Origin of the sequence: Aquimarina sp. EL_43 (assembly GCF_943422735.1) — a bacterium.
GTDB classification, from domain to species: Bacteria; Bacteroidota; Bacteroidia; order Flavobacteriales; family Flavobacteriaceae; genus Aquimarina; species Aquimarina megaterium.
On the sequence record NZ_CALSBR010000001.1, the window covers coordinates 1,672,472 to 1,730,142 of the forward strand.

The 57,671-nt window shown below is 34.4% G+C and carries 33 protein-coding genes (2 of these 33 running past the window's edge); 29 read left to right on the top strand and 4 right to left on the bottom strand.

Going from position 1 to position 57,671, the window contains the following annotated elements; all coding sequences use genetic code 11:
* From mnmG to NNL09_RS07685, 10 genes are all read left to right on the top strand, one after another.
* Positions 1-1,633: the 3' portion of a tRNA uridine-5-carboxymethylaminomethyl(34) synthesis enzyme MnmG gene (gene mnmG, locus NNL09_RS07640; RefSeq protein WP_196911614.1), read on the top strand. Its footprint begins 239 nt before the window's first position; 1,633 of the gene's 1,872 nt are visible here — the last part of the coding sequence; its start codon lies off the left edge, out of view; it ends in the stop codon at positions 1,631-1,633.
* A complete protein-coding gene (locus NNL09_RS07645; RefSeq protein ID WP_025666121.1) occupies positions 1,633-2,112 on the top strand; it encodes a hypothetical protein in 480 nt (159 codons plus the stop codon). Before mnmG ends, NNL09_RS07645 begins: the two co-directional genes overlap by 1 nt.
* Before the next feature lie 72 nt (positions 2,113-2,184).
* Complete coding sequence (locus NNL09_RS07650) at positions 2,185-2,670, top strand: hypothetical protein (protein ID WP_196911613.1); 486 nt, start codon at positions 2,185-2,187, stop codon at positions 2,668-2,670.
* An 18-nt stretch (positions 2,671-2,688) separates the two neighbouring features.
* Positions 2,689-3,540: a bifunctional 2-polyprenyl-6-hydroxyphenol methylase/3-demethylubiquinol 3-O-methyltransferase UbiG gene (locus tag NNL09_RS07655; RefSeq protein WP_196911612.1), complete on the top strand. Its 852-nt coding sequence runs from the start codon at positions 2,689-2,691 to the stop codon at positions 3,538-3,540.
* Between the two features lie 229 nt (positions 3,541-3,769).
* Positions 3,770-4,303 carry an OmpH family outer membrane protein gene (locus tag NNL09_RS07660; RefSeq protein ID WP_025666118.1) on the top strand — a complete coding sequence of 178 codons (534 nt, stop codon included), beginning with the start codon at positions 3,770-3,772 and terminating at the stop codon, positions 4,301-4,303.
* Positions 4,304-4,815: 512 nt separating this feature from the next.
* Positions 4,816-6,894, top strand: coding sequence for a gliding motility-associated C-terminal domain-containing protein (locus tag NNL09_RS07665; RefSeq protein WP_254514219.1), 2,079 nt, complete (start codon positions 4,816-4,818; stop codon positions 6,892-6,894).
* A gap of 527 nt (positions 6,895-7,421) precedes the next feature.
* Complete coding sequence (locus NNL09_RS07670; protein WP_254514221.1) at positions 7,422-9,470, top strand: gliding motility-associated C-terminal domain-containing protein; 2,049 nt, start codon at positions 7,422-7,424, stop codon at positions 9,468-9,470.
* A gap of 4 nt (positions 9,471-9,474) precedes the next feature.
* Positions 9,475-12,729 carry a PorP/SprF family type IX secretion system membrane protein gene (locus tag NNL09_RS07675; RefSeq protein ID WP_196911054.1) on the top strand — a complete coding sequence of 1,085 codons (3,255 nt, stop codon included), beginning with the start codon at positions 9,475-9,477 and terminating at the stop codon, positions 12,727-12,729.
* A 48-nt stretch (positions 12,730-12,777) separates the two neighbouring features.
* On the top strand, positions 12,778-27,528 hold the full coding sequence (locus tag NNL09_RS07680; protein ID WP_196911053.1) for a T9SS type B sorting domain-containing protein: 14,751 nt from the start codon (positions 12,778-12,780) through the stop codon (positions 27,526-27,528).
* Positions 27,529-27,621: 93 nt separating this feature from the next.
* The gene (locus NNL09_RS07685; protein ID WP_025665478.1) at positions 27,622-28,578 is read left to right on the top strand and encodes a type IX secretion system membrane protein PorP/SprF; all 957 of its coding nucleotides are present in this window, start codon (positions 27,622-27,624) and stop codon (positions 28,576-28,578) included.
* Between the two features lie 139 nt (positions 28,579-28,717).
* Here the strand turns inward: NNL09_RS07685 and NNL09_RS07690 are convergent, their stop codons facing one another.
* From NNL09_RS07690 to NNL09_RS07700, 3 genes are all read right to left on the bottom strand, one after another.
* A complete protein-coding gene (locus NNL09_RS07690) occupies positions 28,718-29,116 on the bottom strand; it encodes a hypothetical protein (protein ID WP_025665477.1) in 399 nt (132 codons plus the stop codon).
* 103 nt (positions 29,117-29,219) lie between these two features.
* Entirely contained in the window at positions 29,220-30,374 is a 1,155-nt protein-coding gene (locus NNL09_RS07695) for a DNA polymerase III subunit (protein ID WP_074405907.1), read from the bottom strand.
* Between the two features lie 238 nt (positions 30,375-30,612).
* Positions 30,613-30,789: a hypothetical protein gene (locus NNL09_RS07700; protein WP_159099250.1), complete on the bottom strand. Its 177-nt coding sequence runs from the start codon at positions 30,787-30,789 to the stop codon at positions 30,613-30,615.
* A gap of 373 nt (positions 30,790-31,162) precedes the next feature.
* On the opposite strand from NNL09_RS07700, the gene pgk reads away from it, so the two are divergent.
* The 6 genes from pgk to NNL09_RS07730 all read left to right on the top strand — a co-directional run bounded on the left by pgk (position 31,163) and on the right by NNL09_RS07730 (position 42,918).
* A complete protein-coding gene (pgk, locus tag NNL09_RS07705; RefSeq protein WP_196911052.1) occupies positions 31,163-32,353 on the top strand; it encodes a phosphoglycerate kinase in 1,191 nt (396 codons plus the stop codon).
* A 208-nt stretch (positions 32,354-32,561) separates the two neighbouring features.
* Positions 32,562-34,190, top strand: a complete 1,629-nt coding sequence (locus NNL09_RS07710; RefSeq protein WP_231389210.1) for a LysM peptidoglycan-binding domain-containing protein — start codon at positions 32,562-32,564, stop codon at positions 34,188-34,190.
* A gap of 21 nt (positions 34,191-34,211) precedes the next feature.
* Positions 34,212-35,207, top strand: coding sequence for a DUF4837 family protein (locus NNL09_RS07715; RefSeq protein WP_196911051.1), 996 nt, complete (start codon positions 34,212-34,214; stop codon positions 35,205-35,207).
* 264 nt (positions 35,208-35,471) lie between these two features.
* Positions 35,472-37,877, top strand: a complete 2,406-nt coding sequence (locus NNL09_RS07720) for a hypothetical protein (protein WP_196911050.1) — start codon at positions 35,472-35,474, stop codon at positions 37,875-37,877.
* A 125-nt stretch (positions 37,878-38,002) separates the two neighbouring features.
* Positions 38,003-40,129, top strand: coding sequence for a Tex family protein (locus NNL09_RS07725; RefSeq protein ID WP_196911049.1), 2,127 nt, complete (start codon positions 38,003-38,005; stop codon positions 40,127-40,129).
* Positions 40,130-40,464: 335 nt separating this feature from the next.
* Positions 40,465-42,918, top strand: coding sequence for a glycoside hydrolase family 9 protein (locus NNL09_RS07730; protein ID WP_196911048.1), 2,454 nt, complete (start codon positions 40,465-40,467; stop codon positions 42,916-42,918).
* Positions 42,919-43,016: 98 nt separating this feature from the next.
* Here the strand turns inward: NNL09_RS07730 and NNL09_RS07735 are convergent, their stop codons facing one another.
* Positions 43,017-43,205 carry a twin-arginine translocase TatA/TatE family subunit gene (locus NNL09_RS07735; protein WP_025665469.1) on the bottom strand — a complete coding sequence of 63 codons (189 nt, stop codon included), beginning with the start codon at positions 43,203-43,205 and terminating at the stop codon, positions 43,017-43,019.
* 343 nt (positions 43,206-43,548) lie between these two features.
* Between NNL09_RS07735 and NNL09_RS07740 the strand changes: the two genes are divergently transcribed.
* The 13 genes from NNL09_RS07740 to NNL09_RS07800 form a co-directional block, all read left to right on the top strand.
* Entirely contained in the window at positions 43,549-44,421 is an 873-nt protein-coding gene (locus NNL09_RS07740; protein WP_025665468.1) for a M23 family metallopeptidase, read from the top strand.
* Between the two features lie 6 nt (positions 44,422-44,427).
* Complete coding sequence (locus NNL09_RS07745; RefSeq protein WP_025665467.1) at positions 44,428-45,927, top strand: GH3 auxin-responsive promoter family protein; 1,500 nt, start codon at positions 44,428-44,430, stop codon at positions 45,925-45,927.
* A 55-nt stretch (positions 45,928-45,982) separates the two neighbouring features.
* A complete protein-coding gene (locus NNL09_RS07750) occupies positions 45,983-47,677 on the top strand; it encodes a hypothetical protein (protein ID WP_196911047.1) in 1,695 nt (564 codons plus the stop codon).
* A gap of 5 nt (positions 47,678-47,682) precedes the next feature.
* Positions 47,683-48,675 carry a hypothetical protein gene (locus tag NNL09_RS07755; RefSeq protein WP_196911046.1) on the top strand — a complete coding sequence of 331 codons (993 nt, stop codon included), beginning with the start codon at positions 47,683-47,685 and terminating at the stop codon, positions 48,673-48,675.
* 91 nt (positions 48,676-48,766) lie between these two features.
* Positions 48,767-49,738 carry a type I phosphomannose isomerase catalytic subunit gene (locus NNL09_RS07760; RefSeq protein WP_196911045.1) on the top strand — a complete coding sequence of 324 codons (972 nt, stop codon included), beginning with the start codon at positions 48,767-48,769 and terminating at the stop codon, positions 49,736-49,738.
* A 6-nt stretch (positions 49,739-49,744) separates the two neighbouring features.
* Entirely contained in the window at positions 49,745-50,761 is a 1,017-nt protein-coding gene (gene rfbB / locus NNL09_RS07765; protein WP_196911044.1) for a dTDP-glucose 4,6-dehydratase, read from the top strand.
* A 47-nt stretch (positions 50,762-50,808) separates the two neighbouring features.
* Positions 50,809-51,666, top strand: coding sequence for a glucose-1-phosphate thymidylyltransferase RfbA (gene rfbA, locus NNL09_RS07770; RefSeq protein WP_025665462.1), 858 nt, complete (start codon positions 50,809-50,811; stop codon positions 51,664-51,666).
* A gap of 1 nt (position 51,667) precedes the next feature.
* Entirely contained in the window at positions 51,668-52,213 is a 546-nt protein-coding gene (rfbC, locus tag NNL09_RS07775) for a dTDP-4-dehydrorhamnose 3,5-epimerase (protein WP_196911043.1), read from the top strand.
* 346 nt (positions 52,214-52,559) lie between these two features.
* Positions 52,560-53,606, top strand: a complete 1,047-nt coding sequence (locus NNL09_RS07780; RefSeq protein ID WP_196911042.1) for a hypothetical protein — start codon at positions 52,560-52,562, stop codon at positions 53,604-53,606.
* Positions 53,607-53,623: 17 nt separating this feature from the next.
* Positions 53,624-54,496 (top strand): dTDP-4-dehydrorhamnose reductase, encoded by an 873-nt coding sequence (gene rfbD / locus NNL09_RS07785; protein ID WP_196911041.1) that lies wholly within the window; start codon positions 53,624-53,626, stop codon positions 54,494-54,496.
* Complete coding sequence (gene wecB / locus NNL09_RS07790; protein ID WP_196911040.1) at positions 54,493-55,617, top strand: non-hydrolyzing UDP-N-acetylglucosamine 2-epimerase; 1,125 nt, start codon at positions 54,493-54,495, stop codon at positions 55,615-55,617. The genes rfbD and wecB overlap by 4 nt, the downstream gene beginning before the upstream one ends.
* A gap of 2 nt (positions 55,618-55,619) precedes the next feature.
* Positions 55,620-56,840: a UDP-N-acetyl-D-mannosamine dehydrogenase gene (gene wecC, locus NNL09_RS07795; RefSeq protein WP_196911039.1), complete on the top strand. Its 1,221-nt coding sequence runs from the start codon at positions 55,620-55,622 to the stop codon at positions 56,838-56,840.
* Positions 56,841-56,844: 4 nt separating this feature from the next.
* On the top strand, positions 56,845-57,671 hold the 5' portion of the coding sequence (locus NNL09_RS07800) for a hypothetical protein (protein ID WP_196911038.1). The gene runs 559 nt beyond the window's last position; the window shows 827 of its 1,386 coding nt (coding positions 1-827); it begins with the start codon at positions 56,845-56,847; its stop codon lies off the right edge, out of view.

Genomic DNA, 57,671 nt, shown 5'->3' on the forward strand with positions numbered 1-57,671 from the left:
TAAAATGTTGAACAAGTCAAAAGGACCTGCAATGTGGAGTCCAAGAGTTCAAAGTGACAGAATGCGTTTTGCAGAAGAGTGGAGATTGTTGTTAGAACAAACCCCTAATTTGGATTTTTATCAGGAGATGGTGAGCGGGCTTTTAGTCGAGGATGGAAAAATAAAAGGAGTTCAAACTTCTTTAGGATTAGAAATAAAGGCGAAGACTGTTGTGCTAACAAATGGAACATTTTTGAATGGATTAATTCATATTGGAGAAAAACAATTTGGTGGTGGTAGAGCTGGTGAAAAAGCAGCAACTGGTATAACAGAACAGTTGATTAATTTTGGTTTTGATGCCGGTAGAATGAAAACAGGAACTCCTCCAAGAGTAGATGGAAGATCTTTGGATTATTCTAAAATGATTGAGCAACCGGGAGATGATAATCCTGAAAAATTTAGCTATACAAATTTAACGACACCACTTACTAAACAAAGATCATGTCATATGACTTATACTTCTTTAGAGGTACATGATCTATTACGAGAAGGTTTTGATCGATCCCCAATGTTTAATGGTAGAATTAAAAGTATTGGACCTAGATATTGCCCGTCTATAGAAGATAAGATTAATAGATTTGCTGATAAAGAAAGACATCAATTGTTTGTTGAACCTGAAGGATGGAATACCGTAGAGGTTTATGTAAATGGATTCTCTACATCGTTGCCAGAAGATGTTCAATTTAAAGCCTTGAAGTCTGTGGTAGGTTTTGAAAATGTGAAATTTTTTAGACCAGGATATGCTATAGAATATGATTACTTTCCTCCAACTCAATTAACGCATACTTTAGAAACAAAATTGATTTCAGGATTATTTTTTGCTGGACAAATTAATGGAACAACAGGATATGAAGAAGCAGCATCTCAAGGATTAATGGCAGGAATAAATGCAGCTCTAAAAGTAAAGGAAAAAGAATCTTTTATTCTTAAAAGAAACGAAGCATATATAGGCGTTTTAATAGACGATCTTATAACGAAAGGAACAGAAGAGCCTTACAGAATGTTTACTTCACGTGCAGAGTATAGAACCTTATTAAGGCAAGATAATGCAGATTTTAGACTTACACCAAAATCTCATGAGATTGGGTTAGCTTCAGATGATCGAATGAGAAGAATGGAAGAGAAGGAAAAAAAGGCAAGTGCTTTTGTTCAGTTTTTTAAAGACACAAGTGTTTCTCCAGAAGAAGCAAATCCTGTTTTAGAAGAAAAGAAAACATCACCGATTAACCAGAGCGGAAAAATGTTTAAATTATTTTCTCGACCTCAGATTACTTTGGATGATATAAGACACTTTAAAAAAGTTTCTACTTATATAGAGGAGAATAATTTGGATAAAGAAGTTTTAGAGCAAACAGAGATCCAGGTTAAATATTCTGGCTATATCGAAAAAGAAAAAAACAATGCAGATAAATTAAACCGACTTGAGGATGTAAAAATTCCTAAGAATTTTGATTACACAAAATTGAAATCATTATCTTTTGAAGCAAGAGAGAAAATGTCTAAAATTAAACCGGCAACCGTTTCTCAAGCATCGCGAATTAGTGGAGTATCGCCAAGTGATATTTCTGTGCTTTTAGTTTATATGGGTAGGTAATGGATAGTGTGTTTTGTAAACAAGAAAAACCTTTAAAAGTAAGAATTCTTTCTGTTGTATTTTTGATGGTTTCTGTGTCATTTCTTTTTTATACAGAAGAGTCAATTTTATCTAGATTGCTCTTTTTACTTTCGTCTTTAATTATATTTGGATATTCTGTTTCTTATAAAATTAGTGGAGACTTTGATAATCAAAAACTTTTTTCGGTTTTCGGTTTTCCTGTTTTTAAAATAAAGCTCAATTTAGAATATCCAGATTACATTTCGGTTTTTTCAACTTCTTTTAGTTTAGATAACGAGTGGGGTGCTGTTAGTGCAATTGGAACAAAAGAAAGATCTCCTAAAATTGTAGTACGTTTTTTTACCGGAAATAAGAATTTTACACTTTATAAAACAGAAAAGTATGATAAAGCTTCCGAAAAGGCTAATGAGTTAAGTGAGCTTTTGGGAGTAGAAATTTATGACAGATCTAAAGAATAGTTCCACGTGGAACATTTTTTGTTAGAAGATGTTTATGAGTTTTTCTAATTTCAAAACACAAGAAATTTGTTGATGAAAAATACTTTTATATTATTTTTTACTTTATTCTCGTTTTATTCGTGTATCACAACACACAAAGTAAGACAGATTGATAATTTTAGAATTGAAACCGAGAACATGTTCAATGAAGAATCATTTCTTTTTAAACCCAACATGTATCCAGAAGAAGCGAAGCGTTCATTGCGAAAACAGTTTGGTTTAACAAAGGATCAAAATTTATCAGATTTTGACACAAAACTATTTGATGATTTTGACACGAGATTTAATGTCAAAATAAGTTTTGATGTGGACAGAGAAGAATATACAGATTATACACCTCTTTTAATTAATAGAGATAACCCAGAAGACCACATAGGAAAAGCTGAAACTTTTGTAAAAATTATTATTGTAGATGCTAATGGTGATAATTGCCTTTCTACAAAATCATTGTTTTATAATAAAACCAGGTCATTTTTGGTTGATATTAAAAACAATATAAACAAAGAATCATTATTTTAAATTTTTCTATCTATATAAATGAATAAACAAAAAACCTTAGATTTTTTTATCGAATGTAAAGATCATACGGTTTCTGGAGAAAAGTTTCAGTTGCTTTATGATAAAGAATATGATATGTTGGTTACTTCTCCAAAACCAGATGAAAACCAATTGGGTAAATATTATGAGAGCGAAGATTATATTTCTCATACAGATTCAAAACGATCTCTTTTTGAAAAACTATACCATTTGGTCAAAACATATTCTTTAAACAAAAAGGTTAAACTTATTTCTACATTAAATCAACAAGTAGGTGTACTTTTAGATATTGGGGCAGGAACAGGTGATTTTTTGAGTGCTGCAAAAAATAAAGGTTGGAGAATCGAAGGAGTAGAACCAAATAATCAAGCAAAAGAATTAGCAAAACAAAAAGGAGTTGATTTAAAATCAGAAACGGTGAATTTGAATTCAAAAAGTTTTGATGTTATTACAATGTGGCATGTTCTAGAACATATACCAGATTTACAATTTCAAATTAGAGAATTAAAACGCCTTTTAAAACCAAATGGATTTGTAATTATAGCTGTTCCAAATTTTAAATCCTATGATGCAAAACAGTATAATTCTTTTTGGGCGGCATATGATGTACCCAGACATCTTTGGCATTTTTCTAAAACTTCTATCCAAAAACTTTTTGAGGAAGAAAATTTAAAGCTAGAAAAAGTATTCCCAATGAAATTTGATTCATTTTATGTATCACTTTTATCAGAAAAATATAAAAGAGGTAAAATGAACTTTTTAAATGCTTTCTGGATTGGATTACGTTCTAATCTTAAAGCAAAACGATCTCGTGAGTATTCTTCACATATTTATGTTCTTAAAAACGACTAATTTTTATTTTTAGACGCTTTTTTCCTCTTTTTAAGATAAACCATATCTATTTATACCTCTTTTTTTTAAAAAGTGCTTAGAGCGCTTTATTTTTGTTTGTTTTTAATAGTTTTTTTATATTAAAAATATTAAAACAATTGTTTTTTCTTATATATGATTTTTTACGACTATATAATGAATAACATCGCATGAACTTTGATATTTTTGCTCAGAATTAAATTTTTGAAAAATGAGAAAAATAGTATGGGTTGCAAGTGCATTATTAATTTTAGCTTCTTGTAATCAACAAATAGAAAAAACGGGTTATGTAAATAATACCAAAGTTGTTTCTGATTTTAAAGAGATGAAAGCAGCGCAAGAAAAATGGACTAAACGTAATAATGAAGTGCGTGCAGAGCTTGAAGAAAAGGCAAAACAATTTCAGATTGAGGTAGAAGGATATAAAAATATTATGAAATCTATGTCTGCTGCCAATAGAGAAAAGAAAGAGCAAGAGCTAATGGTTAAACAACAAGGTTTACAAAGAGAGCAGCAGGCTAAAATGCAAGAGATTCAGCAAGGAAGTCAAGCAGAGATAGACTCTATTATAGGCAAAGTGAAGAGTTTTATAGAGGATTATGGTAAGAAAAATGGATATACTTATATCTACGGAGATACAGAAACCAGTAATATCCTGTATGGTAAAGAAGAATTAAACCTTACAGATAAGATTCTTACGGAATTAAATGGAGGAGATACTACCACTACTGAAACAAAAGAATAGTTTTTCTTTATAAAATATTAAAAACCCTCATTGAGTAGTCAATGAGGGTTTTTTAATGCCTAAATATTCATTTTAGTATTATATGTGAGTGTAAATCTATCATTTTTTATAGTTAGATTTCTTATGATATCATAGTTGCAAAAATGCTTTTATTATTATCACTTTGATTGATCAAATACATATTTTTTTAACCTACTATTTGAGGACTAAGATACTCATAATGTGTTTGTTATAAAAAACAACATATTAAACTAATTGATTGATATTCAGTTAATTATAGATTGTTAAATAACACAAAATTAACACTTCATAGTTTTTGGAAGAAAAATTTCCTTATAAATTTGTAGGAATAATCTTAAAATCTAAAACCATGAATAGTCTTTGTTATTGTATGTTTTACAATACTATCTGCTAGTGCTTTAAAAATCAGGAAATGCACTTCATTATTTTCTGTACACAAACCTGTAATTATTCTAATATTATTTAATCATATTAATCATAAATGTGATATTATGATAAAAAAATACAATTTATTATCATTAATTGCTACTATTATCCTGCTCTTATCGTTAAGAGCGGAAGCTCAAATTGATCCTCCAATTTTTACTTTAGAAGGAACACCACTTCTAATACAAAAGCTTTGTGTGGATCAGAAAGAACCTAATCGGGAAGCTATAGCTAAGGCAAACATTTTATTTGCTACAGGTACAGAATTTGTTTTAGAATTATCCGATGAGAATGGTGTTTTTTCTAATGATGCTACAAGAGTTTTAACACGATTTACTACGCCAATAGGTATTCCTCCTGGAGGAGACATCGAATTTCCTTCTTTTGCTATTCCCACAGATTTACAAGGCGAAAATTATGGCTTACGAGTTAATGTACCTGCAAGTTCTATTTTAAGTGCAGTACAAGAAAACATCCCTATTTATTATTTTGATTCTTCGTCTAATAGCTTTACTCTAAATGGCCCTGTTGTTGGTGCAAACTCTGTAGCTTTGTGCGATGGTGATTCAGCAACGTTAACTATTATGCCTGCAGATTTTTCCAGGTACATTTGGTATTTTAACACAGATATTAATAATACTAGTATTGAAGATGCAGATGTAATCGTTGGAGAGTCTGGAGCTACCTTAGAAAATGTAAATCGATCAGGTAGATATTTTGTTGAAATTGATTTTGGTGACTGTACGAGAAATTTCGCTTTTAATCGTGCAAGTATAGGTGTTATTGATTTTAATGATACAACAGTACGTATTAATGAACCTTCACCACAATCCTTTTGTCCTAGTGATGTAAAAATATTAACCACTAGTGTTACTGATCCTGATTTCACTTATGAATGGTTTAAGGATGGGGTTCTGATTCCCGAATTTGATGGTCCATCCGAGATTTTACCACAGAGTAATTTTGCAGGTATTTATACTGTTAAAGTTACGGGAACACCAACATGTAATATAACTACTGCTCCTGTCGAGGTTATTAATTTAGGTTCGGATATTCTAACCCAACCTCCTCCCCAGATTATGTTATTACCTACCCAGCCTACGTTGGTTTTGTCTATTACGACAAATGCACCTTCTGCTGGCAGTACAGTAGAATGGTTTAGGAACGGAATAAGTATTCAAGGTCCGCTCGCGGTTAGTACACCGGGAGCTTTGTCAGTTAATGTAACCAACCCAGGATTGTATCGAGTAGATGTCTTTGCAAACGATACTTGTATGGATACTCTTCAGGCTACTACAGAGGTTTTTGAGCCTGTAGGTTTTAGGACTCAGATTTCTACGTTGTTAGATTGTGATGCTGATACTGGTACTTTGGGTTTAGAGAATTTATTTGGTATTACTTCTACGGGTTTAGAAGTTCCTATTACGACAGATCAATATTCTTTATTTGATTTTGAATGGTTTTTAGGCAGTCAATCTACTGGAGTTACCGAAACGACATTTACGGTTAATTCGTCTAACATAGGTGAGGTTTATGCTTTAGAAGCCACTTTACGAGGCACTACATTTCCTACTGCACGGTCAAATGATTTAACGGTTGAGTTTCTATCAGACGTTGTAGTAATAGAAGCTTCACCAACATTTATTCCATTTGGAGAGACCTCTACATTAAGTGTTCCAGAGAGTAGCAATTATGCTTATGAGTGGTTTATTGTTGTAGACGGCGAGAACCAATCTTTGGTAGATGGTTCTAGTGTTATAAGTGGTCAGGGCACAAGTTCTATAGAGATAGATACCACGGGAGATTACTTTGTAAGGATTACATTATTGGATTGTGTTATAGATTCAGAGATACTCAGTATTTCAGATGTTGCAGGTTCTTCAGAGATTATTCCAAATGTAGTTACGCCCAATAGTGATGGTATCAATGATAATTGGTTGCTTCCACCGAGTTTGTTTAATCAGCAATCTGTAGAGGTTACGATTTATAATGCACGTGGTCAGGTTGATTTTACATCATCGAGTTATCAGAATAACTGGCCCCGAGAGAATTCGAAATCATCGGGTCAGGACCCGTTTTATTATTATATAATCACCAAAAATAATTCCGTAGTCAGAAAAGGTTCGATAACAATAATGAGATAATTTTTATAAAAAAAGAACCTCAAAGAAATACGGGTATTTAGGAGGAGATTTTCTTTTAATTTTTCATATAAAATCGTTTTTCTATGACCAAAAACTCAATACTGTTTTTTACACTTAATCGAGAAAAATTACCTTTTTTAGAACATTTAATGTATAGAAAATACGCCCAAAAACGCATAAATAATATGATTTTTATACAAAATTCTTTTGATTTTTTTATAAAAATAGGGGAGATTTAAACCTTTTTTACTGGTTTGAAATGATTTTTTACAATAGCTCAAGACATTGATTAACAAATTTTTATGTATATTGAAATGTTTTTTAGGATCGTATTTGTTTTAGTTAAAATTGAACAAGTAACAAAAGGTCAGAAAATTATTACAAAAAAAAGTTAAATTTTAGTTTGATATAAACATTTAATTTATAATTTTATGTCTTGGTAAAAAATATATTAACAATATTATTAACAAGCGCCCCAAATCGCAAAGTTAATATAGTATATTCACCTTAATCATAAGTGTGATATCATGAAAAAAAAACTTAACCTCATATCATTAATTGCTATAGTGACAGGCTTTCTATTTTCTTCTTTGAAAGCTAATGCTCAGGATATTGGTGCTCCTTTATTTTCTATTAGCGGATCTACTGCTACAATACTCTGTGTAAATCAAAATACTCCCAATCGAGAAGCTATAGCTAAGGCAAACATTTTATTTGCTACAGGTACAGAATTTGTTTTAGAATTATCCGATGAGAATGGTGTTTTTTCTAATGATGCTACAAGAGTTTTAACACGATTTACTACGCCAATAGCGATTCCTCCTGGGGGAGACATCGAATTTCCTTCTTTTGCTATTCCTACAGATTTACGAGGCGAAAATTATAGTTTACGAGTTAATGTACCGGCAAGTTCTACTTTAAGTGCAGTACAAGAAAATATTCCTATTTACTATTTTGATTTTTCTCAAGGTGTCACGTTAACAGGAGCGAATATCGAAGCTAACACAGTAGCGTTGTGCGTTGGAGAATCGGCAATATTGACAGCCTTACCAGGAGATTTTCCAGAATATATTTGGTCTTTTAATGGTACAGTGGTTCCTGGCGAATCAGGTAATACTCTTGAAAATGTAACCCAAGTAGGAACTTATACAGTTCAAGTCAACTTTGGAAGTTGTAATCCCTCTTTTAACTTTGATACAGCAACAGTAGAAGTTATTGATTTTAATGATACAACAGTACGTATTAATGAACCTTCACCACAATCCTTTTGTCCTAGTGATGTAAAAATATTAACCACTAGTGTTACCGATCCGGGATTCACTTATGAATGGTTTAAGGATGGGGTTCCGATTCCCGAATTTGATGGTCCATCCGAGATTTTACCACAGAGTAATTTTGCAGGTATTTATACTGTTAAAGTTACGGGAACACCAACATGTAATATAACTACTGCTCCTGTCGAGGTTATTAATTTAGGTTCGGATATTCTAACCCAACCTCCTCCCCAGATTATGTTATTACCTACCCAGCCTACGTTGGTTTTGTCTATTACGACAAATGCACCTTCTGCTGGCAGTACAGTAGAATGGTTTAGGAACGGAATAAGTATTCAAGGTCCGCTCGCGGTTAGTACACCGGGAGCTTTGTCAGTTAATGTAACCAACCCAGGATTGTATCGAGTAGATGTCTTTGCAAACGATACTTGTATGGATACTCTTCAGGCTACTACAGAGGTTTTTGAGCCTGTAGGTTTTAGGACTCAGATTTCTACGTTGTTAGATTGTGATGCTGATACTGGTACTTTGGGTTTAGAGAATTTATTTGGTATTACTTCTACGGGTTTAGAAGTTCCTATTACGACAGATCAATATTCTTTATTTGATTTTGAATGGTTTTTAGGCAGTCAATCTACTGGAGTTACCGAAACGACATTTACGGTTAATTCGTCTAACATAGGTGAGGTTTATGCTTTAGAAGCCACTTTACGAGGCACTACATTTCCTACTGCACGGTCAAATGATTTAACGGTTGAGTTTCTATCAGACGTTGTAGTAATAGAAGCTTCACCAACATTTATTCCATTTGGAGAGACCTCTACATTAAGTGTTCCAGAGAGTAGCAATTATGCTTATGAGTGGTTTATTGTTGTAGACGGCGAGAACCAATCTTTGGTAGATGGTTCTAGTGTTATAAGTGGTCAGGGCACAAGTTCTATAGAGATAGATACCACGGGAGATTACTTTGTAAGGATTACATTATTGGATTGTGTTATAGATTCAGAGATACTCAGTATTTCAGATGTTGCAGGTTCTTCAGAGATTATTCCAAATGTAGTTACGCCCAATAGTGATGGTATCAATGATAATTGGTTGCTTCCTCCAAGTTTGTTTAATCAGCAATCTGTAGAGGTTACGATTTATAATGCACGTGGTCAGGTTGATTTTACATCATCGAGTTATCAGAATAACTGGCCCCGAGAGAATTCGAAATCATCGGGTCAGGACCCGTTTTATTATTATATAATCACCAAAAATAATTCCGTAGTCAGAAAAGGTTCGATAACGGTAATGAGATAATTTTATGGCCAGAAAATTACTATTAATAATCATATGTATATCCTTTAACCTTCTTAGGGGACAGGATGAAAATACCACTACTTATGGTATTCTTCCTACGGATATTCCTACTCATACCTTAGTAAAATATAACCGTTTTTATTTTAACCCTACCTTTTCTTTGGTTCGCGAAAACAAAAAGTCTATTAATGTTTATAATAAAACGCAATGGGCTTCATTTAATGATAATCCTCAGACATATTTAATTAACTATACATCAAATTTTGACGAAAAAATAGGTGTTTCTATTGGTTTGCATCAACAAAACGAAGGTATTTATAGGTATTTTGGTGGTATAGCGAACTTTGCATATAACATCGAATTAAATAGAGATATGAACTTCACTTTTGGTTTAAATCTCGGCTTTTCGCAAAGCGGAATTAAGTCCAACATTGATTCAGCAACAAGTATTGTTTTAAATAACGGAGTAGAAGTAAGTGACCCGGTTATTCTTAACTATGAGAATAGCTCAGTTTTTCAATTAACTCCTGGTGTTAACTTTAATTATGCAGAATTTGATGTTGGGGTTTCTGTATCAAATCTTGTGGCTTATAATCTAACGGGTAGCGAGCTATTGACAGATAATATGGCTTTTACTGGTCATGTTATGTATACTACAAGCTTAGAAAGAAGATCAGACAAGATAATACGAGGAATGGCATATGCTAATATGTTACCCGACTCGGGCGCAGATTCAAATCTTAGATACGGAGGTAATGTTATTGTTGAATTACCAGCACTAGGTTGGGCTCAAGCAGGGTATAATAGTTTTTACGGAGCTTCATTGGGTATTGGAGGTAATATTACATCTAATATTTCGGTTGGATATACCTACGAAACAGGATTTGGAGATACCAGTAATTTTGGAGCAAGTCACGAAGTAGGTTTAGCATATAATTTTGAAAAAGAAAGACCAAGAAGAAGAAGAGGAAGTAGATCAAAATCAAGTACTCAAAAAGCATATGAAGAAAGAGATTCTGAAATTAGAAGACTTAAGAAGGAAATTCTTGAACAAAATAAACTAATAAGAGAATTACAAGAAGAACAAGGAGACTCTAGAAGCCAGGAACAAAAGGCAATGAGTGAGCTCGAAAAATCAATAGCAGAAGCTAGGGAGAAAGAAGCCAAGGCAGCTAGAGAGTTAGAATTACAACGAGCAGAAGAAGTAAAATTGTTAAACAAAAAAGCAGAAGAAGAGCGTTTGGCTGCTCAAAGACGAGTAGAGCGTGAGGAAGCAGAACAGAATGCAGAAGAAGAGCGTTTGGCTGCTCAAAGACGAATAGAGCGTGAGGAAGCAGAACAGAATGCAGAAGAAGAGCGTTTAGCTGCTCAAAGACGAATAGAGCGTGAGGAAGCAGAACAGAAAGCAGAAGAAGAGCGTTTGGCTGCTCAAAGACAAATAGAGCGTGAAGTAGCAGAACAAAAGGCAGCAGAAGAAAGAATCGCTGCAGAAGAAGCAGCTCGTGAAGCTGAGGCGGCAGAACAAGAACGCTTAGCTGCTCAAAAAGAACTGGAACGTGAGGAAGCAGAACAGAAAGCAGAAGAAGAGCGTTTAGCTGCTCAAAAACAGTTAGAACGTGAGGTTGCTGAGCAAAAAATAGAAGAAGAACGTTTAGCTGCTCAAAAACAGTTAGAACGTGAGGTTGCTGAGCAAAAGATAGCAGACGAAGCAGCAGAGGTAGCTCGTTTAGCAGAAGAGAAGAGATTAGCAGATGAAGCAGCAGAGGCGGCTCGTTTAGCAGAAGAGAAGAGATTGGCAGATGAGGCAGCTGCAGAAGCGGCTCGTTTAGCCGAGGAGAAGAGATTGGCAGATGAGGCAGCTGCAGAAGCGGCTCGTTTAGCCGAGGAGAAGAGATTAGCAGATGAGGCAGCAGCAGAGGCGGCTCGTTTAGCCGAGGAGAAGAGATTAGCAGATGAAGCAGCAGAGGCGGCTCGTTTAGCAGAAGAGAAGAGATTAGCAGATGAAGCAGCAGCAGAAGCAGCTCGTTTAGCAGAAGAGAAGAGATTGGCAGATGAAGCAGCAGAGGCGGCTCGTTTAGCCGAGGAGAAGAGATTGGCAGATGAGGCAGCTGCAGAAGCGGCTCGTTTAGCCGAGGAGAAGAGATTGGCAGATGAAGCAGCTGCAGAAGCGGCTCGTTTAGCAGAAGAGAAGAGATTGGCAGATGAAGCAGCAGCAGAAGCGGCTCGTTTAGCAGAAGAGAAGAGATTAGCAGATGAGGCAGCGGCAGAAGCAGCTCGTTTAGCTGAGGAGAAGAGATTAGCAGATGAGGCAGCTGCAGAAGCGGCTCGTTTAGCAGAAGAGAAGAGATTAGCAGATGAAGCGGCAAAAGCAGCAGCAACTGCAAATGAAGAGGGATTAGATGAGATTAAGAAAGAACTAGATAATAGTAGTCGAATCACAAGTAAGATATTTGCTCGTCGAGACTCATTACTAACGACCAGCTTAAATGTAGATAAACGTGAATTTAGCAAGCTTTTAGAATCACTTGTTAGTATGAATGATGATGCAGATGAGGCTAAAAAAGAAGCTGATCCTGCTAGTTCTAAAAGGTTGACAGCTAGAAATAGATTTGTAAAATTTGCTGAAACAACAAGACCTGAGGCTCAAATTGCAACCAAATTTATACCGGGATACCCAGAAGGATATTACTTAATCGGTAATGTATTTAAGGGAGGAACATATGCTGATAAATTCTCAGGTACATTAAAAGATTTAGGATTTAATGATTCTAAAATAATACTTAATCCAGAAAATCAATTCCAGTATGTAGCTATAGAAAGCTATACAAACAAGGATGAGGCGATAGAAAAGTATTTAAATAATATTGATAATAGATACTTTGGTGATATGTGGATATTACACATTGCTAAGAGTAGAGTAGAATCCTATAAAAAGCTATTACAAGAAACTCGACTTATCAAAGATACGGTTAAGGATGATACAGTATTAACAGAGAGTTTATCGTACATCGGAGGACATAATATTGAAAATGGATATTATCTGATTACGAATATTTTCAAAAGAGAAAATTATTTTGAAAGAGGAATGGCGAAGCTAAGAGCTCAAGGATTAGAGCCTCAATATTTCAGGAACCCAAAAGACAACTATATATACGTATACTTAAAGAGACATGACAATCTTGAAGAAGCTAAACAAAGCTTATTCTCTAACGTAAATAACTCGTATGATGGAGATCTTTATATATTGAAAATTCAATAATGTAAGAAAGAGATTATGATGACTAAATACCCAAACACCCCACGGCTTATGAAACTTAGACTGAAATCTGCTATCGTTTTGGTTTTTTTAATGATAGGCATACAACAAATATCTGCTCAGGTCCCCTTTACCGAGGTACCTAACAGTACGTTAAGAATTAACGGAGAGCTTAAAATAATTGGTAATGCTATTGTTGGACTAAATCAAAGTGGTTTTACTCCCAATGATGATTATAATGGAAACGCTTCAAACAATGCAAAAACTTTTGGATATATTGATATAGATGGTGATCCATCGACATTTAGTTCTAGTAGTGCAGATCTTCAATTAACATCGGGTTGTGAAAGGATTGCATATGCTGGATTATATTGGTCAGCCTCATATTTTACCCAAATGAATCCGGCCGATACTCGTTTTGTTCAGTACACGGGTTTGCCTTTTCCAGATAATAGACCTGATTTTAGAACTATAAAAATTAGACCACCTGGTGGTGGTGGATACGTTACTATTCTGCCTGCTCAAACACAGGTGATTTATGATGGATATCGTAATACTGCTACTAATCCTAGTAACGCTGCAGTAATAGATATTCCGTATGTGTGTTATGCAGATGTTACCACACTAATACAAGGTTTAGCAAATGCTAACGGAACCTATACAGTTGCAGATATGCGTGCCTCTACAGGTTTTTCTGGATTTAATGCCAACGGTATAGCAGGAGGATGGGTACTTGTGGTTGCTTATGAAGATCCTACCTTGTCTGCAAAGTATATAAGCACCAGACAAGGATATTTAAATAATCAACCTTGTAACCCTGCTGATCCGGGATGTTTAAAGAACTTTACTTACACAGGTTTCCAGACACTACCAGCACCGTTACCAGTACGTGCACGATATTCTATTGCAACGCTAGAAGGAGATAGACCATTTACTGGTGATATATTTCAGATTCAAAGACCTGATGGTGTAAGACAAAACATCTTCACTACTCCTGCTAACCCTAATGGCAACTTTTTTGATAGTTCGATATCTGTAGATGGGAGTTATGGAAATGCTGCGGTAGCACCTATTCCTGGTGATCCACCTATTCGGGAACCACATTCACGTAATACTTTAGGGTTTGATGCTGATATTTTTGATATCCCTAACCCTGGTAATACTGTTATACCAAATACTCCTGCGGGCAGTACAGCTTCAGCTACTTTTTTTACGACTTCTACGGGTGATGCCTATAGTGTGTTTTTTAACTCTTTTCAGGTAGAAGTTATCGAACCAGAGCTTACAGTTACCAAAAGAGTGTTAGATAATAATGGTATAGATATTACAGGAGATCCTGTAAATTTTGCGGATCAACTATTTTATGAGCTTACTATAGAGAATCAAGGAAATGAAGATATTACTGCTGCAAGTATTAGAGATGTGCTTCCTGATAATGTAGATTTTACGTTAGGTAGTATAACAACTAGTAATCCTGGAGTAGTCGCTACTCCAGATGGTACAAATAGACAAATAGATATTACAATAGCAGATCCGTTGATTGTTCGTAACGGTGGTGTTCATACTGTTCGTTTTGGAGTTAGCGTAGTAGCAACTTGTGCTGATTTACGAGATGCTTGTTCTAATCAAATTAATAATGTAGCAATTTCAACCTATACAGGAGTTGAATCTGGTATTACACAAACTGGCGAGCAAAGTATTTTGGACCAAGATGCATGTGGATCTGATATTGTAGGTTCCTCTAATGTTTTGATTAATGATGGTATTTGTTTTACTACGGCTCAACCAGCTTTTATATGTACAGGATCTTTAACGCTTACAGCAGGTGCAGGCTTTTCTTCTTATGAATGGGTAAATGCAAGTAGCCCTGGAGTTGTTATTGGTACTAATAGAGATTTAGTAGTTACAACCGCAGGAACCTATATTGTAACCGAAACTGGTGCTCCTGGTTGCCAGGATGCTCAACAAACTTTTAATGTTGATGCTTTTAATACCGTTGTAAATCCGGTTGTAGATATTGCAAATAACTTAGGATCTAACCCTAATGTTAATGGTAATGTTCGTACCTGTCCGATTACAGGTGACCCACTACCAGAGATCTTTTTATGTGGAGCAGGGACTACTTTAACTATTCCAACACCAGGAAACACATTAGGTTTTCCTGTTGGAACTACAGTTGAATGGCAGCGATTAGATCCTACAGATTGTCCTGCAGTACCAAGAGATCCTAATTGTCCTACTACAGATTCAGGGTGTGATGGGGATTGGCAAACCTTAAGTACAGACATTAATAGTTTTACAATTTCACAAGCAGGAGAATATAGAGTTAATGCTACTTTTGATAGTAATTGTACTATACCTTTTTACTTTAATGTATTCCAGAATAATTTTGACCCTGATCTTGCAGTTATACGACAAATTATTTGTGGTTCGCCAGGAACAATACGAGTTCAAAATTCCTCTCTTCAATACGAATACCAATTAATTACACCGATAACAAATACAGTAATTGGGTACCAGAATTCAGCAGAATTTACAGGGTTAACAGAAGTAGGAACATATACTGTTAATGTTCGTCAGGTAGGAGGTTTACCTACGGCTTGTGTTTTTCAGGAAACTATCTTTTTAGACGAATTAGACGCTACAGAGACCGTTACTCCAACTTCTCCTACATGTCCAGGTGATCAAGGACAGATTGAAATATCAGTAGCAGATTCTCAAATTAATTATAGATATATCATTAATAGTACAACAACAACTTTTAATGATACAGAAGGGCCTACTACGGTTCCTAACCATACATTTACGGGCCTTAATCCTGATACTTATAACGTGCAGGTATTATCTGCTGATGGTAGCTGCTCTGAGGTTTTTGTAATTACAATAAATGACCCTGCAGCATTTTCGGCTACAATAAGACTTGTTGAGGATTTACATTGTAATCCAGGGTATCAACCTGATCCTAATCTTAATGACCCATTACATCCGAGTTATGATCCAACCGCACCACCATTTGATCCTGATCAATTTATTGCAATTTATGAGGTTACAGTAACAGGAGGTTCGGGTAATTTTGCATTTAATAACCAGGCAGATTTCTTGGGCACTGTATTAGCACCGATAACAGGAACGACTTATCAATTTAGGGCAACTGCTGCTGGTAATTATCCAGTATTTGTTGATGATCTGGATAATAGTTGTACCATAGCAGCTGGTAGTGTCGATGTAAGTCCTTATACGGCAATTACAGCAACTGCTACGGCTATTAATCCTGCTTGTAATGCAGATAGTGGATCTATCCAAGTAACTATTGGTGCAGGATCAACAGGACCTTTTACTTATATTCTTAATCAAGGAACGGCTTCAGAGGTAACTATAGGGCCTACCGTTAATACTTCAGAAACATTTAATAATGTAGACCCATCGGTATCTCATACTGTTACTGTTCAAGATGGATTTGGATGTGATTTTACAGTTACTCCGGATGTTACCTTTACAACACCAGCTAGTATTACAGCTACGATAAATGATGATTTCAGGTTATTGAGCTGTACGGCAACTCCTGGCGCTCAAGCTCAGGTAACTGCTATTACTGGAGGTTCGGGAACTTATGAGTGGAGTTTAAACCCAGCCGGTCCTTTTACAGCAGTAGGAGCAATACCTTTTGAAATTGATTTTGCTACTGATGGTTCTTATACATTATATATTAGAAATCAGGCTACCGATGATTGTTTGACACCTTTCCCAATTACTATAGATCCAATATTAGAAGTTGATAGTGTAACTATCACACCTGGAGATCAGGATTGTTCTAATCAAACGGTTGATGTTGTAGTTTCGGCATCTCCGGCTCTTACTTTACCGGCATTTTATGAATATAGTATAACACCAGACCCAGCTACAGGAACTGGTGCTACAGGTACAACACCATTTAGCACTACTACAGCATATACGTTTACTAATGGAGTACTTTATACGGTTACGGCCAGAAGAAGTGATAATCAATGTGTAAACACAGAAAGTTTTACAGGAACTACAGTTCCTGAAATACAAATTACAAGTGCAACAGAAACTAATGCGGTAACATGTTTTGGTGGTGCTGATGGAGAGTTTTCATTTACGGTTGGTAGCAGTGCTGCTTTTACCTACACTATTTCTGGTGGAACAACAGCTGTACCTCCAGGAGGAGGAGTTGGAGGAACACCCGTAGTTATAGGCCCTGTCGGGATAGGAACTTATACCATTACGGTAACCGATACTAGTTTACCAGCAGGTAATTGTACAGCAACTACTACTGTAGATATTACTGGTCCACCTTCACAACTTACGTTAAATGCAACATCGCAAAGCTCAAATTGTAGCGCTAATACTGGTACGATAACGGCAACAGCCGGAGGAGGAAATGGTAACTATCAGTTTGAATTAAGAGACAATACCAATACTATTGTGCCAGGATATGGATATCCAAATACTGATAATTTATTTACAGGATTAGCAGCGGGTAATTACACCGTATTTGTTAGAGACGGTAATTCTGCCGCTTCGTGTGAGGTTTCAACACCCGTAACGGTAGGTCAGTTTTCTGGTCCGGTAATAGATGCGATACCCGGTGGTGATGTGTGTGTGGATACAGACCCTGCAACGCAATGGATTGAAATAACACCGGATGGAACAACTCCTACAGTAGGCCCTTTTGAGTATGACTTAACCGGACCTATAAACTTAAATAATGTTGCAGTAACATTTTTGGCTCCGCCTAATGATGATACTTTTGAGATACCTAATCTAATTGCAGGTTCTTATACTGTTGTAGTAAGGAATACAACTACCAACTGTGTATCTAATGTTGAAAACTTTACCATTAATCCAGAGCTTACTATTACAGCAACTTTAACTCAGGATATAGATTGTAACAACCCTGAAGCAACCATAGAATTTACGGCTGCTGCCGGAAGCGGTACTTATAATCAATTTGATTTATACACCCCAGGTTCTCCTCCAGTACTAGTGCCAGGAGGAGGAAATATTGCGTCACCTTTTACAAATGCAATATTGGTTCCAGGAGATTATGTAGTTGGAGTTGTGGATGATGCAGGATGTACGGCTTTCTCAAATACCATAACGGTTACGCCTTTTGATGCAGTTACGGCAACATTGGTTCCTACCAATCCAACTTGTAATGGAGATACCGATGGTACAATTGAAGTTACGGTTACGGCAGGACAAGGTCCTTTTATCTATGTACTTGATGGTAATGCAGCTACTCAAATTGGACCAACAGGAGATACTACAGTAACATTTAACAATGTTGATGATGGAGCTCATACTGTAACCATAACTGATGGATCTGGAGGAGCACCACCTTGTACTTTTGATTTTAATACGACATTAACAGATCCTGCGGTCTTAACACCGACAATAACAATAGGTCGGGAGTTAAGTTGTGTTGCACCAACAGATGCTATTATTCGTATAACAGGTATTGTTGGTGGTTCAGGAAGTTGGGCATATAGTTTAAACCCTGCTTCAGGATACACTAATATTGCTGGTTTCCCTGTTGATATCCCTATCACTACTGCAGGAACATATACAGTGTATGTGGCTAATCAAGGAACACCAGAAACATGTCCTATTCAAACAGACATTACAATAGAACCAGTAACTGAAGTTACAGATCTTGATTTTGCTCAAACCCCGGTTCAATGTCCAGCACTTACATCAAATGTAACATTAACTCCTACAATAAGTGGTACAGGAACTGTAGTTGAATATGAAATCACAGCACCTGCTCCTGTTGGACCTCAGGCCTTAAATTTATTTAGTAATCTGGCTCCGGGAACATATACTTTTCTGGCAAGAACAGATGATGGTTGTGAGTATACCGAAAACTATGTAATAGAAGATGTTGATCGAATTGTGGTAAATGCAACACCAGTAAATGAACCTACGTGTAATGGTGATAGTGATGGTGAATTGTCATTTACAGTTACAGGAATTGATATTCCGGCTACTGCGACCTACGAATATGAAATTACAGGAGGGACACCTCCAATAGCACCAATTACCGCAACAGGACAAACTGCTGCTACGATAGTGACAGGAGATGTTTTACCAGGAGGAAATTATACCATAACGGTTACCGATGAAGCAACCCTTTGTGAAGCAACAGCTACAGTTACGATTAATCAACCAGATGTAGTCGATTTTGATATCGATCCGGTTGTTCAGGATTGTGCTGCAAACACCAATACTGTTTCAATTAGCAACCCTAGAGGTGGTAGTGGAACCGGATATACATATACTTTAAGCGATTCAGGTGGTGTGTTAGTAGGACCTAGCAGACCAGCTAGTGATCCATATTTAAATGTTCCTAATGGAACAGGATATCAACTTGTTGTTACAGATAGTAATAGTTGTGTTTCGGCAACTCAAACTTTAGATATCAATCAATTACCACAATTAGATGCAAGTGTTAATGCGAGTTCTGATTTCTGTTTGGATGATGGAACAGTGAGTTTTACGATAGATATTGATGGTACTGATTCTGGTACCCCAGATTATACATATAACGTAACCAGAAGCGGTGTGGTGGTTATACCAGATACCAATGTTGGAGCGTTAACTACATTTACAACAACTCCTGCATTAACCTTACCAGGAGATTATGTAATAACTGTTACAGATAGTAATGGTTGTCCGGTAGTATTACCAACGCAAACTATTGCACCAGCAGTAGAATTGGTAGCTACTCAAGTTGCAGACATTACTTGTAATGCTGCTAATAATCCAGTTCCTGCAGAATTTTCATTTGCGGTTAATGGAGGATATACACCTTATGACATAGCAGTTTCTATAGATGGTGGGGCATTTGCAGATCACTTAACTAATGCTACGGCACCATTTGCAAATTATACAAATGGTACCGCAGGATCGTATGTGTTTAGAGTGACCGATGATAGAGGGTGTACTTTTACAACAGCACCATTTACAGTTACAGACCCTGCAGCGATTAATATTAATGCACCAACAGTGAATTTAGACTGTGATGGGGATACAGGAACAGCGGTAATTGAAGTTACTGGTACAGAAGGACCTTATGAAATCGACTTCCAAAATACAGGGACCTTTGTTACCATAATAGGTACTGAGATTACTTTCCCGAATTTAGGAGAAGCTATTTATCCATTTACTGTTAGAAGTAATCGTGGATGTACTGATACAGGTACAGTAGAAATTACTACACCAGATCCTATTACCGAGGTAAGTAGAGTGGAGACACCGGTTACTTGTGGAGGTTCAGGGACTGTTACCGATTTAGGGGCTATTGATCTTGAAATTGCTGGAGGAACAGCCAATTATACTTATACTTTGGTTACTGCAGCGAATTTTGCAGTACTACCATTGGTGCCAGCTGCAACAGCTGTTACGACACCTAACCCTACAACAACGGGGACCACGGTTCGTTTTGAAGGCTTAGACTTTGGTCAGTATTTTATTTTTGTAACCGATGCGAATGGATGTACAGATAATGCTCCTTTTGGGCCTTTCAATATTTTTTCTCCACCAAATGACTTAGTACAGAATATTACAGTTTCTGCAACATGTCCGGGAGGAGTAACGTTTGAAATTGATGTACAAGGAGGATCGGGTGTTTTACCACCTGCCAATCCGCCACCAGGATTTGATATTAGAATTGTTGGAGAGCCATCTCCAGGACTGGGAGATTTTGTACCATTAGATGATAGTGTTGGGGGAGCAACTCCTGTTGATGCAAATACACCAATAAGAGATCATACATATAGCGGTTTAGATTTTAACAGAACTTATGTTTTAGAGGTAAGGGATAATGCAACAGGATGTTTATACCAAGAAATGGTTCCTCCTGAATCCCCACCATCAGAACCGAATATTATAAATGATGTGGTTACAGATGTAAGTTGTAATGAAACACCAGCTATAGATGATGGTAGCGTTACATTTGATGTTTCTGCATATGATCCTACGGTAACAGAAATATCCTGGGAAGTGTTTAATGCCTTTACTAATGTAAGCTTAGGTGCTGCATATACAGGCTCTGATAATACTACTCCAAGTCCGGCAGTACCAAATGTTCCGGTTACAATTAATAATATACCACCTGGTCAATATTATGTAACTATACGAGAAGTTGATGGTACGCAATGTCCAACTAGATATGATTTTACAATTGATCTTCCAGATCCGTTAACATCAGTAGCAACGAATCAAACCCCAGCTAATAGTTGTGGTACCAATGCACAGGTTATTATGGATACCGATGGAGGAACCCAATTTACAATAGCGACGGTAACACCTATACCGCCTGGTGAAACTGCAGATGGATATACTTATGCAGTAGTTCCTAATGGTTCTGGTGATCCAGGTGTTTATCCATTAAACAACAATGTAATTGATCTAGGAAATACAGTACAAACCTTAGATATATGGGTTGCTGATGCTAATGGTTGTAGTTTTGGACCAGTTACTGTTACAACAGTAGTGAACCCGCTTCCTACAGTTGTTGCTGCTTTTGTAGATGATTGTGCGTATGATAATAGTAATGTTATTAGTGTTACAGGAGGAGGTTTAGGAACGTTAACATATCAGCTAGATGGTGGTACTGCGGTTACAGGTAGTTTAAGTAACACCAGTCATGAATTTATAGTTTCGACACCAGGAACATATACTATTGGAGTTACCGATCAAACAGGTTGTACGGTAACTACTCCTGTAGATGTGTATGGACCGTTACAGATTAGTGCTGCGTTTACAGTAGCACCTGATTGTACGAATGCAACAGGAACAATTACAACGACGATAACGGGAGTAGTACAAGGAACGGAAACATTTGATTTGCTTGACGGTACTGGCACTCCAGTAGTTGGCAATACGAGCGGTGATGTTAATGGTATATACAATCTTGTGGCTCCTGGAACGTATATAGTTCGAGTTACAGATGATGGAAGAGGGACAGCACCAGGTTGTTCTTTTGATAGCTTACCAATAAGTATAGAAGCTCCAACAGCACCAGTGTTAGTTCCAGAAACTACATTTGTAACGTGTGCTGGAGATACCGATGGTGTAGTTACTGCTGCATTAACACCAGCATCTATAGATCCAGATCCAACAGTAATCTATGAATATAGAATTACAGCTACTACGTCGGCAACGCCAGCCGTAGTACCAACAACTTACCAAACGAGCCCAATATTTTCAGGTTTAGATAATGGAACGTATACGGTAGAAGTAAGGGCGACTAAGCCTAATGGAGCACTAAATGTATTCTGTTTTGATACAGATGATTATATCATAAATGATCCTACTGCTGTAAATGCAACTATTTCGAGTACGCCATATGGTTGTACAGGGACAACAGAAAATTTCCCTGTAATTACTATAGATAATATTGCTGGAGGAACAGGACCTGATTATACTATTTCTTATACTGTAGATGGAACCCCTGTGGTAGCATCTCCAGTAGACCCTACTACCTTAGATACTGATCCAGCAGCTGGGATTCAGATTGTGGCTAGTGTAGCAGGAGATTATGTATTTACTATTTATGACAGTAATAATTGCCCTACTGTACAGCCTACAGAAACAATACCTGCTTTCCCAATAATGACTAATCCAATAGTTACTCAAGTAGCACCTATTAATTGTGATGCACCTAATGCAGAGCTGGTAACGGTTTCGGTAGATAGAATTACTACTCCTGCTAATATTAATGGATACAGTTTTGATTTACTACCTGTTGGAGGACCAGAGGTACAAACGATAGCAGAAGATCCTACAGGTACGCACACAAGTGGAAATTTCAGTTTAACTGCACCAGGAACTTATGTGTTTAGAATTACGGATCTCGATACAGGATGTTTTATTGATACAGCACCCTATACTGTAGCTACGTTCAACGAAATTGAAGCAAATGCAGCTGTAGCTACTCATGTTCTTTGTAACGGTGCATCGACAGGAGAGCTTAACTTAAATGTGTTAAATTATACAGGAGAATTTAATTTTATTGTAAGAAATACAGTAACAGCGCTTCCAGAAACGACAGGTAATGTAGCAACAGGATTTACGAACCCTGTACTTATTGGGTTACCAGCAAATGGATTGCCAGCAGGAAACTATGTGGTAGAAATAGAAGCTCTTGATGCTCCTTTCTGCGATGTTATAACTGATGCTGTGACAATAACACAACCAGAACAATTAAGACTGACGATTCCCGAGAATATCAATGCGAATTGTAATGAAGATGCCAGAGTAACGGTATCTGTAACAGGAGGAACAGGGCCGTATACCTTTAGAGCAGATGACGATGGTATTGCTCCGTTTTTATTCGAAACCACGACAGCGAATACTACCGAAACATTCTTGTTGCCAGCAACTATTGCCGGTACAACATATGTTATTAGTGCAATAGATAATAATTCTTGTACATCAACACCAGTATCGATCAATGAAACTGTGTTTAGAACACCAGATCCCACAGTAGACTCAGTAACATGGACAGATTCTTGTGTATTTGATGATAACTATACCATTCGAGTAGTGGGTACAAGTAATGTACCTGTAGTAGCTCCAGCTACCAATGCCCTTACTTTTGAAATAGGGCCTGTAGGTAGCGGACAAGTAGCAGGAAATGTAAATGGTACTACCCATGACTTTACTGTTACTACACCAGGAACATACACGGTTAGAGTGTACGACGAAAATGGTTGTGTATCTACAGATGAAACAGTAGTTATTGTTCCAGAATTATCGGTAAGCGCTGATTTTACTGGAAGCCCAGTATGTAGAAGTGATGTAAACGGAGTGATTACTGCTACAGTAACAGGAGGTTCTGACTTTGCTGCTAACCCAGCTAACTTTATATTTACATTAACAGGTACAAATAGTGGTGGATTACCAATTGTGCCAGTTGTTCAAATAGGTGCAGGCGGGAATGTATTTAATAACGTTACTGCAGGATCTTACACTGTAAGCGTTACTGACAGTAATGTACTTCCTGCAACTGGTTCTGGATGTACAGCAAGTGATACAGTTGACCTTCCAATTCCAGTAGATCCAATACCAACTGCAACTCCTACTGGTGTTTCTTGTGTTGGAGCCAGTGATGGAAGTGTTATTATAGCATTACAAGCCGGTACCGATACAGAAGGTCCATACTCATACCAATTATATGAGAATAATGGAGGAACATTGGCAATAACTGGAGCTGCTATAGGAGCTCCTCAGATAGATAATCCTACATTTACTGGGTTATCGTTTAATGCATTAGCTGCTCCTCACCCAACTGCAGGAGAGTACTTGGTAGAGGTAACTTCAGCAAGAGGATGTTCTGCTTTAGTTGCTTTTGTAATACCAAATGCTTCACAGGTAACCGCAAGCTCAAGTCAGACCCCATATACATGTACGGGAACCACAGAGAATTTCCCTGATATTATAGTAACAATACAAGATGGAACACCACCGTATAGTATAACATATACATCTCCTTTAGGAACCGTAGTAACAGACTTGAATATAACTGATGCTGATGGAGGTACACCGGGAGTACAATATATATTTACAGGTGATGAAGTAGGTAATTATGTAATTACAGTTACCGATAGTAATGGTTGTAATATACCAACACCTCCTGGCCCAACTATTACAGAAACTATAAATCCGCTTCCTATAATGACTAACCCGTTAGTTAATCAAGTTGCGGCTATTACCTGTAATGCACCTAATGCAGAGCTGGTAACGGTTTCGGTAGATAGAATTACTACTCCTGCTAATATTAATGGATACAGTTTTGATTTACTACCTGTTGGAGGACCAGAGGTACAAACGATAGCAGAAGATCCTACAGGTACGCACACAAGTGGAAATTTCAGTTTAACAACACCAGGAACTTATGTGTTTAGGATTACCGATCTTGATACAGGATGTTTTATTGATACTGCACCTTATATTGTAGCTCCATTTGATACTATTGATGCTGCAATTACTTTAGGTAATGATATTACATGTTTCAATACTCTTCCACCAGATGGGTCAGTAAACTTAATTGTGACAGGATATACAGGTCCATATACCTATGATGCTACCAATACTACTACGGCTACTGTTGTTAGTGGAGGAGGTGATACCACTACAGATCCAGCTACAGGGCTTAACATCCCAGGATTAGAAGCAGGTAATATTGTAGTGACTGTAACAGCTACAAATACACCGTTCTGTGATGCTGATTCGAATACAGTTGCCATTACACAACCACCAGTTATTAATGTTACTGCAAATCAAATACAAGATGAAACCTGTGCCCCAGGTGATGATGCTACAGTAGAAGCGGTTGCAGATGGAGGTACCGGAGCATTACAATACCAGTTAGAAGATGCAGGAGGAGGAGTATTAGTACCATTTGGTAGTGATCCTAGATTTGGAGGTTTCCTTCTTGATGCGGGCACTGCACCAGCAGGGATAGATTATGTAGTAAGAGTAAGAGATGCTAGAGGTTGTGAGGTAACAGATACTATTAATATCCAACCACCGACACCTTTAGGGTTAACTGCAATTGCACCAACGCTACTAGCTTGTTCTGATAGTGAGGATGGTACAATTACTGCTATTGCTACAGATGGCCAGGGACCAGGAACATATCTCTTTATGTTAACATTCCCTGATGGTTCACAATCTGGAGCGATTGCAAGTACTACAGATCGTTATGTATGGAATAATCTAAAACCAGGAAACTATATTGTTACAGTTACAGATAACTTAGCGTGTGAAATCGCTCAAGATCCTGTAATTATTAATGCTCCACCAGTTGTGACGATAGATGTAGCTCAGGGACCAATAAGCTGTCTTACACCTAGCCCTAACCCGATAACGGTTACTGCAGGAGGAGGAACTCCTGGCGGATACGAGTTTAGTAGTGATGGTACTACCTTTGTTGCAGGTAATATTTCAGCAACAGTCCATGAATTTACTTTGCCTGCAGGAGATTATAATTTCTATGTAAGGGATGTGAATGGATGTGTTTCTCCGGCGTCTAATACGATACCGGTACGAGATCCTGTTCCGATAACGACGACTCTGGATTTAAGTAATACGTCTATTGTTTGTTTTGGTGAGCCAACAGGTTCTATTGATGCAAGTGTTACAGGAGGATTAGGTAATTATGGCTATCGAGTAACTGGTACAGATTACTTAGGAAACACGGTAACATTACCTGGCCCATTAGCTACAGATACACAAACGACAAGTTTCTTTGGCGATTTACCGGCTGGAACTTATAATTATACAGTAACTAGTGGAAATTGTTTAGATAGTGTAACACTTTTTGAAATACGTCAACCAGCAGAGTTTATAGCACAAGCATTTGCAACACCTATTTCTTGTAATGGAGAGACTGACGGTACTATACGTGTAACTGCCGTTGGAGGTACTAGTTTACCACAATATTATTTCTCTTTATACGATAGTTCTGGTAATGCAGTATTTACCTTTATTGAAGGCGGGTCTGAAAACCCGGATGATGAACATACGTTTAGAGATTTACCGGCAGATACCTATCGAGTAGAAGTAGAAGATGGAAATGGTTGTCCAAGAACTATTCTTGATATTCAGATTATAGAACCAGCACCAATTTTGGCTACTGTAAATGCTACAACTCCAGAAGATTGTGCAGGAGATATGAATGGTACAGCTACCTTATCTATTACAGGAGGATTACCACCAGCAAACCCAGCAGATCCTAGTTATTTCTGGAGTATTGATGGGGTAACTTATCAACCGGTTACCGATCCTGCGAATTTGTTTATAGATAATCTACCGGGAGGTACAACTACAGTATTCATTAGAGATTCTCAAAACAATGCAAACTGTCAGGGAGCCTTTAATATTGATATTGAACCAGGTGTTAACCTTGCTGGTGAACTCGTTCCAGAATTAGTATGTCCTATATTTGATTATAGTGATCCTACGAGTCCTGTGATGACTAGTGAAGAGCAATACTTTGTGAGTTTTGATATTGTTGAAGATTCACAAGGATTAGGTATTATTTATACTTTAAATGGTATAAACGGAACACCAAACCCACCTAATAATTCGAATTTGACAGGTAATTTTGAGGTTACCCCAGGAGAGTATGAAGGTATTATGGAATACCAAGGATGTACACGAACAGTAGATACTATCGAGATTCTTGAGTATACTCCATTGGCAATACCAGTTGCTCAAATGACTAATAACCCGCAAGATCCTAATGAATATCAAATCATAGCATCAGGAGGAAGACCATTTGAAAACACTCCTTTCTATGCATTCTCATTTACGATGCTAGAAGAAGGAATGACATTGGATCAATTAGAGCCTTCAGACTATACAGAATTAGATGGAAACATTTTTGTAATACGACAGACTGCTGATTATGTATTGCGTGTTGTTGATGCAGATGGTTGTGAGGTCCTTACGGTTCAGAATCTGACTTATATTAATATTCGTATCCCGAATTACTTTACACCGGATAGTCCTAATAGTACAGCAGAAGATCGTTTCTGGTATCCTAGACAGATTACTCCTAATATAGATGATCCTTTCTTCTTTGAGAACATGGAAGTAATCGTCTTTGATCGATACGGAAGAATGTTAGCAGAATTTAAAGGAGACCAACAAGGATGGGATGGTTTATACCAAGGAAAACAACTTCCATCAGGAGATTATTGGTATTCTATAATTCTGAATGATGTAGACAATAGAGAATTTACAGGCCACTTTACATTATATAGATAATATATAGAGCCTTAGTAAGTTATAAGACTATATGGTAAAAAGCCAGATGGTATAGAAAGAGAAAAGTTAATGATCTGTAATTTTTAATATTAGATGAAGAAGTATATTATCATATTTAGCCTATTTGCAAGTTATTGTACTTTTGCTCAGGAGTTTTTTGCTCCTGTACAAAACCAATATATTGCAGATAACCCATATTTGATATCCTCGGCCTACGCGGGTATTGGAGATTGTTGGCAGATCAGAGCTTCGGGTTTTGAGCAATGGGTAAGTATAGAGGATTCTCCGGGTACACAATCCTTATCGATAGATGGTAGAATATCTGACCGTTCGGGTGTAGGTGCAATTCTGTTTAATGATCAGAATGGATTTACGACTCAAAAAGGGATTCAGTTATCTTTTGCACACCATTTAACACTAAGTGAATATAATAATCAATACCTATCGTTTGGGATTAGCTATAAGTTTACCCAATTTGGTATCGACACTTCGAGGTTTAATAATGGAGACCCTGACAACCCATTTAATCCTGGATTAGCAGATATAAGTGTAAATGATTCTAATTTTGATATTGGATTGTTATATCGTATTGGCCGATTCTTTTTGAGTGCCAATGCTGTGAATTTATTACAGAAAGAGATTGATGATTTTAATCCAACCGAACCTTCACAGATACAGAACTATTATCTATATACTGGATATACATTCTATCATAGGTTTAGTGATATCGAGGTAGAGCCTTCTGTATTGTATCAAAACTTTGCAGGTGATGGTCGTTCTACAGCAGATCTTAACCTAAAGGTTCGTAAAATGCATCGTGAAGATTATTATTGGATAGGCGTTAGTCTTCGATCTTTGGTTGATCAGGATTTTAAACCACTTTCTGTATCTCCCATGTTGGGGATCAAAAAAGCTAATTTTTATGTTGCATATGGATATCAGATTAACGTAAACGAAGTTTTACAACCGACCACAGCAGCAGGATCACATATGATCACGCTAGGATTTGATTTTGGTTGTAGACAAAGTAAATGTGGATGTACCTATTAATAAGATTTTAAAAGAAATTCTAAAATCCTGCTTTAAACAAAGCAGGATTTTTTTTGCCTAATTATTTACTTCTAAAACTGTATAGCACCGATTAGATAGAAATAACACTAATTAATACGCTTCAGTACTATAAAATGTTTTATAAAGAAACTACATATAGCCCAAAGATGGCCACTACAAAGTAACAGGTGATTGTTAAGGCCCCTTGATAATCTTTTGCTACTCTTTGCCCAAAAAGCAACATTAAAAGCGTTATACAGGCTAAAAACATAGCCAAAACGGCATAGCATGTAATATCATCTGTAATAAGATAATAAATACCAATAACGCAACATACAGCCGTAATCATTTCAATGATTAAAACAATTGTTAAAAGAAGAGGAACCATATTCCCCATAAAAGTAGAAGCAAAATGTTCTTTTAGCCAACCAAGGTTTCCTTTCCAATCGATTATTTTATCGATCCCTGATTGCAAAAAAGTAATGAGAAGAAATAGTAAGATGGTTATTGAAACAATATTATTTATAAAATTATCCATGTGAGATTAGTTTAGAGTATCAAATATAGAATAAGATTTGGGACTAAAAAATGTTGGTTTTTAATTTACTATCCATAAGTATTAACAGGTAGCAAACTATGTGTTATGAACTTTTTTTATGTAATAATCGGGTAAGCTTTATCGAGAGATCGGTAAGGATTATTTTTGCATTACCATTTCGTTCTATATGATAGGCAGCATCCTGAAGTTCGTTACAGATATCCATAATATTGGCACCGTGTATAAAAGGAGCAAAGTTTTTTAATTTAAAACCATTTGTATTTGGTTCTAGAAAGACCAAATCTTCTGCACCATAATTAAGTAACATTGCTTGTCTGAAAAAATCCAGGCAATATTTTAGAAACTTTTTTTGTGTTTCTCTTCCTGTACCTGCAATAGATTCACTCCAGGTGATTAAGTCATTTACAGCAGACTTATTCCCTTTGGCTTTAAATGCTGTACGTACCCATTGTATAAACCAATCTTCAAATTGATCATCACCACCATCATGGTGTAGTAGGTGTAAAGCTTTACTATAATCACCATTAGCCTGATGTGCTATTTTTAAAGCATCGCTATCAGAAAGATTCTCTTTTTTCTGAAGCGCTTCTTTTATTACCTGTTCTCCCAAAGGAGGAAAATGTAATACCTGGCATCTGGATCTAATGGTTTGTATAAGCTGCTCCTCATCTTCTGTGATAAGTATAAATATGGTTTTCTCAGGAGGCTCTTCAATTAATTTAAGAAGCTTATTAGAAGCGGCAATATTCATTTTATCCGCCATCCAGATCAACATTATTTTATATCCTCCTTCATAGCTTTTTAGTGAAAGCTTTTTAACGATTTCAAGAGCTTCATCTACTCCTATTTGACCTTGTTTTTTTTCAATTCCAAGAGAAAGATACCAGTCAAAAATACTTCCATAAGGATTTTCATTTACAAAATGCCTCCACTCCTCTGCAAATTGATCAGATGTGGGATGTTTTTTTACCTTATCGTTTACAGCAACAGGATATACAAAATGCAAATCAGGATGCGCCAGATGATCAAATTTTACATTACATGACTCAAGACCATTTGTATTTTCCCCATTTTGATTTTGGCACAAAACGTATTGTGCATAGGCAATAGCCATAGGTAAAGTCCCACTACCATTTGGGCCAACAAAAAGCTGCGCATGAGGTATTCTTTGACGATCAGCACTGGTGGTCAAATAGCTTTTGATATGTTTTAAACCTAATATTTCTGAGAAAAGCATGGGCAAATATAAGAGATACCTAAAAAAGAAAGCAGATCTATAAGACATAAAACCTCATAAAAATTGAAGAATCCATAAATTACCAATACAGTAATTAAAACATGTGGTATTTATTTAACCTCAGGATGTGCACTCATAACAAGTATTACTTATTATCTCTCTCTAGAAAATCCTTTCTATAAATACCAGAGCTAAACACAAAATAAATTAGTGTTGACCTTCACAGAAAATTAGGAAGTTATAACCCTTTTAGATAAACTCCCAGTAGCAGAAGTACATATCCTGCTAGTACAAGCCAATTACTATTTGCTGCCAGAACAGGGTGAATATGTGAACCTAGAAGGCCTAAAAGAACAAGTACAATACTTATGATTACTGTAATTTTTTTTGGTGTGCGTGCAGATAAGTTACTCATAATTAGATAGTTGTTTAGTGTTTTGTAAATACAATATAAAAATAATTTTTAACATAAAATCCTGTGTAGATATTTTACCAATGCAAACATGACATTAATAGCTTCGAAGACTTATCTTATTCTAAGGTATCTAAATGGTAAGTATGAAAATAGGATAGAGTACTCGATTTTAAAATAAATATCAAGATGACAACTTTTTTGGTTTGATAGTAATACGATTATTTAACTATGATTCTTTTATTGAAAAAAGGGTTTTTATAAAAATTTGATAAAAGTGAAAAATTACCTCTGGTTTCGAGCAATTTTTCTATCAGATTTTGATGTTTTTAATGAAATAGAATTATTTTCGTTTGCGAAAAACCAATTCAGTATCATGAAGACAATTGACGATTTTAATTTTGAAAATAAAAAAGCATTAATTCGAGTAGATTTTAATGTTCCTTTAAATGAAAATTTTGAAGTAACAGATGACACTAGGATTCAGGCTGCAAAACCCACAATAATTAAGGTTTTGGAAGATGGAGGAAGTGCGATCTTAATGTCTCATTTGGGTAGGCCAAAAGGTGTTCAGGATGAATTTTCATTAAGGCATATCGTAGAAAAAGTTGCAGATATTCTTGGAGTTCAGGTAAAATATGTAGCTAACTGTGTTGGTCAGGAGGCAGAAGATGCTGTTGCAGCCTTAAACTCTGGTGAAGTTTTATTATTAGAAAACCTAAGATTTCACCCTAATGAAACAAGCGGAGATACTGGTTTTGCAGAACAATTATCAAAACTGGGAGATATCTATATAAATGATGCATTTGGTACAGCTCACAGAGCACATGCTTCTACTACTATTATAGCACAATTTTTTCCTGAACGAAAATGTTTTGGTAGCTTATTAGCAAAAGAAATAGAAAGTATTGATAAAGTATTAAGAAGTGGAGAGAAGCCAGTGACTGCTGTTCTGGGAGGATCAAAAGTATCTTCAAAAATTACGATAATCGAGAATATTCTAGATAAAATAGATCACTTGATTATTGGGGGAGGAATGACTTATACTTTTATTAAAGCTCTCGGAGGTCAAATAGGGGATTCTATTTGTGAAGATGATAAACAAGAGCTGGCATTAGAGATTTTAAGAAAAGCTAAAGAAAAAGGAGTAGAAATTCACCTTCCTGTTGATGTATTGGGAGCAGATGCATTTGATAATAATGCAAACACTAAGGTTGTTGCTGTTAATACGATTCCTGATGGTTGGCAAGGACTTGATGTAGGGCCCGAGACAATGAAAGTTTTTCATGATGTAATTTTGAAATCGAAAACCATATTATGGAATGGACCATTGGGTGTTTTTGAAATGGAAAATTTTGCTAAAGGAACTATAGCATTAGGACACTCTATAGCAGAAGCTACAGCAAATGGAGCATTCTCTCTTGTAGGAGGAGGAGATTCTGTAGCAGCAGTAAAACAATTTGGTTTTGGCACTAAAGTAAGTTATGTTTCTACAGGAGGAGGAGCTATGCTAGAAAGCTTAGAAGGTAAAACACTACCAGGAATAGCTGCAATAGAGAATGAGTAGCGTGTAATTTTGTAAGAAAACACTTATTTTTTGTAAAAATTATGAAAAAACGGGCGTTTTAACCGTTTTTTTCATGTTTTTAACGCTTTGATTTTTTGCAGTTTAGAAAAAAAAGTGCGATTTTCGCTGCTGTATTGTTGATAACATGTTAAAAACAATACAAATAGCCCCAATTTTCCGTTGAACTAAAAGCAAATGCATTTGTAAGATGAATAACTATTGCACATTATTTCTTTCTTTTCTATTAGTTTCGGTTTCGTTAATGGGACAAGAAACATCATCAGAGAAACAATCAACTCCTCCAAATACCAAGGAGATTGTACTTGATAAGACTCAGGATTTAAAACAAGATACAGTTCGAGTCGTAGATACAACTCAAGTAATCAAAACAACGGGAGAACTACAGACAACTACCATTACATCGACAAGTGTAAAAGATAGTGTGATTTATGTAGCAAATGACCATCCGAAGATGTCACAGTTAGACTCTATCTGGAAACAAGAATTATATAACTCTAGCCTTTTTGATACCATTTACAAATCAGTTACCGAACTGAAATATGAACCAGTAGAATATGTTGATCTTCCTACCGATACGTTAAAAGCAAGATTGGCAGAACTAAATGCACGTACACCTTTTAATGTAGAGTACAATCCTTCATTAGAGAGCGTGATCAAGAGATATTTAAAAAACAGACACAAACATTTAGAACGCTTAATGGCACTAAGCGAATTTTATTTTCCACTTTTTGAGCAGGAGTTAGACAATCAGAACATTCCGTTAGAAATAAAATACCTTGCTATTGTAGAGTCTGCTTTAAAACCTAGAGCAAAGTCCAGAGTTGGAGCTACAGGATTGTGGCAATTTATGTTTGGTACCGGTAAAATGTTTGGTTTAGAAGTAAGTTCATACGTAGATGAGCGTATGGATCCGATAATGTCTACCAAAGCTGCTTGCAAATATCTTTCTAATTTGTATAAAGTATTTGGAGATTGGGATCTTGCTTTGGCTTCATATAATTCGGGGCCCGGTAATGTAACCAAGGCAATTCGTCGTAGTGGAGGATATACAAACTATTGGAATATCAGACATAATCTTCCTAGAGAAACTGCGGGATATTTACCCGCTTTTTTGGCAACAATGTACATTTTTGAGTATGCAGACAAACATGGTTTCAAACCTAGAAAACCAGAGTTTGCATATTTTGAAACCGACACCATTCGAGTAAAGCAAATGATCACATTAGATCAGGTTTCAGAATATATAAATATTGATATCGAAGAATTACAATTTCTAAACCCTTCCTATAAATTAGATATCATTCCATATATCAAAGATGAAGATTATGTATTGCGATTACCACTGGATAAGATTGGTCCTTTTGTTACTAATGAAGATCAAATCTATACATTGGCAAAGGCAGAATTTGATAAGCGCGAAAAACCATTACCTAAATACTTTGAGGCAAATGATCGGATTCGATATCGAGTACGTAGCGGCGACTATTTGGGAAAAATTGCGAGACGCTATGGCGTTAGAGTAAGTCAAATTAAAAAATGGAATGGTTTACGAAGTAATAATCTTAGAATTGGTCAACGTCTTACCATTTACCCTCGTAGGCCAGTAGTAAGTAAACCTAGAAAAACTACAACAAAAAAAACTTTAACTAAGGTTGCAGCTAATAGCTCAGAGGTATATACTGTTAAGACGGGAGACACTTTATGGAGTATTTCTCAAAAATTTAAAGGAGTATCTGTCGAAAATCTTAAAAATTGGAACGATATTAGTGGTAGTGGTATAAAACCAGGTATGACACTGAAACTTTCAAAATCATAACCGCTAACTATTATCTATCTTATGAGAAAATTATCCCTCGCAATTGTTTGCCTGCTTTGTATTTTTAGTTGTACAGAAGAGGTTAAAAAAGAAAAAAGCCAGAAGAGTCAGGAGTCTATGGCACACTCTAATGGAAGAATAAATCACCTTTCTGTGGTTGTAGATAATGAGCTATGGAACAGTAGTGTTGGTGATACTATAAGAAAATATTTTGGTGCCGAAGTACCGGGTCTACCTCAAGAAGAACCATTATTTACATTGCGACAAATACCAATGGAAGCCTTTACCGGACTTACAAAACAGAGTCGTATTTTTCTGTGGATCAAAAAAGAAGATGGAGGAGAAAATAAATATGGATTATTAAAAAATAAATTTTCTAATCCTCAAATCGGTGCTGTAATTTCTGGAGCTACCGATGATGATATTACCACTTTGATTCGGGAGAAACATGAAATGATCGTTTCAAAATATAAGTCTTTAGAAACTAAAGAGAAACAAGCTATTATCAAAAAATCCTTAGAGAGAATTCCACAGCTACAGGAAAAATTAGGAATCACTTTAAATATTCCTTCTGCATATCGTATTGCCATTGAAGAAGACAAGTTTTTTTGGATACGTAAAAATATTAAGCATGGTAGTATGAATCTTATGATCTATGAATTACCATTAGGAACGGTAACCAAAGATTCTAATACAGTTTCTAGTATCATAAAAATGAGAGATTCTATAGGAACAGTAAAAATTCCTACTCCAGAAGTTGGTCATTTTATTACAGAAGAGGCATATGCACCTTATCTTTATGAAATTGAGTTAGATAATAGATTTACTTTCGAGACCAAAGGAACCTGGGAGATCAAAGATCGCTTTATGGCAGGTCCATTTGTTAATTATGCTATAGAAGACATTGCTAATAATAGATTAATGGTATTAGAAGGTTTTGTATTTGCTCCTTCGGTTAGTAAAAGAGATAATATGTTTGAGCTCGAAGCAATTATAAAAACAATAAAATTCGAGTAAGTCTCATATACATTGCAGAAATTTAATACCTATAGGTTTTAATTCACAACTTGTTATAAAAGACAGAAGTCTCTTTTAAGAGAAAACACTTAAAATGAAGGTGTTTTTCTCAGGATTAGTATAAAAACTATTTAATCTTACTACTACTACTACTACTGAGTTTTTTAATTCTGAAAGTGCGTTTTTAACTAAGACCCTAGCAGCTAATTAATGTGAGTTTTAAAGTTTGTATATACTAGAGAAATTAAATATAAATAAGGGCTTATGAATCACTTTTTGCTAACACTATTATTGTTCTTTTTTTCGATAGGATTAAATGCTCAGAATAATAGTAGTTCATCGCGCTCTGCACAACAAGCTAATAATGACTACTTTAGTGTGCCTAGAGAAACATTATACCTGCATTTGGATAAAAGCACCTATATTACTGGAGAAGAAATATGGTTTAAGGGATATGCTTATGATCGACAAAATAATCTTCCTTCTTTTGGCTCAACAAATCTCAATGTTCAATTATTTAATCAAGAAGGAAAAGAACTATATAGTGGTTTGTTTTTTGGCTCTAGAGGTAATTTTAGAGGTAACATAAAAATTGATTCTACCTGGAATAATGGTAGCTACTACCTAAAAGCATCAACGAATTGGATGAATAATTTTATAGAAGATGAGTCCTATATAAAGAAAATAGAGATCATAAAAGAATCCATTTCCAAAGAAATTGTCACAGAAAAGTTAAGATATGATTTTCAGTTACTTCCCGAAGGAGGTTATCTAGTCTCGGACACAGATAATAGCATCGGGTTTAAGCTCATTAATAATAGAGGTTATGGAGTACATTTCGATAAAGGTTATGTTGTTGATGATCAGGGAAATAGAATTGTTTCATTTGTGTCAAATAGATTTGGCATGGGTAAATTTAATATACATCTAAGATTAGGTAAAAAATATAAAGCCGTTATACAGTTCAAAAATGGTGAGAAAATACAAGTGCCGTTTCCTCAAATACAGACTAAAGGCATAGCTATAAATGTTGATAATATGCCAAGAGATTATGCGCTAATAGAGTTTAATACTAATACAAAAACATTGGAGGATTTAAACGGTGATCATTATTATTTACTGGTTAAACAAAACCATTTATCAAAGAAAATTCCTTTACATTTTTTACCAAACGAACTAAAGAGGAGAATCTCATTAAAAAGAGACGTTTTTTATCCAGGAATAAATACACTAACCGTGTTTAAAGAGAAAACTCCTATTGCAGAAAGATTATTGTTTAATTCTTTTGATAAAATTGTTGAGAACATTAGTGCTTCTGGCAACAAGACTATAAAAGATTCTTTATCGATAAATATCAAGGTGCCTGCAAAAAAAGGAGTGAGATATGATCTAAGTATTTCTGTATTACCTGAAGGCACAAAATCAAATAACCCCAATGATAATATTTATTCGGCAATGGTATTACGACCTTACTTAAAAGGTTTGATAGAGAATGAAATATATTATTTTACTGATGTAGATAGAAAAAAAAGGTATGATCTTGATTTATTATTGATTACTCAAGGCTGGAGTAAATATAGTTGGAAGAGAATCTTTAATAATAAACCTAACATATTGTATGGATTTAATCAAGGGTATAAACTGAAAGGAAAGATACAGGGAAAAAACAAAGATGATATATATAAATTATATATGCATCCAACTATATATCAAAAAGGTCATTTTATTGATGTTGATAATACAAATTCTTTTGAATTACCCAATTTTTTCCCTGAAAAAGGAGAAGAAATTAAACTTTCTGGGGTAACCTCTGATGATGTTTTTGTAGAGCCAAGATTATATTTGCAAATACTATTAGATCAGCATAAAAAGCCACTTAATGATATTGTTATTTCACAACAAAATAATATAGAAAGCAAAAATATAAACAAGAGCATAAAAATTCCTAAAGGGTTTATTGCCGATAATATTGAGGTTTTAGATGAAGTTTTGTTGAAGGCAAAAAGTAAAGAAGAATCAGAAAACACAAGTAAAGTACCATTGCTTAAATACATTAAAAATAATTCTAAAAAAATCACTCCTAAGATAGCTAGGGATTTCCCCGTCATATTAGACTATATTAAGTCTGTAGGAAGGTTTTATATACGAGATCAGAGACCAGTTACTTCAGATGTAGTTATTTACAGCCGTGCCCCAAGTTCTATAAATTTTCCTACTCAGGTTCCTGTATTTGTAGATAATGTTGAGTTAAGAGGCGATAAAAGTATATTAACAGTATTGCGAACTAATGAAGTAGATAGAATTTATATTGATAAAATAAGTTATGGTTTGGGTGCCCGAGGGGGTGCAGGGGCATCAATAAGGATATTTACTAGAAAAGTTCCTTTAGGATCAAAAATTGACGTCGATGAAAATTTTGTAGAATACACAATGGAAAAGGGATTTGAACCTGTTAAAGAGTTTTATAATCCAGGATATTCAAACTATCTTGATTTGGGATTTATAGATTATGGTTTGATTCATTGGCAACCTTGGGTCGATTTTAATAAAGATGGCTTTGGAACGTTTAAGATTAAGAATACCAACTTAGAGAACATTACACTTTTTATTGAAGGAATGGGGAGTGATGGAAGTTTGATATCCAAGATTCAAACAATACGTCTGAATTAGAATTTTGTGACACGTCTTGTATGTATAAAAGCAATTTTCTAAAAAATTGTAGAAAACTTTCTCTTCAGTATAAAATAATCTTTCATTTTTGGCATTATATTTAGCGATTCCAAAAACTTGATTTTATGAGTATCGTTTCTTTTATAGCGAAGCAGATTCCTGTTTCAGAAAAACAAATTGCTAAAACTATTTCCTTACTAGACGATGGGGCTACAATTCCCTTTATCTCTAGATATCGTAAAGAGATGACGGGAGATCTTGATGAGGTAGCTATTGGTGAAATTGTAAAACATAAAACTGCTTTTGAAGCTTTAGTAAAAAGAAAAGAAAGTGTATTAGCTACGATCAAAGAGCAAGAAGCATTAACTCCAGAGTTAGAGAAAAAAATCCTGTCTGCAGATACACTTACACAAGTAGAAGATTTGTATTTACCATACAAGAAAAAAAGAAAAACTAAAGCTTCTGTAGCCAAAGAGCAAGGGTTAGAACCCTTGGCTAAGATCATTATGCAGCAAAGAGAAGAAGAAATTCTTTTTGTAGCCTCACAGTACCTAAATGATACCGTTACTAGTGAAGAGCTAGCATTACAGGGAGCAAGAGATATTATAGCAGAATGGATTAATGAAGATGAAAAAATAAGAAATAGATTACGAAGACTATATCAACGCAAAGCTACAATAGCCTCTACCATAATTAAAACAAAAAAGGATGATGCAGCAGCTCAGAAATACTTACAATATTTTGATTGGGAAGAACCACTTCATAAATGTCCATCGCATCGGCTACTAGCAATTTTAAGGGCCGAAAATGAAAAAATAGTAAGAGTAAAAATTGCAGTACCAGAAGATGATGCATTAGATATCATAGATAGTGTGATGATCAAAACAAATGTTGAAGCTTGTACAGATCATATGTTTTTGGCTGGTTCTGATGCTTATAAACGATTGTTAACACCAGCAATCTCTACAGAAATACTCAATCAATTTAAAGAAAAAGCAGATGAAAATGCGATAAAAGTTTTTGCACAAAACTTAAAACAATTACTATTAGCCTCGCCACTAGGACAAAAGAGAATACTAGCTTTGGATCCAGGTTTTAAATCAGGATGTAAAGTGGTGTGCCTGGATAACCAAGGTGACTTACTGCATAACGAGAATATTTATCCTCATCCTCCACAGCGAGAAACTACAGGAGCCATTAAAAAAATACGATCTCTTGTAAATGCATATAAGATTGAAGCTATTGCTATAGGAAATGGTACCGCTGCTCGAGAAACAGAGGCTTTTATTAAAAAGATACCTTTTGATAAGCCAGTCCAGGTGTTTATGGTAAATGAAAGCGGAGCTTCGGTATACTCGGCGTCTAAAATTGCCAGAGCAGAGTTTCCTACTTATGATGTAACTGTACGTGGTGCAGTATCTATAGGAAGACGATTAGCTGATCCTTTGGCAGAATTAGTAAAAATTGATCCAAAAGCTATAGGAGTAGGACAGTATCAACATGATGTAGATCAAACCAAGCTCAAAAACGAATTGGATACGGTAGTAATGAGTTGTGTAAACGGTGTAGGTATTAATGTAAATACCGCTAGTGTTCCGCTATTAAGTTACGTTTCGGGTATTGGTGAAAAACTCGCAGAAAATATTGTAGCATATCGATCAGAAAATGGAGCGATACAATCACGCGAAGAGCTCAAAAAAGTACCAAGATTGGGAGGAAAAGCCTATGAGCAGGCAGCAGCTTTTTTACGAATTACAAGCCCTAAAAACCCACTTGATAATTCTGCAGTACACCCAGAGCGTTATAAATTAGTTTCGAAAATGGCAAAAGACGCAGGAGTTCCTATAAACGAATTAATAGGGAATAGAGAGGCTATTACAAAAATCAAACTACAAAACTATATTACCGATGAGGTAGGGCTTCCTACATTAACCGATATTGTGAGAGAATTAGAAAAACCTGGTGTAGACCCAAGAAAAAAAGTAACTGTCTTTGAGTTTGATCCTAATGTAAAAACCATAGAAGACATAAAAACAGGAATGAAACTACCAGGAATTGTAAATAATATTACAAATTTTGGATGTTTTGTCGATATAGGGATTAAAGAAAGTGGATTAATCCATATCTCAAAATTAGCAAACGAATATATTAGCGATGTAAATGCTGTAGTACAATTACATCAACACTTGATGGTTACCATAATAGAAGTGGATATAAACAGAAAGAGAATTCAGCTTTCTCTTATAGACTAAAATATACAACCAAAAAACATTGTAATTTCTTGTTTTCATACTAACCACAAATTAATATCTCTATCAATTTGTCGATTATGAATTGAAAAGATACATTCATTAGCTGAAATTGTATAACTACCAATTCTATATCATAATTATTTTCTGATATGCATATGTTTGATTTTTAAGAATGTCTAATATTTAATATTTAAGACAAAAGAATCAATAAAAAGCACCTGTTTTATTTCTAAGGATTTAAGAACTATAACTTTTCTAGTACTATGGCTATTTAAAGAAAGCAATACCCTTGTTTTTAAAGCTTTAAGAAACTCAGGAAATTTTGGTAAGTAATTATGAAAAAATACTTGTATTTAATTTTAATATTTCTTTTTAAAATTGTTTCAGCGCAGACTATCGTCGATGTGCATACGGCTAACACAAATGTTATTGTTGTTGTTCTTGAAATGAGCGTAGAGAATCAGGATGTAATTCCCTCTACTTCAGGTTGGACTGTAAATGGCACTATTCCTGTTTCTATTGGAAGAGGAGCTGGTGTTTATGACGAAAGAAAGTATGATTGGACGGTGGGATATTATGAGATTTTTGTACGACATAATATATATCTCGAATTAAATCAAAATTTAGTAAATAATACAAACTATACTATAGTAAGCCCCTACGGCACTACATCATTAGCTTTTTCTGATACCGAAGTATTTTGCGAATCAATTAAGGTAAATCAAGAAGGGTATAGCGGAAACGCAACAGGAAATTATGCCAACTTTGGCTATTATGGTGGTAGTCTTGGATCCACAATGTTTGATGTGATACCAGATTATCAAGTAATTAATGAGAATAATACCGTGATTACTTCAGGAAAACTGATCTATTGGGGAGATGATACCGATATAGGACTGGCAACTTCTGGTGAACATGTATATAGGATAGATCTATCCAATGTTCCTGTAGGAGGACCATACCATATTGTTGTAAATGGGGTTGGCAGATCTTACTCCTTTGGTGTTGGGAATAATTATTTGCGTAAAATAGCCGAGGTTCATGCACGGGGGATGTTTCATCAACGTTGTGGTATCGAACTCAAAAGGCCATATACAGAATATGAAAGAGAAATATGCCATGAAGAAAGTGCTTTTACTATGGATACATGGTCTTCTTCAAGTTTTATTGATGTGCCGAACGATGCAGAAATGCATGCTGTTATAGGTGGATATCACGATGCAGGAGATTTTGACAGACGACCTTATCATACGGTTATTCCGATAACAATGCTTTCAACTTTTGAAGCATTTCCTCAAAATTTTATTGACAGGCAATATAATATTCCAGAATCAGGAAATGGAATTCCTGATTTTCTTGATGAAGCTTTATGGGGCGTTTTAATTTGGGAAAATTTACAACTCAATCAGGATAACTGGGATAACCCAGATGATTTTGGAGGCGTAATGCAAGGAACCGAAACCATGGCGCATCCGACATATGGAGCACATAGAGCAGATTATGAAGATGATCGCCAATATGGTACTTTTGAAGTTGGGATTAAAACAACTCTTGAAGCAGCCGGAATGTTTGCACAAGCTTCCAGGATTATCGAACCTTATGACTCTGACAGGGCTTCGGATTTGTTTGCAAAGGCCGAACAGGCATGGTCTTATATAGACAGAAATTATGTTTCCGGAACACATCGTGGAGCTATGTTGTATGCTGCCTTGCAAATGTATCTGGTTACCGCTATAGGTAATGATACAGAGGATGCACAGAATAGGTATCATACACTATTTAGAGAAGAAGTATTAAACACTATCATTAATGGAGGAACATGGCCAGACCAGTACTTAGGAGGTAATATGTCTGCAACAATTAAATCTTCTCAGTTTATTAGTTATTTGCTTGTAAGTGATATTTATACAGATCCCACTATCAGCGAAGGATTGCTAAATGCACTCAAATTTCAGGCTGATACCGGAGGATATATGGGTTGGAATGAAAATGATTTTCCATATGCACAAGGTGTTACAAAATATAATGGATGGGGAGCTTCTACTGCACAAGGTAGATATACAGAAGATCTGGGTTATATGATGCGGTTAAGCACTTCAGAAGAAGATAAGCAACATTATTATAACCAGATAAGCAATTATGCCAATTATTCTCTAGGGTTAAATCCACAAGGACATAGTTATGTAACAGGATTGGGAGATAAACAACCTATAAGTCCGGCACACCTCGATAGTTACTATACCAAATACGGTGAATTACCAGGCGGAGGTGCACAACCGGTCATCGGAAATGTTCCTGGTATAGTTATCTATGGTAGTACCGAGGGTAGAAGTGGGCAACCATATCAAAGAGTTATTACAGACAAACTTTATCCGGCTTGGGATGACTTACCTGGGTTAAGAAGATGGAGTGACGGATGGTCTCTTATTAACGGAAATGAATTTACTACATGGGAAACAATGGTTTGGAATGTATGTATGTTTGGAATCCTCTATGATGCTTCTATTGATGAAATAGAAGTAGTAGTAGAAGAAGAAGTAGATGATATGGAAGAATCTAACAACGAGTTTCTTATTTATCCTAATCCTTCAGAAAATACGATAAATATTAACTATTCTGAATTAGAAGGAACCAGAGTAGAGATAATAGATATGATAGGTAAAAGAATTTATCGTGAAGTGGCAAGTCAAAATGAACACTTTATTAGGCACTCGTTTGCAAAAGGAGTATATTTTTTAACTGTTTCTAAAAAAGGAGAAACTCTCGTTAAAAAGTTTATCGTTCAATAATAATTTGATGGTTTAATATATTACATTTTTAAAAAATAAAAATATAAAAAAACCCAACTCTCATGAAGTTGGGTTTTATATATAAGGTGTTTCAGAAATTATTTTTTCTCATCAATCTTAGGATCTTCTTCTTCTTTTGAGGCATCCTTAAATTCTTTTATACCACTACCAAGGCCTCTCATTAGCTCGGGAATCTTCTTTCCACCAAATAAAAGCAATACAATTGCTACAATTAGAGCAATTTGCCATGGGCCAATCATTCCTAAAAATATACTAGATAATATCATGATCTTAACTATTAGATTACAAAGTTAGCAAGAAATGATTAAATATATGTTTTTAGCTGTTAAAAAACGGATTTTTATATCAATTTTATCAAAATCAATAGACGATTTACCTATCAAAACCGTTGTGTTTATCTCTGACTGAATATTTACATCTCATAAGATTAACTTTTTGTAAGAAAGACGTTTTTGATTAAAATAATAACACAATAATTTGATAAAAAGACAAAATTAGAAGGTAAAATGTAAATTTCGCAGGTAAAAGGTAAACCCAAGATGAGTTCATTATGTATATTTGCGATTAATGATACCGATTTGATAACATTCTTTATTGAAGATGTAATCTATGGCAAAAAAGAACAAAGAACAAAAAAAAATTACCAAGAAGCTACTTAATAAGTATCGCTTGGTTATCCTTAATGAGGATACTTTTGAGGAACGAATATCATTTAAATTAAACAGACTTAATGTTTTTGTAATGGTTACTATTACCTCAATTGTTTTGGTAGCAGGAACCACTTTTTTAATTGCATTTACGCCGCTTAGAGAATATATCCCGGGATATTCTTCTACCTCACTCAATTTGAGAGCTAACAGATTGGTGGCTACTACAGATTCTTTGGAGTCAGTGATTAATATAAATCAGGAATATTATAAATCGATCAGAAAAGTACTTACAGGAGATGTAAAAACTGTAGAATTTGATATTGATTCTGCAATACAATCCCAAAAACTAAATCCTGAAGAGATCGATCTTAAACCTTCAGAACAAGATATAAAACTTCGTGAAGAAGTATCTAAGGAAGATAAATATAGTCTATTCGAAAGTGAAAAATCAAGCTCTGATTTTTCATTGTTTCCACCGGTAAAAGGTAACATTACTTCTAACTATAATATGAATGAAAAACATTATGGTATAGATGTAGCGGTCCCCAAAGATACCCCGGTAAAAGCAGCATCTTCTGGGACTGTAATTTTTTCTGAATGGACTGCAGAAACTGGTCATGTAATTATACTTAAGCATAGCAATAACTTACTTACAGTATATAAACATAATGCCTCTCTGACCAAGCGACAAGGAGAACAAGTTAAGGCCGGAGAAGTAATTGCTACAGCAGGCTCTACGGGAGAGTTGTCTACAGGGCCTCATTTACATTTTGAATTATGGCGAGATGGATACCCGACAGATCCTTCTAACTTTATTGATTTTGAACAATAATTATCTATGTCCTTAAAAACATTAGGAGCTAAAGTATTTGCTAAGCGAATTCGCAAAAAAATTAATAAATGGGCATCAAACCCAATAAAAACTCAAGAACAAGTTTTTGCAGACCTTATAGAAAAAGCAAAAAACACGGCCTTTGGTAAAGATCATAATTTTCAGGATATAAAAACATATTCAGACTTTACACAAAATGTCCCCATACGAGATTATGAAGAATTAAAATCATATGTAAATCGTGTTGTAGCTGGCGAGAATGATGTACTTTGGCCAGGAAAACCATTATATTTTGCGAAGACATCGGGAACTACAAGTGGCGCAAAGTATATTCCTCTTACCAAGGACTCTATGCCTACTCATATTAGAGCGGCTCGTAACGCGATTTTATGCTATATTGAAGAAACCAAAAAAGCAGATTTTGTAGATGGTAAGATGATATTTCTTCAGGGGAGTCCAGAGATGAGTGAAAAGAATGGAATATTATTAGGAAGACTCTCAGGAATAGTAGCGCATTATGTACCAAAATACCTTCAAAAAAATAGAATGCCTAGTTGGGAAACTAATTGTATTGAAGATTGGGAACAAAAAGTCGATGCTATTGTTGAAGAGACAGTACATCAGAATATGAGTGTGATAAGTGGTATTCCGCCATGGGTGCAAATGTATTTTGAAAAACTACAGCAAAAGACAAATAAAACTATAGGAGAACTTTTTAAAGGCTTCGAACTCTTTATATACGGTGGTGTAAATTTTGAACCTTATAAAGCTACATTTGAAAAATTAATTGGCAGAAAAGTAGCAGGTATCGAATTGTATCCGGCTTCAGAAGGGTTTTTTGCATTTCAGGACAGCCAGAATGAAAAAGGAATGCTTTTGCAACTGGATTCGGGGATGTTTTATGAGTTTGTAAAGGCAGATGAGTTTTTTGAAGAAAATCCAAAGAGATTAACTATTGGTGAGGTCGAAATAGGAGTAAATTATGTAATGCTGGTTTCTACTAATGCTGGGTTATGGGCATATAATATTGGAGATACAGTATTGTTTACAAACACATCACCTTATAGAGTAATTGTTTCTGGTAGAATAAAGCATTTTATTTCAGCATTCGGAGAACATGTGATTGGTAAAGAAGTTGATCAGGCAATTAAAGATGGTATAGAAGCCACCGGGATAATGATTAATGATTTTACTGTAGCACCACAAGTTAATCCAGATCAAGGTGAATTGCCCTATCACGAATGGTTTATAGAATTTCTAGAAACTCCAGAAGATACGGGGAAATTAGCTTTAGAAATTGAGAATTCGTTGCGAAAACAGAATTCATATTATAATGATTTGATCGAGGGAAAAATATTGAGGACATTAAAAATAACTCCAGTTTCTAAAGACGGATTTAAAGATTATATGAAATCTGTAGGTAAACTAGGAGGGCAAAATAAACTTCCAAGACTTTCTAATGATAGAAATATAGTAGATGTACTCACAACTATAATAGACAAATAGTCCTAATTGAATTTTAATGTTCAGTTAGTATACTTATATTTGCTAGGAAAAATTTATGGCAAATCTTATATTACAAGGAAGAACAAGAGCTCAGGAAAGCTCTAGCGCAATTGAACGCATGTACATAACTATGCGCCATCTATTTAATAGAGGTTTTTATAAACCCATGGGAGTTTCTGGAGATACGCTTAGAGAGGCATTGTTAATACTTCGCCCAGAGATTTATGGCTCTGTCGCAGAAGAAAAAGTAGAACTTAATGGATTACTCTATGTTATTGATCGCTTACCATTTGGTATTGAAGAATGCCGATATATTAACTTAACAAGTGACGAAGGATATAAAAACTCTCACTTTAAAGCTATAGTACCTCCCAAAAGACGCAGGAACTGCTATCGTATAGATGATGAGCAAATGAATATCGAGATTACCAGAGGGCGATCAGAAATATATGATATTCTTACGCACCTTACCTTTTTATTTATAGAATCACATAAGATCATGAATCGAGTAGTGATTAATGAGCAGGGTAATGTTACCAGAGATTGGCAAAAATTAGAAAAAGCTGTAGCGTCTAAAAAAGATTTAACCAAAGCCGAAAGAGAAGTCGCTTTGACCCATACAGCTAATATTTTAGGAAGAACCTTTGAAGAAGTTTCTTCTGTATATGGTAGTTTTTCTTGCCCAGAAAACAAAGAGCGGTTTTTAGATATTATTTATTGGCTGGGTAAGCTGGCGATAGAAGAATCAATTGAAGATGAAAAGAGAATCGTAACCTTTAGTCCAGTATTAAGAGAAAGACTGGGTCATCATATTCATGGAGAGATTTGGGCAAATACGATTAAAAACAAATTAGAAGAATTAAATTTACTTGATCGCCCAATTCACATCATTAGTGCTAATATGCATAGTGTAATGAATACATTATACGCTTCTGTTGCTTTAAAAAATGAGTTGAAAGATAAAAGTATTTTTGACGTTTATGAGTCATTAAGTGATAATAAAAATGACAAACTAAGAGCAAAAGTACGAAAGTTAGCCTTGCAAAAAGGAATGACTTATATAGAAGATCAAAGTGGGGCAAATATAAATGTACAGATATTTGATACTGCTCAATATGCAGATTGTGAATATAAAAACCTAATAGCGGATATTGAAGATAGTGATAAACCTGTAATTATCGTAATGGATTATGCATTTGGAGAACAGGCATATGAGACGATGGATGAGCTATTAAAACCATATATAACTACCCAGGGAGCCAAAACACATATTGATGTTAAATCTATTTCTATTATGGGTAAAGCGGGCATTCTTGAAGGAGGAAAAGGAGATATTATGATACCATCTGCTCATGTTTTTGAAGGGACAGCAGATAATTACCCGTTTAAAAATCAGTTAAAAAAGAAAGAATTAGAAGGACATGGCATTGATATCTATGACGGAGCAATGATTACAGTTCTAGGAACCTCTTTGCAAAATAGAGATATCCTGAAGTTTTTTCATGATTCTACCTGGAATGTAATTGGATTAGAAATGGAAGGAGCACATTATCAAAAGGCGATACAATCAGCTTCAAAACTTAGAGGTAGTATCAGTCCAAAAGTAAAAGTACGGTACGCTTATTATGCTTCAGATAACCCGTTAGAAACAGGAAGTACATTAGCTTCTGGAGGCTTAGGAACTACAGGAGTAAAACCAACATACCTAATAACCGAAAAAATAATAGAACAAATATTTAAAGAAAGATAATAATTATGGGTAATGAAAATTACAACGAGGAGATAGATGTAATGCAAGTTTTTAGCATGTTTAAGAAATTTTTTAAAGGCTTTCTAAGATCGGTTATATCTGTAATTAGATTTTACAAAAAAAAGTGGATTTTATTTTTAATTTTATTGGTTTTTGGAGGGGCTATAGGGTTTTTTATTGATCGAAATGAAGATATCCAAAATGAATATATACAAGAAATAATAATAGAACCTAAATATAATACCACAAAATTTGTATATGATTTTATTGAGGAATTAGATCGTAGTTTTAACGATGATTATTTCTTAGAGAAACTAGGAATTAATGCTGAGAACATAAAGAATCTTAATAAAATAACTATTGAACCTTTGATTAAGGGAACAGATGTTTTAGATAATTTACAGGAAAGATATGAAAATCGAGAATTTTTTAAGGATATAATGACAGCATATGAAGAAGATAAATTAAAAGAAGAAGAATTTAGAAATTTTTATAAACATCATAGATTAATACTTAAATTCAAAAATAAAAATACAGAAAACACTAAAATTAGTTCTTCAATTTTAAAGTATATTAAATCGAATGAATATTATCAAAATGTAATGAATTTTACCATTGCTCAAAACAAAAGTAGTTTAGAGAAAAACAAAAAGTCATTACAATTTATCGATAAGTATTTAGATAATTTGAATAATAGTCCTTCCTCTAACTCTAATGAGTTGGTTGTAATAGCAAATGAGTCTGAAGCCCCAACTATAGCATCATTATTGAAACAGAAAGATCTTTTGCTAGAAGAAGTTAATGAACAAGAGAAGATTTTAGTATTAGATAAAGAAGTGCTTTCCGTTGTAGATTATGGAGATATTATTTCTACAAGAAAAAAGTTGTTAAATCGAACAGTGTTTATAATCCCACTACTCCTTATAGGGCTGATTTCTTTATTCTACTTTCTTCGATATTTGAATAGAGAGATAAAAGAGTTTGTTAAAGACGAATAATGATAGGTTTTTACAATTTTTAGTACTTGTTCATTTGGGAAGTATGTCTTGTCAAAATCTATGAAAGAATTAATAAAAAGCAATAATTATTATGCTATATCCTTTAAAATTTCGACCAATTCTAAAAGAAAAAATATGGGGGGGGAATAAATTAAAAACCATTCTCAATAAACCTATAATAGATGAGAATACTGGTGAAAGTTGGGAAATATCAACAGTGGGTGAAGATATTTCAGTGGTATCTAATGGGAAGTTAAAAGGAGAAAAACTAGATCACCTAATTAAGGAGTATAAAGAAGATTTATTAGGTAATAAAGTATATCAAGAATTTGGGGATCAATTTCCTTTGTTAATTAAGTATATCGATGCCAAAGAGGACTTATCTGTTCAATTGCATCCAAACGATGTATTGGCAAAGAAACGTCATAATTCTTTTGGAAAAACTGAAATGTGGTACGTTGTTCAAGCTGATTTTGACGCGAAGTTAATTGTTGGTTTTAATAAAGATACCACAAAAGATGAATATGAAACGTTCCTGAAAGAAGGGAAAATTACAGAATTGCTGAATTTTGAAAACATTTCAAAAGGAGATAGCTATTTTATTAAAGCAGGAAGAATACACGCAATTGGAAAAGGATCATTGATTGCTGAAATTCAACAAACGTCAGATATTACGTATAGAGTTTATGATTGGGATAGAAAAGACAGTAATGGAAATGAAAGAGAATTACATACAGATCTGGCATTGGATGCACTGGATTTTAAAGGAGACAGATCTTTTAAATTAGAATACGAAAAGGATAAAAACCAAATTAATAACCTTATTTCTGGCACATATTTCACAACAAATACACTTGAAATTAATCATGATTTAAAAAGAGATTACAAACACCTAGATTCGTTTAAAATCTTGATGTGTGTTGAAGGAAGTGGTGAAATAAGAATCGATGATAATTCTACAAGTATCTCATTTGGTGAAACAATATTGATTCCTGCTGAAATTGAAAACTTACAAATTATAAGCAATAGTCAAGGGATGAAATTATTAGAAGTTTATATCTAATATATTATGAAGGGAAACATATTAATAACTGGAGGTGCAGGATTTATAGGGTCGAATTTTGTGAACCTTATTTCAAAAAATGATGATTCAAAAATTATCAATCTTGATGCATTAACCTATGCTGCTGATCTTGCTAATATTGAAGTCCAAAATGACAAAAATTATACTTTTATAAAAGGAAATATCTGTGATTGGAGTGTGGTTGAAAAAGTTTTTATAGAACATAATATTGATACCGTAGTTCATTTTGCTGCAGAATCTCATGTTGATAACTCTATTGAAGGCCCAAAAGCATTTATTGAGACCAATATTGTTGGGACTTTTAATTTGTTACAAGCTGCATATCAGACATGGATGAAAGCTCCAAATCAACCAAAGTTAGAATTTGAACACGCTCGCTTTTTACATATTTCTACAGATGAGGTCTACGGTACCTTAGGAAAAACAGGCCTTTTTACCGAAGAAACACCTTATGCACCAAATAGTCCATATAGTGCCTCAAAAGCGTCTTCTGATATGTTAGTTCGTAGTTACTTTCACACCTATGGCTTACCAGTGGTAACAACAAACTGCTCAAATAATTATGGTCCTAGACAGCATAATGAAAAACTGATCCCAACTATCATTAGAAAAGCTATTAATGAAGAAAATATACCTATATATGGTGATGGTAAAAATATAAGAGATTGGTTATATGTTTTAGATCATTGTAAAGGAATAGATTTAGTACTACGTACTGGGAAAATTGGAGAGACTTATAATATTGGAGGAAAAAACGAAAGAGAAAACATATATATTGCCACTACTATTTGTGAAATTTTAGACACTATAATTCCAAGGAGTACTACTAAATCATACAAAGACCTTATTACGTATGTTACGGACAGACCTGGTCATGATTTTAGATATGCCATTGATGCTTCTAAAATTGAAAATGAATTGGGATGGGATGCCGAAGAAAATTTTGAAACAGGTATCAAAAAAACAATACATTGGTATTTAGAAAAATATAAAGAACAATAGTTTCGTTTGATAATTTGAATGACTATTTCATACAATACATTATAGCAATGAAAGGAATAATATTAGCAGGAGGATCGGGAACACGTTTACATCCGCTTACACTAGCGATTAGTAAACAATTAATGCCGGTTTATGACAAACCAATGATATATTATCCTCTTTCTACATTGATTGCTGCAGGAATTAGAGAGATTTTAATTATCTCTACTCCTCAAGACTTACCATTATTCGAAAAACTATTGGGTGATGGCAAAACCTATGGTTGTCGATTTGAGTATGCTGTTCAGGATCAACCTAATGGACTAGCAGAAGCTTTTATTATTGGCGAAAAATTTATTGGCGATGATAAAGTAGCCTTAATACTTGGAGATAATATATTTTATGGATCTGGATTAGAAAAACTGTTAGAAAACAATAATGATCCCGATGGTGGTATTATATATGCTTATCATGTTCAAGATCCAGAACGATATGGAGTTGTTGATTTTGATAAGAATGGAAAAGTTACTTCGATAGAAGAAAAACCAAAACAACCAAAATCAAATTATGCCGTACCAGGAATTTACTTTTATGATAATAAAGTAGTAGAAATTGCCAAAGCCATTATGCCAAGTGCTCGAGGAGAATTAGAAATTACCGATGTAAACAATGTATATCTGCAACAAGGAAAATTAAAAGTAAGCATACTTGATAAAGGTACAGCCTGGTTAGACACAGGAACATTTAACTCTCTTATGCAAGCAAGTCAATTTGTTCAGGTTATAGAAGAACGACAAGGACTTAAAATTGGAGCTATAGAAGAAATAGCATATAAAAAAGGTTTTATTGATAAAAATCAGCTTCAGGAATTAGCAAAACCATTATTAAAAAGCGGCTATGGTAAATATTTATTACAACTAGATTAAGATGGAAATTCAATCTACATTTATTGACGGATGTTTTGTCCTTAAACCCAGAGTATTTGATGATAAAAGAGGCTCTTTTTTTGAGAGTTTTAATCAAAAAATATTCGAAGAAATTACTGGGCTAAAGGTCGATTTTATACAAGACAACCAATCTATTTCTAAAAGAGGAGTGCTTAGAGGGTTGCATTTTCAAACGGGTGACTATACGCAAGCAAAATTGGTTAGGGCAGTTAAAGGAGAAGTATTGGATGTGGTTGTTGACCTAAGACCTCATTCTAAAACATATAAAGAACACTTTTCTATTGTGTTAAATGATCATAATAATTTTCAGCTATTCGTTCCCAGAGGTTTTGCACATGGATTTATTACATTGAGTGAAAGCGCAATTTTTAGCTATAAATGTGATAACTATTATCATAAATCTTCAGAATCAGGAATCATATACAATGACCCTGACCTTTCAATTGATTGGAAATTAGATGCTTCTGAAATTCAATTGTCAGAAAAAGACAAAGATCTATCTTTTATAAAAGACTTAAAATTATAATACCTCAAGAATCACAAAAAGCACATTTGTTTTTTAAGAAAAATACGTGATGTTAAAAAAAATGTTAATGCGCTTTTTTGTTTAGTTTTTTTTATTAATTTGGCCCTAGTTTCTTTTAAAATTTTAGAAGAAAAACCTTAATTTTTTGGGAAAGCATAAATACTAGTGCTTTATAATTGGCGTTTTTCCTACCCTATCGTCAAAATAATAACATTTCATTGATTCTATAAATAAGAGATTTTTTATACATGTCTCCTGATTTTGAATCTGCGATATTATGTTGTTCAATTTTATTTAAAGTTTATCAGTTTTTTGGGCATAATTGCTCCTTAAAATAAATTAACCTATGACGACAAAAGAAAATACTTCAGAAGAAATTCACTTAGGAGAATTATTTAGATTGATTGGTAATGCTCTTAATAGATGTATTAAGTTTATTGATAAGATTTTTAAAAATCTTTTTCACCTTTTTATCCTTTTTCTTAAGCTTATAAGAACTCATTTTTTAAAATTTGTAACTGTTGCATTTATAGGAGCTATAATAGGAGGGTACTTAGATTATAGGTCATTACCCGTATATAAATCTTCTATGATTATAGAGCCCAATTTTAATAGCGTTCAACAACTATACAACAATATTGAGTTTTATAATCAATTAGCAGAGCATCGAGAAAGTAAAGCCTTATCTGAGGCCTTACAAATTAGTGAAAACGAAGCATCATATATTAAAAAAGTTATAATAGAATCATTTTCTGATGAAACACAACGAATAAAACAGTTTAGTGAATTCATTAGTGGATTAGATTCTATATCTCAAAAACAAGTAGATTATGAGTATTATTTAAAGAATTTTAATGATATCAATGCAAAGTTTCATAGAATACAAATAGAAGCAACTTCTCCAGAAATAGCAAAACGATGCCAGAAAGCAATTGTAACATCAATAGAGAATAATGAATATTTTAGACTACAAAAAGAAATTAACGATCGTAATATTGCCCTTAAAGATTCGGTTATAGACATTCAACAAGAAGAAATTAATGATTTACAAGCTTTTTATAAGAAGATAAAAATTATGGAAGCTCAAAAACCTGAAGGGACTACTAATATTAACTTAGCAGAAAATCAACCGGATCAGGTATCAGAGATCGAATTACTAAACCAGGCAGGGAAACTAAAAGACGAAAAAATTGAATTAAATAATGAAAAAGCAAATACGAAGAATACCATTAATATTATTTCAGAATTCCCTAATAAAGGAGCCTTGGTAAATGATTTTATGAATAAAAAGATCGTATTGATACCAATAGTATTTGTTACTATCTTATTTTTGATCTTAATTCTTATTTCATTAAATAGGTATTTAATGAATTATGATAAATTAAATACGTGAATTTGGTAAGATAATAGATGGAAAAAAAATCGAAGAAAAACAATGTTTTGATTACAGGATCGAGTGGTCAATTAGGGCAATGCATAGAAAAAATTAAGAAAAACTATCCTGAATTACAATTGTATTTTGCCAGTTCTGAAGTTTTAGATATCACAAAAAATGAAGAAGTACAACGTTTTTTTAAGGATAACTCATTTAATTTTGTAGTGAATTGTGCTGCATATACAAACGTAGATCAAGCAGAAAAAGAACCTGAAAAAGCGTTTTTGATAAATGCCGAAGGGGTGAAAAATTTAGCAGAAGTATGTAAAGAAAATGAGATAGTTTTAGTTCATATTTCTACTGACTATGTTTTTGACGGTTCTAAAGAAACTCCTTATACCGAAGAAGATACTCCAAACCCCATTAATGAGTACGGAAAATCAAAATTAGCTGGAGAACAATACATCCAAAAAAAATTGGACAAATATTTTATCATTAGAACATCATGGTTGTATTCTGAATTTGGACATAATTTTTTTAAAACAATTCTGAAAAAATCTAAAACCGAACAAGAACTAACTATTGTAACCTCAGAAACAGGTACTCCAACAAATGCTAATGACTTGGCAAAGTTTATATTGAATATGATTATGATTAACCATCAAAAGTATGGTATTTACCACTTTAGTAATCTCGGTGAAGCTACTTGGTATGATTTTGCTAATGAAATATTAAGAGCTTCAGATAAACTTGACCATATAATGCTTAAAAAAACCGATAATTACCCTACTTTTGCACAAAGACCTAAGTATAGCGTTTTAAGTAAACAAAGATTAGAAAATACTTTTGATTTAAGAGTTTTAAATTGGAAGCAATCACTAATGAATTTATATTCAAATATTCAATGAAAAAAAACCTAATTGTTTTTGGAACAAGACCTGAAGCTATTAAAATGGCACCTTTAGTTAAAGAGTTTCAAAAACATTCAGATATTTTTGAGACAAGAATTTGTATTACAGCTCAGCATCGGGAAATGCTGGATCAGGTATTATCATTTTTCGAGATTACACCTAATTATGATCTCAATTTAATGAAACCCAATCAGAATTTGTATACACTTACTGCAGATATTATTGTGGGGCTAAAGCCAATTCTTGAAGAGTTTAAACCTGATTATGTATATGTTCATGGCGATACTACAACTACAATGGCTTCTAGTATAGCTGCTTTTTATTCTGGAGCTAAAGTTTGTCATGTTGAAGCAGGTTTAAGGACATTTAATATGAAATCTCCATTTCCTGAAGAAATGAATAGAAGTGTAACCGGAATAATTTCTGATGTTCATTTTTCTCCAACAGAAACTTCTAGACAGAATTTGATTAATGAAAATAAAGATTCTAATTCTATAATAATAACAGGAAACACTGTTATTGATGCTCTACAGTTTAGTGTTGAAAAAGTTAACACGGATCAGTTTAGGGATAAAGAAATAGAACAATTAAAAAAAGTTGTTCAGACAGATAAAAAATTGATACTTGTAACAGGGCATAGGAGAGAGAATCATGGGCAAGGATTTATTAATATTTGTGAAGCTTTGAAAAAAATTGCAACTGATAATTCAGAAACACAAATTATTTATCCAGTACATTTAAATCCAAATGTTCAGAAACCGGTATATGAACTTTTAGATAAAGTTGATAATATTAAATTAATATCACCCCTTTCTTACCCTGCATTTGTCTGGCTGATGAGTCAGTCCTATTTAATCATAACCGATAGTGGAGGAGTACAGGAAGAAGCTCCAAGTTTAGGAAAACCAGTTTTAGTGATGAGAGATACTACCGAAAGACCAGAAGCGGTTGAAGCCGGGACTGTGATTTTAGTGGGTACAGATAAGAATAGAATAATATCAGAAACACAGAGACTTTTAGAGGATAAAAGTTCATACGAAAATATGAGTAAGCTTCATAACCCTTATGGTGATGGAAGAGCTTGTCAAAGAATTGTAGAATATATTTCAAAAAATTAAGAATGGAGAGCAAACCAAGTGTCGTAATGATAGGTTTGGGGTATATAGGACTCCCAACAGCAGCATTAATAGCGCAAAGCAAAACATATGTTCATGGAGTTGATATTAATCAGACTGTTGTAGAAACAATTAACGCTGGAAAAATTCATATCGTTGAACCCGAATTAGATAAAGCAGTTGAAGAAGCAGTAAAAAATGGATATTTACGAGCTTCTGTAAAGCCTGTTGAAGCAGATACGTATCTCGTTGTCGTTCCTACCCCTTTTAAAGATAAAAATGAACCAGATATCTCTTTTGTAGAATCTGCAACTAGAGCTATAATACCTTTACTTAAAGAAGATGATCTATATATCATTGAATCTACGTCTCCTATAGGAACAACAGAAAAAATGATGCATTTAATATATACAGAACGACCTGAGCTAGAAGGAAAATTAAATATAGCATATTGTCCAGAGAGAGTTTTACCTGGTAATGTTATGTACGAATTAGTTCATAATGATAGAGTTATTGGAGGTATTGACGAGAAATCTACTAATAAGGCTTTAGATTTTTATAAAAAATATATTAAAGGAGACTTACACAAAACGAATGCCAGAACGGCCGAGATGTGTAAGTTAGTTGAAAACTCTTCTAGAGATGTACAAATTGCGTTTGCGAATGAATTATCTCTTATTTGTGATAAAGCAGATATTAATGTATGGGAACTTATTAATTTAGCAAATAAACATCCTAGAGTAAATATATTACAGCCTGGATGCGGAGTTGGTGGCCATTGTATAGCTGTGGATCCATATTTTATTGTCGCAGATTACCCTATGGAGTCACAGATCATAGGTAAAGCACGTGAAATAAATAATTATAAATCATTCTGGTGCGCAGAGAAAGTGAAAACAGCTAAACTGGAATTTGAATTGCAACATGGACGGAAACCAAGAATAGCATTGATGGGGTTAGCATTTAAACCAAATATTGATGATTTAAGAGAATCTCCAGCAAAATATATAGTGCAAAAAGTATTACAGAATGCTAACAATGAAGAATATTTTATTGTTGAACCTAATATTTTTGAGCATAAAGTTTTTAAACTGACAAATTATAAAGACGCAGTAGAGAAAGCTGATATTATAGTATACTTGGTTGCACATAAAGAGTTTAAAAATTTGAAATTGTCTAAAGAAAAGGTTGTTTTAGATTTTTGTGGAGTTAGAAAGGACAATTAAAACAGTGAATAAAGAAAAAACTTTAGCGTTATTAATAGGCTTACTTTTATGGAGCTTTATTCCTTTTTTTCTAGGACATGATATTGCTATTACTTTCTCGTCCTATAATTATCTGGGTTGCCTATTATTTCTTGTAGGTATAATGTTTTCTCTGAAAGGGTTTTCTAGGAATGTATTTGTTTTTTCACCTTCTTTCATTGCAGTAACTTATATTAACCTGAATTTTTTAATAGGAAGTATTGTTTTTCAAAGAGAATTAGTTTTTGATTTTTTATTAGAGCCTTATCAAAAATGGTCAAATTATAATTTGGTAATGGGTTATTTTAATTTGGCCAACTATGCAATTATTATTAGTTTTTTTTTCTCTTCAAAAATTTCACTTTCTTTTAAACATAAATTAATATGTGATTTAAGAAAATTCTCATCTGGTTTTCTTTTTTTAACGGGAATACTTGTAATAATCCCTTTCGTTTTTTTTGACGTGAATTTGGATTTTATTGGTGGAGAAGGATCTTTTTCGGATATATTTAGAACTATAGGAGCTATTATACTAATCGTAAATATATTTAGCTTTTCTAGTCTTAGGAAAAGATTATTATTTTATTTTATACTCTTATTTTGCTTCTCTATAATTTCTTGGGAAGATAAAAGAGATGCTATATTTCTATTGTTACCAATTCTAATTTTGGAATCAACTAGATTTAGGATAAAAGTAGATTTTAAAAAAGTTTTTTTGATTAGTGTTTCTACAATAGCAGTATTATATCTGATATTAGTTATGTCCATAACAAGAGGGTATGGAAACTTTAAAGCAAATAACTTTGCAGAGGC

What these genes read in the sequence shown, in the direction of transcription:
- NNL09_RS07645 (WP_025666121.1), top strand. Translation starts at nt 1,633, where the DNA reads ATGGATAGTGTGTTTTGTAAACAAGAAAAACCTTTAAAAGTAAGAATT.
- NNL09_RS07650 (WP_196911613.1), top strand. Translation starts at nt 2,185, where the DNA reads ATGAAAAATACTTTTATATTATTTTTTACTTTATTCTCGTTTTATTCG.
- NNL09_RS07655 (WP_196911612.1), top strand. Translation starts at nt 2,689, where the DNA reads ATGAATAAACAAAAAACCTTAGATTTTTTTATCGAATGTAAAGATCAT.
- NNL09_RS07660 (WP_025666118.1), top strand. Translation starts at nt 3,770, where the DNA reads ATGAGAAAAATAGTATGGGTTGCAAGTGCATTATTAATTTTAGCTTCT.
- NNL09_RS07665 (WP_254514219.1), top strand. Translation starts at nt 4,816, where the DNA reads ATGATAAAAAAATACAATTTATTATCATTAATTGCTACTATTATCCTG.
- NNL09_RS07670 (WP_254514221.1), top strand. Translation starts at nt 7,422, where the DNA reads ATGAAAAAAAAACTTAACCTCATATCATTAATTGCTATAGTGACAGGC.
- NNL09_RS07675 (WP_196911054.1), top strand. Translation starts at nt 9,475, where the DNA reads ATGGCCAGAAAATTACTATTAATAATCATATGTATATCCTTTAACCTT.
- NNL09_RS07680 (WP_196911053.1), top strand. Translation starts at nt 12,778, where the DNA reads ATGAAACTTAGACTGAAATCTGCTATCGTTTTGGTTTTTTTAATGATA.
- NNL09_RS07685 (WP_025665478.1), top strand. Translation starts at nt 27,622, where the DNA reads ATGAAGAAGTATATTATCATATTTAGCCTATTTGCAAGTTATTGTACT.
- NNL09_RS07690 (WP_025665477.1), bottom strand. Translation starts at nt 29,116, where the DNA reads ATGGATAATTTTATAAATAATATTGTTTCAATAACCATCTTACTATTT.
- NNL09_RS07695 (WP_074405907.1), bottom strand. Translation starts at nt 30,374, where the DNA reads ATGCTTTTCTCAGAAATATTAGGTTTAAAACATATCAAAAGCTATTTG.
- NNL09_RS07700 (WP_159099250.1), bottom strand. Translation starts at nt 30,789, where the DNA reads ATGAGTAACTTATCTGCACGCACACCAAAAAAAATTACAGTAATCATA.
- pgk (WP_196911052.1), top strand. Translation starts at nt 31,163, where the DNA reads ATGAAGACAATTGACGATTTTAATTTTGAAAATAAAAAAGCATTAATT.
- NNL09_RS07710 (WP_231389210.1), top strand. Translation starts at nt 32,562, where the DNA reads ATGAATAACTATTGCACATTATTTCTTTCTTTTCTATTAGTTTCGGTT.
- NNL09_RS07715 (WP_196911051.1), top strand. Translation starts at nt 34,212, where the DNA reads ATGAGAAAATTATCCCTCGCAATTGTTTGCCTGCTTTGTATTTTTAGT.
- NNL09_RS07720 (WP_196911050.1), top strand. Translation starts at nt 35,472, where the DNA reads ATGAATCACTTTTTGCTAACACTATTATTGTTCTTTTTTTCGATAGGA.
- NNL09_RS07725 (WP_196911049.1), top strand. Translation starts at nt 38,003, where the DNA reads ATGAGTATCGTTTCTTTTATAGCGAAGCAGATTCCTGTTTCAGAAAAA.
- NNL09_RS07730 (WP_196911048.1), top strand. Translation starts at nt 40,465, where the DNA reads ATGAAAAAATACTTGTATTTAATTTTAATATTTCTTTTTAAAATTGTT.
- NNL09_RS07735 (WP_025665469.1), bottom strand. Translation starts at nt 43,205, where the DNA reads ATGATATTATCTAGTATATTTTTAGGAATGATTGGCCCATGGCAAATT.
- NNL09_RS07740 (WP_025665468.1), top strand. Translation starts at nt 43,549, where the DNA reads ATGGCAAAAAAGAACAAAGAACAAAAAAAAATTACCAAGAAGCTACTT.
- NNL09_RS07745 (WP_025665467.1), top strand. Translation starts at nt 44,428, where the DNA reads ATGTCCTTAAAAACATTAGGAGCTAAAGTATTTGCTAAGCGAATTCGC.
- NNL09_RS07750 (WP_196911047.1), top strand. Translation starts at nt 45,983, where the DNA reads ATGGCAAATCTTATATTACAAGGAAGAACAAGAGCTCAGGAAAGCTCT.
- NNL09_RS07755 (WP_196911046.1), top strand. Translation starts at nt 47,683, where the DNA reads ATGGGTAATGAAAATTACAACGAGGAGATAGATGTAATGCAAGTTTTT.
- NNL09_RS07760 (WP_196911045.1), top strand. Translation starts at nt 48,767, where the DNA reads ATGCTATATCCTTTAAAATTTCGACCAATTCTAAAAGAAAAAATATGG.
- rfbB (WP_196911044.1), top strand. Translation starts at nt 49,745, where the DNA reads ATGAAGGGAAACATATTAATAACTGGAGGTGCAGGATTTATAGGGTCG.
- rfbA (WP_025665462.1), top strand. Translation starts at nt 50,809, where the DNA reads ATGAAAGGAATAATATTAGCAGGAGGATCGGGAACACGTTTACATCCG.
- rfbC (WP_196911043.1), top strand. Translation starts at nt 51,668, where the DNA reads ATGGAAATTCAATCTACATTTATTGACGGATGTTTTGTCCTTAAACCC.
- NNL09_RS07780 (WP_196911042.1), top strand. Translation starts at nt 52,560, where the DNA reads ATGACGACAAAAGAAAATACTTCAGAAGAAATTCACTTAGGAGAATTA.
- rfbD (WP_196911041.1), top strand. Translation starts at nt 53,624, where the DNA reads ATGGAAAAAAAATCGAAGAAAAACAATGTTTTGATTACAGGATCGAGT.
- wecB (WP_196911040.1), top strand. Translation starts at nt 54,493, where the DNA reads ATGAAAAAAAACCTAATTGTTTTTGGAACAAGACCTGAAGCTATTAAA.
- wecC (WP_196911039.1), top strand. Translation starts at nt 55,620, where the DNA reads ATGGAGAGCAAACCAAGTGTCGTAATGATAGGTTTGGGGTATATAGGA.